Raw genomic sequence first — 45,481 nt, forward strand, 5'->3', positions numbered from 1 at the left:
GAGCTGGCTGTCGGACGCGCTCCAGTTCACTCCGTCAAACGCCCGCACTTCCAGCGCGTTGCCATCCGTGCCGGTGACGAACGTCACTTCGCTGAGCTGTGCTGCCGTGACCACAAGCTCCGTGTGATCCGGCACCAGAACGCCATTGAAATAGAAGTGGCCGCTCGCCGGGTCGCTGGTGCGGTCCCAGAAATCATATTTGGTGATCGCGTAGCCGCTCGGGTCGCTCACCGTGAACAGGCTAGATGCTGCCAGCGTCTGAAGGGGGTTCTCGGCGAGATTTGACGTCGTCACCACCGGTGGCGGAGGATCGATTGTGACGATGACGCCGTTCGCTCCATCGCCACTCACCGCAAAGTGCGTGCTGCCAAGACTGGAAGTCTGAAATTCGAGGTCGGCGACCTGATGGGCGCTATTAGATATTTGTAGTAGACCCGTCGAGGCGTTGTAGCTGAACGTCACGCCTGCCGCGGAAAAGGTCCTCAGGTCGATCCTGTCGCCATCGACGAAGCTTTGCAGCTGCGGCCCCGCATAGGATGCGGTGCCAACATTGGAGCCGAACAGGGTGGCGTTGTCGATGATCAGCTCGCTGCTGCTGTCCTGGAACTTGATTTGGGCCGTCGAACCGGTGGCCGCAGCAAGTTCAAGCGTGGCGCTGCTGCCCAGCTGGAACAGGCCGGTGCTGCTTGGGTCGATTGCGGTCGAGACGTCGAATGAGCCGGCAACGACGAGCGTGCCGTTATCGAGGACCGTTGGTGCAACATTGGCACCGTTGAGCGTCCAGGTCGCGCCGATATCGACCGCGAGTCCTTTGAAGTTGTCGAACGAACCGGTGCCTATGCCGCTGATCGAGCCGGTACCGGCGGCAAGCTCGAGGGTACTGGTGCCGGTACCACCGTTCACATGGCCGACGAACACAGCGCCAGGGTCAACGATGAGCCGATTGGTGCCGCTGCCGGCGAAATCGACGGCGTCGGTACCGCCCGAGATCGTGCCCGCGTTGGTTACAGTGCCGGAGCCGCCATTGATGTAGACGCCAAAGGAGCTCCCCGAAATCGTCGCCCCGGCGAGGTTCGTGACGCTGCCGCCAGCCTCCAGGTCGACAGCTGGCCCAGCCGTCGCGCTGATGTGGCCGGCATTGCTGACGGTCGCGGCTCCTACCTGAGCATGGACTCCGTCGAGTTGACCGGAGATCGAACCGGACGCGGCATTCGTAAGACTGCCGCCTGCCTCGAGGCCAACAGCTTTGGAACCCGAAATGCTGCCGCTGTTGTCCACCGTCGCGGCAACGCCGGTGGTGAAGACGCCGAACGACGTGCCCGAGATCGAGCCGCCGGCATTGTTCGTGACGCTGCCGCCCGCCCCCAGCTCGATGCCGTCGGTGCCGCCGGTAATCGCACCGGCATTCGTCACCGTACCTAAACCGCCGACAAGGAAGATGCCAAAGGTGCTACCCGATAACGTCGCGCCGGCAAGGTTGCTGACGCTGCCGCCCGCCTCCATGTCGGCCGCGGCGCCAGCGGTCGCGCTGATGCTGCCGGCATTGCTCAGCGTCGCGGCAGCTCCTTGCGAAAAGAAACCGGCGACCTGCCCGAGGATCACGCCGGAAGAGGTGTTCGTGACGCTGCCGCCGGCCTCAAGAGCGATGCCATGGGACCCCGAGATGCTGCCGCTGTTGCTAACCGTCACAGCAACGCCGGTGGTAAAGATACCGAAGCCGCCGCCCGAGATTGAACCGCCCGCATTGTTGGTAATGCTGCCACCGCCGGCGAGATCGACACCCGCGCCACTGGCGCTTGCCGCACTGATAATGCCGCTGTTGGTAACCGTGGCCGACCCACCTACTTCGCCATAGACGCCGTTGCTGCCGCCCGTGATCGAGGCGCCCGCGTTGTTGGTGACCATGCCGCCTTTCACGAGTTCGACGGCGCCGTACTTCGCGCTCGTAATGCTGCCCGAGTTGGTGACGGTACCTGCGGCTCCGGTGATAAAGACGCCAAACGCGTTGCCTGAGATCGATCCGGTCGAATTGTTGGTGACGACGCCGCCATCGGCGAGATCAATCGCGGCGCTTCCCGTTCCGGTCGCGCTGATGTTGCCGCTGTTGGTGACGGTGCCGGCGGCCCGGTATTTGATATAGATGCCTCCGGTGAGCCCCGAAATGGAAGCGCCCGCCGCGTTCGTCACGGTGCCGCCAAGCCCGAGCACGACGCCGTCATAAGTCGTCCCCGAAATGCTGCCATAGTTCGCAAGGGTCGTCGCGGCGCCTTCCAGGAAGACACCGAACTTGTGGCCCGTGATGGTTCCGGTCGCGGTGTTGGTGACACTGCCGCCGTTCTCCATATAGACGCCGGAGCCCTGGGTCCCCGTCGCCGTAATCTGGCCCTCATTCGTTACGGTCCCCGGCTCGACCTTGAAAAACACGCCGGTGTTCACTCCCGAAATCGACCCGGTCGCCTCGTTCAGGACATTGCCGCCGCCTTCGATAAGGATGCCGTGGACGCTGGACCCCGAGATGTTGCCCGCATTTGTAATCGCGGCGACACCGCCGGTGATGTAGACGCCGGCACCCTTGGTGCCGGTGGCTGAAATGGACGCGCCTGCAGCGTTCGTTACATTGCCGCCGGCGAACAGACCGATGCCGTCATCCACTGTCGCGGTAATGCTTCCGTAGTTCGCGATTGTCGCTGCGGCCCCATGAACGGTGACGCCGTCCTCACCACCGGTAATCGAACTGGTGTTGGTCACCGAGCCCCCGGCTCCCAGCACGACGCCATACGCCACCCCGGAGATCGCGCCATGGTTCGTCACCGTGCCGGAGGCGCCTCCGATGTAGACACCCGCGCCGGTAGCTATTCCAACTCCGAGAGCGCCCAAGCCCGAGATCGACCCGCCGACATTATTCGTCACGCTGCCGCCCGCGCTGAGCCGGAGCGCATCATTGCCCGAAATCGAACCGGTGTTGCTGACGATACCACTGCCAGCCAACGACACGCCATTACCGGTGACAGCGGCGGACACCACACCTGCATTCGAAATCGTCCAGGTGGTGCCGGCACCCCCGTCGATGCCGTCAGAAATTCCCGTCGAAGTCACCGTGCCCGTGCTGGTGATGTACAGAGGATTATCGGTTGCGGGGGCGAGGATTACCGGTCCAGTCACACTGCTGCTGATCGTCGTTGACATCGGCATTACTCAACTGTTCGCCGCAACGTCGTGGAAGCAATCAATCCAAGACGTAGCCAAGCCGTTCGATAATGGGCTTAAGTATCGGGATGACCGGCTCCAGATGCTTCCGGTAGTGGCGATAACGGAAGCGGGATCGGTCATATAATTTCTGCGAAACCTGCGCGTAGCTCGGGGTCTGCGGCCGGCGCAGATTTTCCTGAAAATTGACGCAACGCTCGTCGAAGCTCTCACCGACGAAGTCAAGCATGCGGCGCACGCTGCCCGACATATCCGCCACCATGTCCTCGTACCGCACCGGCAGATACCGCAGCGTCACTTCCGTTCGATAATGACCGACCAGATCCATGACCAGGGCGTAATGGCGCGCGATCGTCTCCAGCCCATAGGCGCAAAAATATCCGTGGGTCAGGTGATGGGCGTACACGGATAGAACGACGTCCAACGGATGACGCACGACGTGGATCAAAGGCGACCGCGGGAAGATCAGGGAGATCAAGCCAAGATGCATCTCGTTCAGAGGCATCTTGTCCGTGAAGTAGGCGCTCCCAGGTGTGACTATTCCTCGGAGCTCCGCCTTCTGCAGGTATGCGTCCCGCAATGTCTCAGCTCCGCGCCGATTGTCTCCCATCCACAATTCAGCCAGAGCTTCGGGATAGGACAACGGGCTGCTGAACCATCTCGGAATCATGTCGATGAGTTCGTTGACGAACGGAAGTTCGTCGCCGGCCGAAATCCTGGGATGGCTGGACAGCGCCTGCTCTGCCAGTGTCGTTCCCGAGCGCGGGAAACCGAGGATGAAGATTGGCTGTGAGTGTCCTTCACGCACGGACGCCCTGGGCATTAATCGCAGGCGATCGCTGACGAAGAATTGCCGCAAGCGGTCGGCGATCTCGCGGGCCTGTTGATCGAGATAGGATTTTCCGACGATTTCGCGCGCCAGTCGCTTTGCTTCGTCGAAGCAGGCGAACGCTTCATCATACCGGCCGAGCCTGTCGAGAATTCGGCCTTTCTCGAGCAGCGCGTTAGGGTCCGCGTGCGCCGCGACAGCCGCGCTGTTCGCTGCACCGGTTGAATCGGACCCCAGCTCGGCGAGCGCCGCTGCAAGATTGCCCTCGCGCGCGACCAGCGTCGATCGAGCGACCCGCAAGCCCGGATCATCGGGGCGAATCTCCGCGGCGCGATCCAGCAGTGACCTGGCGACCGCGAAATTGCCGTCAACTTCCTCGAGCTGGCCCCATCCAAACAGCGTTTGGAAGACATCGGGTGCGCTCGCCACGGATTCCTTGTAAAGCGTGCGCGCTTCCGCGATCCTTCCCTGGCACTTCAGGTTCCAGGCGAGGTTGGCCAACAGGATCGGGTCGCGTTCGCCGGATAGTTCGAGAACACGACGATAGTGAAACTCGCCGACATGGGGACGTTGAGTTTCGGTCAGAATCATCCCCATCAGTCTGTGCGAGTGGGGATGCAACGGCGCGAGCCGGATTGCATTTCGCGCGTGGTGCTCGGCTGCGACCATGTCGCCTCGCTGGAACAGCAGCATCGCCAGTTCCTGCGCGGCTTCGACATTATTGGGCGCCACTGTCACAAGCCGTTGCAGCAACGCCAACGCCGCCTGTTCGTGACCTGCACGACGGCGGATTTGATATAGCGTCCAAAGAGCAGTCGGAAATCGGGGCGCGATGTCCAGCACATCCAGGCTTTGCGCCTCGGCCGTGGCGACGTCGCCATCGGCCAGCGCCTTCACCGCAGAACCGGCAAGAACATCGACCTGCGCCCTTTCCTCGGGCAAGGCGGCGAAAGCGGGATCTAGTCCGCAGCATCGGTTGCGTTTCAGGCCGCTGCTGCAGCCGCAAAGGGCTTGCCGATCTGCGTTCGTCGTGCCTCGCGCAACAAGGCGTCCGTTCGCCGCCAGCGGCCCATCACGTTCCGCAAGCATTTCTTGCAAGCCGCAGGCTCCGCCTAAGCTCGTGGTCCAGGACAAACCGGCAGCGTCGGGCGGACCTGCCCTCCTCACCTCGTCCGCACCTGGCTCAACGACCCGAAACATCAAAGCTCTCCCAAACAATTCGGGTCTTGAGCTGGAGACGGCTCAGCGACAGCGTTCGATGCCCTCACACAGAAACGAAGAATCCCGGTCGGCCGCGATCATTTCGAACGCAGTCGTGCGGCCTGGTCTCGATTTCGAGGCGAGCGGCACTGACAGGTTAAACCCTCGCAGCGATATCCGGCTCGGCGAATGAGGAGTACTGAGCGCCCGTGCACGAGCCATTCGCGGTACCCAGAAATGGTTGGCTCTCGCGGGGCTCGGAAAGCGCGTTGGCGACCTCGCGTACCACACTGTTCCAATCGCCCGGGCTTGGCTGTCGGAACAAGCGCGCGGCCGGATACCAGGGACTATCCCTGCGTTCCAGCAGCCAGCGCCAATCGGGTGAATAGGGGAGCAGAATCCAGACAGGTTTGCCCATTGCGCCCGCTAGATGCGCCACGGCGGTATCGACGGTGACGATCAGGTCGAGCGCTTCGACAACGGCCATCATGTCGGCGAAATCGGCAATCTCGGCGCCCAAGTTCAGCAGTGGGGCGCGCTCGAAATAGTCAGCCATCGCAACCTGCCCCGACCCTTTCTGCAACGAGACGAGAGAGATGCCGTCCAATGCGGCGATCGGTGCAAGAGTCGACAGGTTCATGGAGCGGTTACGGTCATTTTTGTGAGTTGGTCTTCCGGCCCAGACGATTCCGACGCGGCGCGTCGCCGGTTGCAGCAACTCCTGCAAGCGAGCGCGCCAACTCCTGGTTTGCGCGGGATCAGCGCGGAGGTACGGGACCGTGCCGGGAATCGTATCGAGGGTGGTGCCGTGCAAACGCGGCAATCCGGATAGCGGACAATAGGCGGTGAACGGCGGACAGCAGTCCCAGCGGTCCACCAATTCAGGCGCTGGATGCACCTGCCGGATCAACGGATGCAGAATTGGATCGGCCACGACCACCACGTGGTGACAACGCGCGCAGACCCATGGGACATAGCGGCAGAACTGGATGGCATCGCCGAAACCCTGGTCGGCGATCAGCAGCAACGTGGCATCAGGCAGCGGCGCTCCGTCCCATTGCGGGCGATCGATCGAGGGCAAGAGCGGCGGCGCGTCCGCAACCCGGTAACGCCACTCATACTCGCTCCAGCCCTCCGCGAATTCGCCACGCAGCAACAGTGCCTCGGCTAACTGAAAATGTGGGCCCGGAGCTGCAGGATCCAGCGCCAAAGCGCGACGAGCGCACGCAATGGTCTTGTCCAGCTCCAATTTCCGATAGTAGACGACCGCCAGATTGTACAAGGTCTGCAGATCGTCCGGAGCTCTGTCGAGCGCCTCATGCCCCACGCGCAACGCATCGTCATAACGGCCCATCCGCTCATAGATCGGACACAGATTGCGGCGGAAGACCGTTGTCTCGGGGGCCAGACTGACCGCGCGCTCGATCGTCTCGACAGCCGCCTGGTGTCGCTGCAAGCGAAAAAGCACAACGCCCTTGTCGTGCAGCGCGAGCGGCTCATCCGGCGCAGCCGACAGAATGTGGTCCAACAACCGCTCGGCCTCGGACAGCTTTCCAGCTTCCGACAATTCGCCGGCAACCCTCAGCAGCTCGTTCAGCGAGATCGATCTGAGGCGACGTCGCATGGCGTGTTCACCTCGAGTCGAGGGATCCGTTCATGTGATGAAGTCTCTCTGCCGGCGCACCTTCTTGTCCGAGAGGCGGCAGCGCCACCATTCGATGGTTTTTTCCAGCCCCTCTCGCAGAGGAATCCGTGGTAACCATCCCGTCGCACGCGCAAAGCGCGTACAATCGGCAAGAAGCGCCCGCACTTCCGAATTCACCGGCCGCAGGCGCTTGTCGTCTTGAACCACGGGCTTGCCGCTGGATGTGAGCTCCACAACCAGATCGATCAGATCGCTCACTTTGATCGCCCGTTGGCTGCCGGCGTTATATGCGTGGCCGTACTCCAGGTTTTCGGACAGCCCGGCGGCCATGAACGCGCCCGCAGTATCGGCAACGAAAGTCAGATCGCGCACCGTCGTCGCGTCGCCGACCATGATTGCCGGGCAGGATGGGTCCAGCGCTTGCCGAATAATGGCGCCTACGATCGCTCTTTCGCTCTGGCGCGGCCCGAACGTATTGAACGGCCTCAGGATGACGACCGGTACGTCGAACGACCTCGCAAATGCTTCCGCCATCATATCCGCGGCTATCTTGGAAGCCGAGTACGGCGATTGTCCCTGCAGCGGATGCGATTCGTTGATCGGCATCGTCAACGCGCTGCCGTACACCTCGCTGGTCGAAGTCTGAACGACCCGCTCCGTACCGTGATTTCGAGCAGCTTCGAGGACGTTCAGTGTACCGAGTACGTTGGTTTCCACATAGGACTGCGGCGCGACGTACGAATAGGGTATGGCGATCAACGCGGCGAGATGAAAGACGATTTCCTGGCCTCGCACGAGCCGGCCAACAAACGCCGCATCGCGGATATCGCCACGCACGAGATTGACCCTCTCCCGAACCGGCTGCGGCAGATCGTCCAGCCAACCGTGGTTGTCGAAGGAATTGTATTGCGCGAGAGCCGTAACTTCGGCGCCGGCGCCGACAAGAGCTTCCGTCAGGTGCGAGCCGATGAACCCGTCTGCCCCGGTTACCAGGATTTTTGCATCGACGTAGCGCTCCGGCATCGGTGCCGCCTCATCGTTTCCGCATATCGATCGGCCGACGATCGAGAATCAGTTTTGTTCGTGCTCCGGAAACGATCATCCACGCCGCCCGGACGATCCAACCCAGATCGGAGACAAGCGTCCGGCGCGAGAAATAGTCCAGGTCGATCACCGCTTTCGCCGGGAACAAGACATTCCGGTAGAACTCCACCGCAGTCATATTGGAGGGATAGAGCTTGCTTTCGTTCCGAAACAAGACCTGACAGGGCCCGAAAAGGCCCGGCTTGTGTTCGTGAAGCCTTTCGAAGCCGTTGCGGAAACAATCGGCGAATGCAAGCGACTCCGGTCGTGGGCCAACAACCGACATATCGCCTCGCAGAACGTTCCAAAGTTGCGGTAGTTCATCCAGCTTGGATGCGGCAAGGAGCCGCCCGACTCTCGTCAAACGCCCGTCTTCTTCCAGAGTGAGCGGGCAGCCGCCGGCGTCGCAATCGCGCCTGAATTTGCGGAACTTGTACATCCGGAAGGGCCGTCCATTTCGTCCCAGACGAAGCTGCGAGAACAGGATGGGTCTCCCACCTTCGATCCAGATGGCGAGCGCGACGATCAGGGCGGCCGGCGCGAGGAGTAAGGCCGCAACGCCGGCACATCCAACATCCAGTGCGCGTCGCAACCCATCACCGGATGGGTGGTGCAAACCCGCCCGTGCACCGATTGAAGGTCCAGAGAGCTCGTACATCGTTACGCAACAGCCTCCATCGCGGCCTTTGCGCTCAGCGCGGCCGCAAGCGCCTCTATCACGAACTCGACGTCGACCAGCGACATCCGCGGGTGCAACGGCAACGTGAGCTCGCGCCGCGCAAACTCTTCGGTTTGCGGCAAATGACAACGCTGGCAGATCTGATTGTAGAATGTCAGCCGATGCACGGGAGGATAATGCACGGTGGTCTGAATACCTCGGCCGCGCAGACTGTCGATGACTGCTTGCCGGCTGGTTTCCGCCGGAAGAACAGCCGGCATCAGGTGATACGCAGATGGCCATTCATCTGCGAAAGGAACCGTCACCGAGGAGCAATGATTCACAATGAGCCGGCGATAGTGCAGCGACAGCCGTCTCCTGATGTCATTCCACTCCTGCAACCGCCTCAACTGCACGAGGCCAAGTGCAGCCCGTAACTCGTCCATGCGATAGTTGAATCCGAGGATCGTCACATCGTAGTCCGGAGTGCGGCTGTCAAGGCGCTGCCGCGTGCCGCTCGTCATGCCATGAGACCGTGCCCGCCTGATGGTTTCCCTCAATAGCGGGTCGCGTGCAATGATCGCGCCTCCTTCAGCTGTCGTCATGTTCTTGTTGCCGTAAAAGCTGAACGCGGCCGCTTCGCCGAACGTCCCCGCTGCCGGCTGCCCTGGCGCATGGGCAGCGTCTTCGATCAAGAGCAACCTCTTGCGCCGGGCGAACGACTGCCACTTCTCGCGTTCCGGAAGATAGCCGGCAAAATGTACGAGAATAACAGCCTTGGTTCTTGAGCTGCACCTGGCTTCCGCGTCATCCAGCGACATCAGAGGCACGTCCGGCGACGCGATATCGACGAAGACAGGCCGAGCTCCGACATAGAGCACGCTGTTGGCAGTAGCGACGAAAGTCAGCGAAGGCACGAGAACTTCATCGCCAGGCCCAATACCAAGCGCATGCAGGATCAAGTGAAGAGCAGCAGTGCACGAGCTGACGGCGACCGAGTCTTCGGCGCCATGCAGGCGGGCGAACGCCTGCTCGAACTCGCGGACGCGATCTCCCATCGTGATCCAGCCGCTGTCGATGACGCTGGCGAGAGCTAACTTTTCCTCTGCCCCAAGGATGGGCTCCGATACCAATAGCATGCGATAGCCTCCGCTCATGCCCGAGCAAACCGTTCAACCGCGTCGCGAGCAGCGAAGCGGTCTCAGGCGGCTGCCACGGCCGCGATTGCAGGGGACTGCTCGTCCCATGGGATATCCTGAGCCTTGAGGAAGTCCTCGACCCGGCCGATATCGAGCCACCGTCCGTTGTGCTTGAAGACATGCACGGCTGTATCTTCCTGAAGCATCTGGACCATCAGGTCGTCGAAGCCAAATGGAACGCCGGACGGTATGCATTCGAGGATCGTGGGGTTCATGCAGTAGATCCCCATGCTGACGAGATGCTGCAAATCGGGCTTCTCGCGAAATGCCGTGACCTGCCCCTCGGCTTCGTCGATCACGCCAAAATCCATCTTCGTAAGACGCGTGGCGGTGGCGATGCTGAGAGCCCCGTTATGCCGGCGGTGAAAATTCGCGAACTGGCTGAGGTTGAGGTCGGTCAGCACGTCGCCATTGAGAACCAGGAACGGCTCGTTGAGCTCATCGCGCAGCAACGATAGTGGACCGATGGTGCCAAGCGGCTCCGGCTCCTGGGTGTAGCTGATGTGCATGTTCCATTGATTGCCGTCGCCACAGACGCTGCGAATAAGGTGACCTAGGTAACCTGTTGTAACGAAGACGTCCCTGATCCCGTTTCGCCTGAGCCATTTGAGCACGAGCTCGATCACGGGTCGCGCTCCGATCGGCATAAGGGGCTTTGGCAGAATAGATGTGTGGGGGCGCAAACGCGTTCCCTTACCGCCGCACTGAATAACAGCCTTCATTTCTTCCTCCGTGTCGCGCTCCGCCGGAGCGACTGTCCCCCTTTTGATCGCGCCTACCGCCAATCCACGTGCAAATGTTAGCCGGTTCGCGACCATTGCGTTTGGCTAAAGCGAATTACCACCTCCAGGCTGTGACGACGCGCCGCAGAAGTCGGATGTTCGCCTCAAGGACCCACGAAGCGCGCAACTGTAGGAGCCGGTAGAGCGCGGTTGACCGTGTCGCGGCTGATGGGACATCACAAGCTGCGGAGTTCACCACCGTAACGATGGTGCATTCGGCTCGCGACCACCACGCCGCGGGCTCGGCCCGCAGTATTATGGAAAATCGACCGCCTTGCGGGCGCCGCACGCTAATCGCTTCCCGATGAACAACCCTAACCTCTTAAGGGGTACCTCCAATGCAAGGATGCTTTCGAAACCAGTGTTGCTAACATTCAATCGCTGCATCGACACGGCCAGCCGATCGATGACACCGCAAGTCTCGACACAGCTGGGCGTGCAAGGGCCTTAGGCCGAAAATCTTGCGTCCAAGGGTCTCGCAATCTGCTGCAGCATGGGCTCGCGCGCGCGAGTCCCATGTCGCTCTTCCGCGAGCGAAGCAAGGAGATTGGTGACTTGAAGGCACATGTGCTCTGCATCGGGGGAGAGGATCACCACCTTCGCATTCCGTTCCTGCTCGCCCTTGCCGATCGCGGGACGAAGGTGACGGCGGCCGGTACTGGCAATAGCGCTCCCTTCGCTCGCGCAGGCATCGACTATCATCCGTTCCGCTTTGACCGGTTTATCAACCCGCTGGCCGATTGGAGTGCAATCAGGGCCCTTCGCGGCCTCATCACGGATATCCAACCGGACATTGCCCAGAGCTTCGACACCAAGCCGAATCTGCTCGTTCCTCTCGCGACCCCCGTCAATAGCGGGGTAGCAGTCATACGAACCATCAACGGATTGGGCTGGATCTATTCTTCGCGTTCGGTGCTCGCGCTCACGCTCTCCCCGGTTTACCGCGCGCTTCACCGGCTTGCCGCCCGGTCGACGGCGATGACGGTGTTCCAGAATCGGGACGATCAATCCTTTTTCGAACACCATGCGTTGATAGGCTCGGGATTGAGCCGGCTGATTCCCGGATCAGGTATCGATATCGGGTTGTTCGAGCGGACGGCGGCGGCAGGGCCGACAGCAGCGGAGCTACGGCGGACACTAGGGCTGGAAGGCTGTGAGATTGTCATCACCGTTACGCGCCTGACCCGGCAAAAAGGGATTCCAACCTTGCTGGAGGCGGCCGCGCTGGTTCACCAGGCCCGACCAGCCGTTCGTTTCGTGCTTGTCGGCCCGCGAGAAAGCGAGGGACCACTGGCGGTAACACAGGCGGAGATCGACCGCCATGCCCCCTACGTGATGGCGATTGGTCCGCGGTCCGACGTCCCTTCCCTGCTCAAGGCGGCCGACGTCTTCGCGTTTCCGACCGAGTATCGCGAGGGCGTGCCGCGCGCCCTGATGGAGGCGGCACTTGCCGGACTACCGATCGTGACAACCCGGATGCCGGGTTGCGTTGACGTCGTGCGGGACCGCTGGAGCGGCTTGCTCGTTCCGCCTCATGCGCCGCGCCTTCTTGCGTCCGGAATTATCGAACTACTCGACGGCCGTGACGCAGCGATGGCCATGGCCGCGCGCGCTTCCGACATCGTCAGGCAGGAATTCGGCCTCGACCTCACCATCGCCCGCTACATCACTGCCTATAACGAGCTGCTCAACGGGCCCATTCGGCAAAGGACCCCAGTGGTCAACTCTGCACCGGAGTCGCAACTGCGAAAGAGACTTTCATGACGAATACCCATTCCCGGGTTTCTGCTCAACCCTGCAGCCAGCCGGCTCCGACTTGCGGCAGTCGATGCGATGACGACGACGCGGCACCACATCTATGCAACTGCTTCTGTGATCAATCGAGAGAGCTGCCAGGAGGTCAACCATGAGGCATGCGGCGCGAGCGGAGACGTCTGTCCGAGCCGGCCACGCTTCGAGCGGTCCGGCAGACGACCGCGACTCGATCGGCGAACTTCACGTCCGCGAACTCATCAATATCCTGCGCCGGCGCCGCCGATTCATCCTGACCACGACGTTGTGTGGCACCCTGTCCGTGTTTGTCCTTGGGCTGCTTGTGCCGCCAAAATACACCGCTACGGCGCAGATCGCGATCGCTCAGAGGGACGGCCCGGTCGACTCACCGACCCGGGACGACGTCGTGATCGAAACCCACGTAAAGATGCTTCTCACGCGCGATCAACTGCAGCACGTCGCGAACAGCCTGCAGGGCATCCCTGAGTCAGATGCATCACCACGTGCCGATGAGCAAAACGATGCTGAAGGCACCGCGCGCCGTGCGCCCTTGTTCACCGTCGCTCCGAGTTGGGTACCGAGCCCCTCGGTTCTTGCGCAACGTTTGAAGGCCTGGATCAGGAGACCCGGCAACGACGGAAACGGGAAGAGCCTGGACGTCGACCAGATTCAACGCAATCTCCTGGTCGATCGCGAAGGCGCGTCGCGCATCATCCGCGTGAGCTTTACGTCGACAGACCCCGATGCAGCCGCGATCGTCGCCAACCGCGTTGTGGAACTTTATATCGAGACGGGACAGGACCGGGAACGCAACTACAAGACTGCAGAATTAACCCGGCTCGATAGCCGCATTGCCGAGCTAAAGACGGACATCGACCGATCCCGAGCGGATGTTCAGCAGCTGTTGCTGCAGAGGTCTGATGCCTCAAAGCCGCCGGGCGAGACCGGCGCGGCCGACCAGCGCCTGCAGCAGCTCGAACGAGAGGCTGCGACGAAGAGCCAGCTGTATCATGCCTTGCTGCGACGACAGCAGGGGATCCGGGACCGCCGGGAGACCGGCATGTCCGATGCAAGCATCCTGTCGCTCGCCGTAACGCCAGACCGGCCGAGCTCCACGAATCCGATTCTGTTCATTCCTCCAGCCCTGGTCTTGTTCCTGATTTGCGGCTCGCTGCTGAGCGTCCTCCTGGAGAGGCTCGACCGAGGGTTACGAAGCGAGCACGAAATCAACGAGACGCTCGGTGTCCCCTGCATCGGCCTCGTTCCACAGGTCCCAGAGACGGATGCGGCAGCCCTGTTGGATCAGTGCGTGTCAGCCACGCCTCTCACCGCTTATGCCGAAGCTCTACGTTCAATCGCAGCGACGATGCAGTTGACGTCCCCGTGGCCCAAAGTGGTCCTGATCACCTCTAGCCTGCCCGGAGAGGGAAAGACCACGCTGGCCATGAGCCTCTCCGCCTGCATGGCGCACCTGCAACAACGCGTGCTTTTGATCGATTTTGACGACAAGCAAACGTCGATCCCGCGCGCGATCGAGGACCAACGCCGGAGCACCGTCGTCGATCATCCGCTGAGTGAGGCTTCTGCGGCGAACGTCATCCAGCTTGTTCCCGAGCAGGGGATCTATTATCTGCCCGTGAGCCGATCGCCCGCCAATCCGCTAATGCGATTTGCTGCAATCGAACTACCGGGTCTGCTCGACAAATTGCGGGATAGTTACGATTGCATCATGATCAAGGCGCCGCCGGTCCTTGGCAGGTCCGAAACACGGCTTTTGGCCAGCCTGGCGGACGAAATCCTTTTCGTCGTCAAGTGGGGCAGCACTAAACGTGAGTTCGTACAACGCGCACTGGGCTTGCTGCGCAACAACGCTGTCCCGGCGATAGATCCTGACCAATCCGTAAGCGCTGTGATCACACGGGTCGATCTCGAGAAACATGCCGGCTACGGATATGGCGACGTCTGTGAATATTTCTTCATGCAGGAGAAGCATTCATCCAGCTCGTTCAAAGCGAAGGCTTTCGCGTCACTTGGCGCCTCATATGCCGCGTTGCGACGCAAGCTGATTGCCGGCCTGTCGGGCGACGGCATCCATCAATTGCATAAGGAGTCTTTTGACCCGGTATCGCGCACCACCACCTGGTTTCGAACTTTCCGGACGGCAATGGCGCGATACCGGAATTCATGACTGCCGAGGTCGAGGGTTTGCGATGACAGAGCCTCTTGCACTTCCGCGCTATCCGGACTCGATCCTGAGATTGCCGGCCGATGATTCGAGCCTGTCGCTGATCCTGGCGGTCCTGGCCGACTTTCGCCGTCAGGCGATCTGCTATTGTTACTGGAAAAGCAGTCGCCGCGTTCGATCGGCGCTGGCGGGCGAAAGCGATCTCGACCTGCTCATTGCGCGGCACGATCAGCATCGCGCTCAGGCGATCCTGCTGACCCGCGGATACAAGCGCTTTCCGTCAGTCTCGATGCGAGATCACCCGGCAATCGAGAGTTATCTTGGCTACGATGAGCGGAGCGGTCGGCTGGTTCATCTTCACCTGCACTACCAAATCGTAACCGGCGAACGCCTCCTCAAGACCTACCGCGTTCCCTGGGAAGCCGGGATTCTCGCACGGGCGACCCGCCACCCGGGCCAGCCGGTCAACATGCTCGATCCCGCGAGCGAGGCAACGCTGCTGGTTGTGCGCGCCAGTCTCGAGCTGCGACGGCTTGACCCGGTCACGCTCCGCGGCTGGCGCAGGACAGTTGACCGCTTCAGGCTCGATCAAATGCAGCTTGCAGAGACGGTCGACCGGGCCCAGCTCGCGGCCAGGGCTTCCGAGCTGCTGGGTGAGGCGCTCGGACCAATGGTAGCCGACGCGATATGTGACGGGGTGCCGCTCGAGAAAAATCATGTGCTGAGGTCGGCCATCCGAAAGCACTTCACACCTTACAGAAGCTACAATGCGCTGGAGGCGCGGCTGCGCGGCGCGGCGCGCGCATTGCATTGGGCGGCCGGCATACTCAACAGGACGTTTCTTCACGTGCCGCGGCCGTGGAACCGCCGTGCGCCTGGTGGCGGCCGTGTGGTAGCCGTCGTTGGACTCGATGGCAGCGGCAAGAGCACCGTCAACGCCAATATTCGCGCATGGCTCGGCTCCGAGATTGATGTCATGCCGATCTATTTCGGGACAGGGGACGGCCGCCCGTCCCTGCTGCTGTTGCCCTTGAAGTTGATGGTTCCACTACTGACGCCCCTGCTGAAGAAAAAGCCCGCGAGCGCATCGCACGGCAAGACAACCACGGAAACGCCAGGACTCCTCTACAGCCTGCTGCTCATGGTCTGGGCGGTTGTTGTGGCGCGAGAGCGACGCAACAAGCTTATCGCCGCCCATCGCGGCGCAAGTCGCGGCCTCGTTGTCGTTACAGACCGCTATCCGCAGAATGAAATCGACGGATTCAATGATGGACCTCTGCTGACACATCTGGTTTGGGCCCCGCCGTGGCTGCGGCAGTGGGAGGCGGCGATCTATGCCCTTGCGCGGCGCCTGCCGCCCGACCTCGTCATCAAACTGAAAGTCTCCGCCAAGACCGTCAAACAGCGGGAGCCAAACATGGATTCGAGAACCATCGATGACCGCATCGAAGCACTTCCTCGGCTGACCTTTTCCTGCTCGCGCGTTGTCGTCATCGACGCCGAACAGCCCTTGGCGGATGTGCTGGCGGCGGTCAAACACGAAATCTGGCGCATCCTCTAGAACACTGTCGAAGAGCAAACCCCGCGGGGTCGCAGATGATCGTCGAACTTTTTGGTCCACCCGGTGCAGGCAAGACGACATTCGCGCAGGCCATGGCGGCCCGCTTGCGGGAACACGGCTATGCCGTGGACCTCAATCTCAGTCACCGGCCGGGAGAATCTTCGTCCCGCGACACGCTGTCCAAGTCCGACCGCCGTCGTCGGCACGTCTTGCCGATGATAAGCCGCGTGGCACTTCCGTTCGGCAAGATGCTGTCGATGGTCCGTCACCCCTTCGCGGTTTCGCGCGACGTCAGAGCAGCACTCACTCTGGTCAGGGTCATGCCGCCTTCGGATTTTCTCTGGCAGCTCAGACTGACCCAATATCTTATGCGCCTGTCGCGAACCTGGGCGCAGGCCACAGCTGCAGGCCGCATCGTGCTGCTCGATCAGGCCTATGTCCAGGCCGTTTGCTCGCTCGCGATGCTTTCCGGAACGACCGACGAGACGCTCATTTCGCGAGCGCTCGATCGCACTCCCAAATCGGACTTGGCGGTGCTGCTCAGCGCGCCAACCCAGGTCGTGGAGATGCGGCTACGCGATCGCGAACGACACGCGAGCAGGATGGAGCGCTTGCTTGAACTCGATCTGACGACGAGCCTCAAATCGTTAGCAATTGTTGAGTGCCTCGACGCCATTCTGCGCAAGAAGGGGATGCAGGTCGTATCCGCGGCCTCGCTGGACCAAGTTTCACTTCGCGAGAGCGTAGATCGGGTAGAGGCGAAAATCGTGGCGCAAGTCCGGACCGGGCCATCACCACGATACGCTCGCCCCGATTCAACGCGTTCCGATCAAGCTGTCGAAGCTATTCGGCCGCAGCTGGTCAGAGGACGTTGAGAATGCGCGTCGACCGCCCCTCCCCCAAAACTGCGATCGAGACGGTCGCTGTCGGCGGGGCAACGGCGTTCGTAATCTATCTTGCCAGCGCCGGCGTGACGGCCTCCGCACAACTCCTGATCGCCCGGCTGGTCGGTGCTGAGACCTATGGCATCTATTCGTACGTCACCGCCTGGATGACCATTCTTGCGTATTCCTCGGCCCTCGGCTTTGACACCGCATTGCTGCGCTTTGTAGCCGCTTACCGGGCCATGGAAGCGTGGAGCCTGGTACGAGGCATCATCCAGTATGCAGAGCGGCGCGTCGTCGCCGTCGGCATTCTTGTCGTTTTGGCAGGCGCGCTGGTTGTACTGTTCCAGCCCCGGCGCTTTTCGGCGGAGCTAAGGGATACTTTTCTCGTCGGGTTTTTCATCGTGCCGGTGTGGGCTCTGTTGTGGGTCCGCTGCGCGACGGTCCGTGCGTTTGGCGGCGTGGCGCTCGCAGTCCTCCCCGACAAGATAGTCCGGGACGGCTTCGTCCTGGTCCTTGTCGTGGTCGCCACGGTCGCTCTTGGTGTGAACGTTGACGCACGGCAGGTCATGATGGCAACGCTCGCCGGCTCGGTCGTTGCGCTCTGGCTGGTCAGCACGGGAATGCGACGGCTTCGCCCGAGCGCGCTTGCAGGGACGCCTCCGGAATACGCTGCGGCGACTTGGCGCCGAACCGCGGCGCCGCTTCTTGTGGTCGTCGCCACCCAAGCTCTGCTCAATCGAACCGGGGTCGTGCTCCTGGGTTGGTTCGGGGAAACGACGCAGGCAGGTATCTACAACCTGGTCTTCAATGTTGCTCTCCTGGTGGTGTTGCCTCGCACCGCGATCAACGTCCTCTTCGCGCCGACGATCTCGAGTTTGTTCGCGCGCAAGGATCAGGCGTCGCTCCAGGCCCTCGTGGCAAATGCGGCGTCATGGGCGCTGGGTGCCGCGGTTTGCATGGCGCTTGCGCTGGCCATATTCGCAGAGCCGATCCTGAGCTGGTTTGGCAGGGATTTTGTGGCCGGCGTTCCCGCCCTGCGCATCCTGCTCGCGGGACAGGTGATCGCCGCGAGCTACGGTTCTCAATTGTCGGTCATGACGATGACGGAACACGAACGCGGCGCAGCCGCGCTGCTTGTCCTGAGCGCGGTCGTCAATATCGCGGTCGGGATCGTCCTTATCGCCTTTTTGGGTCTGGCCGGCGCAGCGATCTCCACGGCGATAGCGCTGATGGTCTGGAACGTAGCGATGGCACACTTCATCTCACGGCATCTGCGACTGATGCCGGGAGTACTCGGAATGATGGGATCGAAAAGCAGATGAGATTGCGTACTCGTCGCCTTATGCCAATCGTGCTCCTCCTGATCGCGGGTTACGCGGTTGGCGCTGTTGCGCAGAGTCCCCGCACAACCAATCTGCACTACGCTCCCAACCACAATTTCGATACGGAAAGTCGCTATCTGCCCGGCAAGGTCGGCTTCAACCTCGCAGATGTCGGGAGCGTCCAGCAACTGGAAGGGCTTCCGAACGGTGTCGAGGGCCTCGTGTGGATTGGCCAATGCGAGGGAGTGGATGCGAACTTTCTGAAAGCCGTCGGACCGTTCGTCGGAAAACCCAAGGTGTTCGGTTTCTTCTTGATGGACGATCCGGACCCAACCGGGAAGTACAAATCGCCTTGCACACCGGAGAACTTAAAGGCGGAGTCTGACTGGATTCACGACCACGTCCCGGGCGCAATGACGTTCATTGTCCTCATGAAGCTGAGTTCGTCCAAAGCCCCCTCGTTCGTCAATACCTACAACCCCTCAAACTCCCACGTCGACCTCTTTGGCATCGACCCTTACCCGTGCCGCACCGAATTTTCCGATTGTGATTATGAGATGATCGATCGCTACATCGCGGCAGCCGAGGCTTGGGGAATTCCGCGCAGCAAGATAATCCCCGTCTATCAGGCCTTCGGCGGCGGTCAATGGAGGGACGACGGCGGCGGCAAATATGTCTTGCCGTCGGAAAAGCAAATCGATCAGATCTTCGCGCGTTGGGAAAGAATGCTTCCGGCGCCGGTATTCGATTTCGCTTACAGCTGGGGATCGCAGAGATCTGACGAGGCGCTCGAAAATTCACCTCAATTACAAGCGGTATTTGCACGCCACAACAATGCATTCAGCCAGTGAGACTTGCCGCTCTCTTGAAGCACCGCTGTTCGCAAACAAGATCAGACTGCACGCGACTGGGGACCGGGGGCGGCACGGGAACAGGTCGCACCGATCATTTGCGGCAGCCGACGGCGCACCAGAACGGCTCTCCGTCCGAAAATCGAATGTGTTCGAGGCCGGCATCCCGCATCATCGCCTCGATCTCCGCTCGGGAAAAGCGCTGCTCGAGCGGCGTGGCAAAGCGATCAAAGGCATTCGTTCGCATGGTATAGTATGGCTTGTCGCGATACCAGCTGAGCGGCATGCCGCTTGGATCGCCACCCAATGCTCCGACCAGAGCGCCGAGCCGTGCAAGAGGCCAATAAACCGTTGCAGCAATGATCTCTGTCGCTGCGCGCTTCGGCCCGGGCGGCAGTGAGGAGATCGTGCGGCGCACGATATCGGAAATCCGCCAGATCGTCCTGTACCACCATGGGCGGTTGTCGAGCGCATAATACAGATATAGCAAAAGCGGCGCGCCAGGCTTCAATAGCGCTGCGCATGCCTTGATCCCGGCCAACGTGTCCGGAACGTGGTGCAGCACGCCGAGCGAGTAGCAGAAATCCAAACTAGCGGGCGGGATCGGAATGGCATCGACGCTTGCATGATGGAATTGACAGTTGGGTCGGCTTGCGAGGTTGCGGCGGGCGACGTCCAGCGCACGGTCGCTGGCGTCGACGCAGTGCAAGGCGCCGACCCTTGGGGCAACGATCGCTGCCCAACGTCCGCTTCCGCAGCCGATATCTGCGCCTATCGCTCCCCGGGGCAAAGCTTCCCAGGGAAATATCGCAAAATACTCCTCGAACCGCCGTGCGATCCGCTCCTCCCTGACGAGGTGGCTCTGGTCGTATGTCGACCATTCCTCGCCAAATGAGCGGACTGTGCGTTCGTCGAGATTTGTAACCTTGGCTGCGCTCATGGGCCTGACATCCTGGATATCCCGAGCGTTGTCCGCCGGAGTCCTTTGCGCAAACACACTTCTCGTCAAAGAGCGGCAGATCGTCAATCTGACAGCCGGGGTAACTCGAAATCTCCAGTTTGGTGCACCGAGCTTCGGCAACCCAGACCCCGCACATTGAAAACACCGCGCAGCATGCGCTCGTCGAACGCAACTTTCGCCGGGTGAAAATCGCTGGTCACCTGGACATCCGGCCGATCAACACGATAGCCGATCGGGGTACCTCGCAATGCAAGAGTCGCACCCGTCGCCTGCTGGTACCCTCGGATGAGACGCCGGCATGCGGAAGGATCCATTGCGTCGCGTAACCGAGCGAGGAGCAACCGCGGCGCAACCTGTTGGAGATCAGCGTTATGATATCGGACGCGCTGCTTGCGCTTGGACTGCTCCTGACGACCGCGACGGAATTGCGGCTTCCCGCTATCCCGATCGGACCCGGCGAAGTCTCGTTGGTCGTCTGGGTCGTATTGATGCTCTTTCGGGAGGTTCGGCTCGACTCGCCGCTAACGACGCCGCTCTCGCGGCTTTTGATCTTTTGGCTGCTGTTTTCCGTAGCCCTCAGCATCGGTACGCTCGCTGGCTACGCGATCGGTGACAAGCACGATTCAGGCTTGTTCTTCCATGACATCATGGCCTATGCGCTCGCCGCTGTCGTTAGCTGCCTGAGCGTGGCCGGGCGAAATGCCGGACCTCGCTTGCGTCGTGTTGCCTGGTTCTTGACCGGCTTTGGAAGCGCCTCACTTGCGTTCCTGGTCACCCTGGCCTGGGGTTGGCTCGACGTCGCACTGATCTCGCCCTGGTATTGGGACAGGTTCCGCGGGTGGTCGGCCAATCCGATGCAACTCGCGTTGCTTTGCGCCGTCTTGATGCTCGTGGCCCTCTATCTGGCCGACGAGGCGACGCGGACCGGTGAGAGAATTGCCGCTCTGGCGTGCGCGATTCTTGCCGGCTATGTCGGCCGGCTCACCAAGAGCGATTCGTTCAGCGTAGTGCTGATCGGTGCGATCGCAATTTTCGTCGCACTCAAGCTCCGGCATTGGCTGTTTGCGTTTGAACCAAATTCGACACTCCGGCCAATGCTCGCCTGGATGGTCATCCTCGCCGTGCCGCTGCTGCTGATCTCCTTGATTCCGATTCGCTCGATCGTCGCCGCCCACGCTGAGGATGCGGCCAAGGGCATCATGAAGGGCGATGGCAAAATCTCCGAGCAGGAGGCCGGACTTCGATTCCAGATCTGGAAAGAGGGAATAGGCCGAGGCGTCGAATCCGGAATGCTGGGGCTCGGGCCCGGACCTCATCTTCAAATACCCGAGGCTCTTGTTGCTGCGAGAAGGTACGAGAGCCTGCCAAAATTCATTGTCACGCCGCAGTCGAACGGCACGGCCAATTTCGAAGCCCACAATACGCCCGTCGATCTCTTCACCCAAGGCGGACTGCTCGCGGTCCTCTGCTTCGTCTGGATCTCGGCGACCGCACTCTTCGAAGCCTATAAGGCCCGATTGGCCGGCCTGACGACGATGCTCTGCGGAATTATGGTCTTTGGGGCGGCCAATCTGATTGTGCGGCAGCCGCTCTTCTGGTTTGGGATTGCGCTTTGCCTGGTCTCGGGAACCGCTCGTTGGCAAGCCGCCAACAAAGCGAAGGTCGCGATCACGAAATAACACTCCCGATGCGGCCGGCCACCGGGCGATGCCCGCTTTATTGCGGACCTGCTTCGCAATCCGGATCATCGGAATCTGGAAGCGGAACCAGTCGCCAGAGTTCGACGTCGCCGTCGCGTAGTTCGTTCGCGCGCTCGCTTGCTTCCTCATCGTCGGCGCACTCAAACTCCACCGCGCCCGCCATGTGGCCGTCTTCGTCCAGCACATAGGCACGATAACGCGGCATTGACCGGTCCCCAAGCAAGCTCGACATCGTTTTACCCGATCAAGCTCGACCGCGTGACGATGCTTGCGTGGTTCTTCCGAATTAACCCGATCGCGGAACCGTGCGCGAGAAGTGAATCGGCACGCAACGTTCGCAGTTGCAAAAGCTAGGCGACGTCCGCTTGAGTGGGTCTCTGTGTACCGGAGACCTCCTCTACATATTGTTACGCGATTTCCGATGCTTGTGCCGGATCGTGACGGCGATATCGTGACGGCGATACGACAATTTGGTTGTCAATTTCAGGCGCTTCGTCAAAGTGAAAAAGACAAACTTGGTTGTACGACCGTCGGCGTTCGCCCTCGTCAGGTCATCCAGTCCTGACATGTCGCGCATGGATAAATCCAAAATCGCAATGTCGGGTTCAAGAGCGTGAATGGCATCGAGGCAACCTGCACCGTCAGTGCGACGCGCAACAGTCCTGAAGTCCGCTCCGCAGCCAGCACGCTAGTCGGGCAAGTGAGTTGTGAGCGCCCGCTAACCGGACGTCCGCAACCTTTGGGCCTGCGCCAAGGCTCGGCGAATGCAAGAGCACGACTGTAGGCGGGGGTTGCAATGATTCCCACGCCGGCTCATCGCCCGTTGCTGACCGTCTCGCACCCGGCATGTTTTTGCCGGAGTTTTAGGTAAAAGAAAACCAATGACGGGACAGCCCTCCGCCGGCGTTGTTGACCCAGGTCAATGAAAGGCACAGGCTTCGCTGCATAGGTTTCGCTTCCGATATCGCGAGGAAAATCATGTGGGAAGAACTGGTCGGGACGCTGCGCCGTTGGTCGATACTGCTGACGGGACTGGTCCTGCTTCTGGGCGGCTTCACGCTCGGCACGCATTTGTATCCGCCGGCCGGAGCATCCCAGACGTCCAGCGAGAAACTTGCAGCCGAACCTCCGTCCAAACCGACAGCGGGCGATGCCGGGCAGAAGCAGATAGCTCCACAGCAGGCAGCCGCCGAGCGGCCGCGCACGCAACCGCCGCGCCCATCCGCACCGGCGCAGCCGTCAAATGCAGCCTCATCTGACGCCGCACCGTCTCCGCAAGCATCAACGCCGCAAGCTTCAACGACACGACAGACGCCGTCCACCCACGATCATGTCGCGCAAGCACAGCCATCGCCGCAACCTCCGCCGAACGACCAGGCGACCGCACAGTCCAGACCAGCCGCGCCGGCTCCGGTTGCTGCCACGACTGCCGGCGGTGGCGATGCGGAGGCCGGACGTTTGGTCTTCCGCAAGTGTCAGGCATGTCATTCACTGGACGCCGGCAAGAATTTGCTCGGCCCCTCGCTTGCAGGTGTCGTCGGCCGCAAGGCCGGCACCGCGCAAGGCTACGACTACTCGCCAGCCATGAAGAAGGCAGACATCACCTGGAATGAACAGACACTCGACCAGTACCTGACCGACCCGAGCAAGGTGGTGCCCGGCAACAAGATGCCATTCCCGGGCCTCAAAGCCGATCACGATCGCGCTGACGTCATCGCCTACATCGCCTCAGCAGGCGGACCAAAGGCGAGCACCACAACGGCACAGCAAGCTCCCGCGGCGGCCCCGACGCCCCGGCCTGGACAGACATCCCAAAGCCCCACGGGAGCCGATATCGGCTACGTGGCCGACGCAAGGTTCACGCTGCGGTCCGGCATCGCGGACGGCCGCATGGTCTATATCGGTGTCGGCGGCGCGATCGACGGCAAGGTCAATCCCGTGCTGACGGCCGTCGAAGGCCAGGTGGTCCAGCTCACGCTGATCAACGGCGAAGGCGCCGAGCACGATATCGTGTTTCCGGATCAGGACTCGAAATCGCCGCGCGTGACCGGCAAGGGCGCCAGCACGACCATCGCGTTCCGCGCCGCAAAGTCCGGTGACTTCACCTACTACTGCGGTGTTCCCGGCCACAGGCTCGCGGGCATGGAGGGCCAGTTCATCGTAACGGCACGTGCAGCGCCGCAGACCCTTGTCGAGGCCGATATCTCCCGTGAACCCGGCGATGTGTCCCCTCCGATCGGCAAGCGCGATCCGCAGACCGTGCGCGTCGATCTCTTCAGCGTCGAGGTCGAGGGCCGTCTCGCGGAGGGCACGACATTTGGCTATTGGACCTTCAACGGCAAGGTACCCGGCCCTTTCATTCGTGTTCGCGTCGGCGATACGATCGACATCCATCTGAAAAACTCCGCCGACAGCGCCATGATCCACTCGGTGGACTTTCATGCGGCGACCGGACCGGGCGGCGGCGCGGCGGCGCTGCAAGTCGATCCCGGCGGCGAAAAATCGATGACCTGGAAGGCGCTGGTGCCCGGGCTCTACGTCTATCACTGCGCAACTCCGATGGTCGCCGAACACATCGCCAACGGCATGTACGGCATGATTCTGGTCGAGCCTGAAGGCGGACTGCCGCCGGTCGATCACGAGTTCTACGTGATGCAAGGCGAGATCTATTCCGATATCGCCTACGGGCAGCACGGCAGCGCCGAGTTCAGCGTCGACAAGCTCCTCAACGAGCGACCGGAATACTTCGTATTCAACGGCTCGGTGGGCGCGCTCAGCAAACTGCATCCACTGCAAGCCAAGGTCGGCGATACCGTGCGCATTTTCTTCGGAGTCGGCGGGCCGAACTACACCTCGTCTTTCCATGTCATCGGTGAGATCTTCGACAAGGTTTACACGTTCGGCGGCACCACAACCGCGCCGCTCGAAGGAATCCAGACGGTGACCGTCCCGGCAGGCGGCGCGGTGATGGTCGAGTTCAAGCTGGACGTTCCGGGCAACTACACACTCGTCGACCACGCGCTCGCGCGCATGGAGCGCGGTCTCGTCGGCGTGCTGCACGTCGAGGGCCCGCCCAATCCGGATATCTTCCACGGGGACGTCATGCCGGGGATGGGACACTGATCGCGGCGCAATGATCCCATGCCAATAGCTCGACTTCGCACCTATCGCGGCCCTGCGCTCCTCTCATACGGCTTCCGGCCGTTCTTCCTGTTCGGTTCGATCTATGCCGGCGCGATGATTCCGGTGTGGCTATGCGTCTTTGAAGGTGAACTGTTTCCGCCGACCGCTTTCGCTCCTCTCGATTGGCACATTCATGAAATGCTGTTCGGCTATGTCGCGGCCATCATTGGCGGCTTCCTGCTGACCGCGATACCAAACTGGACCGGACGACTGCCCTTGCAAGGCACTCCGCTCGCGACGCTGGTTTCGGTCTGGCTTGCCGGGCGCCTGGCCGTCTGGGTGTCGGCCTGGATTGGATGGGAAATTTCCTGCCTCATCGACGCGGCTTTCCTGATCCTGCTTGCGGCCGCCGCCGCGCGCGAAATCATCGCCGGCCGGAAGTGGAGCAACCTGCCTTTGGTGGCGATCGTCTCACTGTTTGGCGTCTGCAATGTCGCATTTCACATCGAGGCGCAGGTCAACGGCCGCGCCTATTATTCGATGCGCTCAGGCATCGCGCTGGTGATTGTTCTGGTTGCCGTGATCGGCGGACGAATCGTTCCGAGCTTTACGCGGAATTGGCTGGCGCGACAGCACGCCGGCCGGATGCCAATACCCTTCGGCCGCTTCGACGCGGTCGTCATCGCAGCCGGCGCGGCCGCGCTCATCGCCTGGATCATCGCTCCGACGGCAGAGACGACCGGCATCGCGATGATCGTTGCGGGTTGCCTTCACCTGGTTCGCCTTGCGCGTTGGGCCGGTTTTCGAACTGTCCGCGATCGCCTCGTACTTATCCTTCACCTTGCCTACGTATTCGTGCCGACCGGCTACTTTCTCCTGGGGGGCTCAGCATTTGGCCTTGTCCCGACAAGCGCCGGCATCCACGCCTGGACCGGTGGCGCAATCGGCACCATGACCCTTGCGGTCATGACGCGTGCGACCCTTGGGCACACTGGAGGCGAGTTGAAAGCCTCACGCGGCACGCAGTTTCTTTACGCGGCGGTCATCGCCGCGGCGTTGCTGCGCATATGCGCATCCGTCTCTCCCGAGCACTTGCAGGCCCTGCTCGCGGCAGCCGGAACCGGCTGGGCAGTTGCGTTCATTGGCTTCGCCATACTTTATGGCCGCATGCTCTGCTCGCCCAGACGCCCCTGACAGCGCCCTAATGACTGATCATCCAGGGGCGCGCAGTCGGAAAACCTTTTGCACCGCTTCTGGTTTTCGTGACAAGACGAGACGGTTTTCCCGAACAGCAGCCGCAGCCGGCTCCGTGCGAGGCCTTGTATTGATCGAGCGTCTTCGGCGCGTTGGCGCTGCGCTCATTGGTTGAGTGCGCTTTTCGCCGCTCCGCCGGCATGCAAAAGAAATTCGGCGCCCGCAAAATCGCGCGCGGCGATGGGCTGGCGCATTTCGGGCAATCGCCGGGCGCGTCGCATTCGGACATCGGCCGCATGTCCGTGAACGGACCGCAATCGTCGCAAAGATAATCGTAGACCGGCATTTCATTTTCCTGCGTTGAACGCTCTCAGAACCGCGGCGGATGCAGGGCGGCAAGAAATGGTCACCGTCCTGCACCCCTTCGCAGGAAGACTCTATGTTTGGAGCATAACCTTATCGGAAAACCGGTTCCCCCTTTTCCGGGTCATACTCACTTATCCGGCGAGAGCGCTACGTCGACGCCGCCCTTGACGTGCTTGATTGGACCTGCCGCCGACGGCATGATGTCGAAATCGAAGATTTCCGTCGGCAGATAAAGCGTCGCACAGGCGTTCGGGATATCGACGACGCCGCTGATATGGCCCTGACACGGCGCAACGCCGAGGATGGCATAAGCCTGGGCTCCGGAGTAGCCGAACTTCTTCAGATACTCGATGGCATTCAGACAAGCCTGGCGATAGGCGATATGGACGTCGAGATAATGCTGCTTGCCGGCCTCGTCGACCGAGATGCCTTCGAAGATCAGGTAATCCTTGTAGTTCGGCGTGATCGGCGACGGCTTGAAGATCGGATTCTTGATGCCGTATTTGGCGACGCCGTCCTTGATGATGTCGACCTTCAGGTGCAGCCAGCCGGCCATCTCGATCGCGCCGCAGAAGGTGATTTCGCCATCGCCCTGGCTGAAGTGCAGGTCGCCCATCGAGAGGCCGCCACCGGGCACATAGACCGGGAAGTAGATTTTCGAGCCGCGCGACAGGTCCTTGATGTCGCAGTTGCCGCCGTGCTCGCGCGGCGGAACGGTTCGGGCGCCCTGCGCCGCAACTTTGGCCTTTGCGTCACCCGTCGCCTTGCCGGCATGAGCCGTGGCGGCGAACGGCGGATTTGCCAGAGGCGGTACGCGCTCCGGATTGGTCGCGATCAACGCGGTCTCGCGTTCATTCCATTTCGCCAGCAGCTTGGCATCGGGCAGGCATCCGATCAGACCGGGGTGGACGAGCCCGGCGAAGTTGACGCCGGGCACGTGGCGCGACGACGTGTAAAGGCCCTTGATGTCCCAGATCGACTTCTGGGCCAGCGGGAAATGTTCGGTGAGGAATCCGCCGCCATTCTTCTTGGAGAAGAAGCCGTTAAAACCCCACATGCTCTCTTTCATCGGACCGACGTCGAGCAGGTCGACGACCAGGAGATCGCCGGGCTCCGCGCCCTTGACGCCGATGGGACCCGAGAGGAAGTGCACGATCGACAGGTCGATATCACGCACGTCGTCGGCCGAATCGTTGTTCTTGATGAAGCCGCCGGTCCAGTCGTAGGTCTCGATGATGAAATCGTCGCCCGGATTGACCCACGCCACGATCGGCACATCGGGATGCCAGCGGTTGTGGATCATCTCGTTTTCGTAAGGTGACTTGGTAAGATCAACCTTGATCAGTGTCTCTGGCATTTCAACGCTCCCCTGTTTCGAGCCGTGTAAAATTCAAACTGATAGATATTTGGAGATCTGCGCGGCATCGACGCCGTCGCGCGGATCGTCCCGGACGATTTCGCCGTTCTCGATAACGAGTACGCGATCCGCGATGTCGAGCGCGAAGCTCAGAACCTGCTCGGAGACGACGATCGAAAGTCCCCGCTCGTCGCGAATTCGCTTCAAGGTGCGCGCCATGTCCTTGATGATCGACGGCTGAATGCCTTCGGTCGGCTCATCCAGCAGCAGCACCTTCGGCTTGGTGGCAAGCGCACGCGCGATCGCGAGCTGTTGCTGCTGACCACCAGACAGGTTGCCGCCGCGGCGGTTCTTCATTTCGAGCAACACAGGGAACAACTCGTAGATGCTGCCGGGTACCTCGCTCTCGCCGGACACGACGAGACCGGTCTCGATGTTCTCCTTCACCGTCATGGTGGAGAAGATCATCCGACCCTGTGGCACGTAAGCGAGCCCCTTGGCCACGCGCTCATAGCTCGGCAAGCCCTCGAGCTCGCTGCCGTCCATGGTGACCGAACCGCTTTTCGCCGGCAGGATTCCCATCAGCGATTTCATCAGCGTGGTCTTGCCCATGCCGTTGCGGCCCATGATGGCGACGATTTCGTTCGCAGCGACCGAGACGTTGAGGCCGTGCAACACTTCGCTCTGGCCGTAGGCGACGTGAAGATTGGAAATTGCCAGCATCAAAACGGTCCTCGCCTTCTCAGTGCCCCAGATAGACTTCGATCACCTTGGGATCGTTCTTGACGTGCTCCATCGACCCCTCCGAAAGGATCTGGCCCTGATGCAGAACCGTCACCCGGTGGGCAATGTCTTCGACGAATTTCATGTCGTGCTCGATCACCAGCACCGAGCGATCCTTGATGATGCGGTTGAGCAGTTCGGCGGTCTTGGCGCGCTCGCTCACGCTCATGCCGGCGACGGGCTCGTCGAGCATCAGCAAATCCGGGTCCTGGATCAGCAGCATGCCGATCTCGAGCCACTGTTTTTGCCCGTGGCTGAGCTGGTCGGCATAGGTATCGAGACGATCTTTCAGGAAGATCATCTCGGCCACCTCCTCGACCCGCTCCCTTACCGCTGCATCGCGCTGGAACGTCAACGAGCCGAACACACTGCGGCCGCGCGGATAGGAAATCTCGAGGTTTTCAAACACGGTCAGATCTTCGAAGACCGACGGCGTCTGGAACTTGCGCCCCACTCCGGTCTTCACGATCTGGTTCTCCTTCAGTTTCGTCAGCTCCTTGCCGCGAAACTGGATCGAGCCGGACGTCGCTTTGGTCTTGCCACAGATCAGATCGAGCACGGTGGTCTTGCCGGCGCCGTTGGGTCCGATGATGACGCGGATCTCGTTTTCCTCGACGTAGAAGGACAGGTTGTTGACCGCCTTGAATCCGTCGAAGGACACGGTAAGGGCTTCGACCGCGAGCAGGAATTCCCTGGGCTGATGGCCAATTTTCACGACAATCTCCTCACTCAGCCGGCGCGCCGTTGGCGACGGAATTATCAGGCAAGACGAGGCCCGGCTTTTCCCGTGCCGCGATCAGGCGATCGATGCGGGGTTGAACGTGGTCGGCCCAGATTCCAGCAAGGCCGTTCGGGAAGGCGAGGACAACGGCGATGAACAAGGCACCGAGGCCGAACAACCACAGTTGCGGGAATGATTCAGACAGCGCCGTCTTGGCGAAATTGACGACCAGAGAGCCATAGACCGCGCCGAAGATCGACATGCGGCCGCCGACCGCCGTGTAAATCACCATTTCGATCGACGGCACGATGCCGACAAAAGACGGCGACATGAACCCGACTTCGAGAGTGAACAGCGCGCCGCCGATCGCGGCAAACACCGCGGCCGCGCAGAAAGCGAAGATCTTGAAGTTGGCGACGCTGTAGCCGGAGAAGCGAACGCGGTCTTCCTGCTCACGCATCGCCACCAGGATACGGCCGAGCTTGGTCAGGCGGATGAACTGCGCCGCGACGATGCAGCCGAACAGCAGCACAACCTCGACAAAATAAAGGATGAACTTGGCGTGGTCGGTGCGGATGTCCCAACCATGCAGCGTGCGCAGATCGGTGATGCCGTTGATGCCGCCGGTATAACCCTGCTGGCCGACGATCAGGATGGTGAGAATGGCGGCGATCGCCTGCGTGATGATGGCGAAGTAGACGCCACCGACGCGCCGCTTGAACATTGCAGCACCGATGATGAAGGAAAAGAACGCCGGCACGAGAATGATTGCGGCAACCGTGATCGGAAAGCTATGGAACGGTTTCCAGAAGAAAGGCAGCTGCGTGATCTGATTCCAGTCCATGAAATCCGGAATGCCGGGGGTCGACTGGATCTTGGTGTTCTCGACGCTCGATGCCTCAAGCTTGAGGTACATCGCCATGCAGTAGCCGCCGAGACCGAAGAACACGCCCTGCCCCAGGCTCAGGATGCCGCCATAGCCCCAGCACAGCACGAGGCCGATCGCGACGAATGCGTAGGTCAGGTATTTGGCGACCAGGTTGAGCCGAAACACATCGAGCGACAGCGGCAGAATGACAAACAGCAAGAGCGCCAGCGTCAGGAAGCCGATCAGTTCCGAGCGATTGAAGAAGCGCGAGTTGATGATCATGACCGGAGCTTTCTCGACTCTCTATTTGCGGACTTTCAGGGCGAACAGACCCTGCGGCCGCATCATCAGGATGGCGACGATGGCAAGCAGCGTGAGAACCTTGGCCATCGACCCCGACATGAAGAACTCCATGGTCGACTGCGCTTGCGAGATGGTGAAGGCAGAGGCGATGGTGCCCAGCAAGCTCGCCGCACCGCCGAATACGACGACAAGGAACGTGTCGACGATGTAGAGCTGGCCGGCCGTGGGACCGGTCGAGCCGATCATGGTGAAGGCGCTGCCGGCGATCCCTGCGATGCCGCAGCCCAGGCCGAACGTGTAGCGATCGACCTTTTCGGTATTGATGCCGACGGCGCCGGCCATGACGCGGTTCTGCACCACCGCGCGCACTTGCCGGCCCCAGCGGGAGCGGAACATGATGTAGGCGACCGCGAGCGTTATCAGCACAGTCAGGCACATCACGAAGATGCCGTTGATCGGTACCTCGATTGAATCGGTGATCTGCTTTGAACCCAGCATCCATGGCGGCAGTTCGACGCCGACCTCGCGCGCACCGAAGATCGAACGGTAGGCCTGTTGCAGGATAAGGCTGAGACCCCAGGTCGCGAGCAGCGTGTCGAGCGGACGCTTGTAGAGATGACGTATCATCGCCCATTCGACCAGCATGCCGAGCGAACCTGAGGCGATGAAGGCCAATATCATGGCGATGAAGAAGTACCCGCCGAAGATGGTGGGGATATAGGCTTCGACGAAACTAGCGGTCATCCAGGTGACGTAGGCGCCCAGAATCATGAACTCGCCATGGGCCATGTTGATGACGCCCATCTGGCCGAAGATGATGGCAAGCCCCAGCGCCATCAACACGTAGACCGAAAACAGGATCAGGCCGGCAAAGCCTTGCATCGCGAGAATGGCGCCGAGATCGCCAATCGAGTAGTCGCCGAACATCGAGCCGTTCTCCACTGCCGGGTAGGCTCGCGTCGCGGGAGGTCGCGACGCGAGAAAGTTGTTGGGAAGAGACGCGAGATCGAGCGCGCTGGTCTTACTGGTAGCCCTTCGGGAACGGATCGGGCTCGACGAGATCGGCGGTCTCGTAGATCAGCTCGTACTGGCCGTCGACCTTGGCGCGGCCGACGCGCGTCTTCGACCAGAGGTGATGGTTTTCGTGGATGCGCACGTAACCTTCCGGCGCGCCCTTGAACTCCACGCCGGGCGAAGCTGCCGCGACCTTGTCGATGTCGAAGCTGCCTGCTTTTTCGACCGTCAACTTCCAGAGCCACGGGCCGAGATAGGCGGCTTGCGTCACGTCGCCGATGACCGTCTTTTCGCCCCACATCTTCTTGAACGCCGGCACGAAGGCCTTGTTGTTCGGATTGTCGAGCGACTGGAAGTACTTCATGCAGGCATAGGCGCCCGCGATGTTCTCGCCGCCGATGCCGTCGATCTCGTCTTCGGTCACCGAGATCGTGAGCAGCGTCTGCTTCGACATATCGATGCCGGCCGCCTTGAGCTGCTTGTAGAAGGCAACGTTCGAGCCGCCGACGATGATGGCGTAGATCACGTCCGGCTTGGTCAGCTTGATCTTGTTGATCACCGAATTGAACTGGGTCGAACCGAGCGGGAAATATTCTTCGCCAAGAACCTTGGCGCCTTGCAGATGGCCTTCGATGTGCTTGCGGGCAATCTTGTTCGACGTGCGTGGCCAGATGTAGTCGGAACCGAGCAGATAGAAGGTCTTGGCGCCCTTGGTCTTGTTGACCCAGTCAAGGCCCGCGATGATCTGCTGGGTTGCCTCCTGGCCGGTGTAGATGACGTTCTTGGACTGCTCGAGGCCTTCGTAGAAGGTCGGATAATAGAGCATGCCGTTATATTGCTCGAACACCGGCAACACCGCTTTGCGCGAGGCCGAGGTCCAGCAACCCATGACGGCCGCGCACTTGTCATTGACGAGGAGCTTCTTGGCCTTTTCAGCGAATGTCGGCCAATCGCTGGCGCCGTCTTCCTGAATGAACTTGATCTTGCGCCCGAGCACGCCACCGGCCGCGTTGATCTGTTCGATGGCGAGCTTTTCCGCTTCCACCGATCCGGTTTCCGAGATCGCCATTGTGCCGGTGACCGAGTGCAGAATTCCAACCGTCACATCGGTGTCGGTGACCGCCAATCCCGTGGTGTTGACCACCGAGGTTGCAGGCGTGTTGGCCCACGCGGACCGCGGAAGCAGGGAAATGGCAGGAAGCGCCGCCATTCCGGCGAGCAGTTTGCGCCGAAGCGGCGATTTCAGGCTGCTTTTGATCTCGTCTGACATCAGTACCCCCATTCGTGTTCGAGGACGTCGTTTTGCCCGACGAGGATTGCGCGGATTGTGCAGCGCACAGATACGCAAGATCGCGTATATTGCACCGCAAAATCCCGACGTAGATTTTGGCATCGGAGTTGCAACGACCGCCGAGACGATCGGGAGTGCACAGGTGGCAGGGCGGCAGCGGATCGACCGCGTCAGACGCCAATATAATCAATGGGTTGCGAACCAGACGCTGGAGGATTATGCGCTCCGCTTCACCGCCAAGAGCGCCCGGCGATGGTCTGCGGCCCGCGTCGCCAATACGGCACTCGGTGCCATTTCTTTCCTCGCTTTGGAAGCGATCGGGGGGACCATCACCCTCAACTACGGCGTCAGCAACGCCGCTGCAGCCATTCTCGTCGTTAGCGCCATCATTTTCTGTTGCGGCCTTCCAATCGCCTACCATGCCGCAAAATGCGGCATCGACATTGACCTCCTCACGCGCGGCGCGGGCTTCGGCTACATCGGCTCGACGATCACGTCGCTGATCTATGCGTCCTTCACCTTCATTTTCTTCGCGATCGAAGCCGTCATTCTCGCGAGCGCGCTCGAGATGTGCCTCGGTATTCCGCGGCCGATCGGATATCTGATCAGCGCCGTCGTGATCATTCCGCTCGTCACTCACGGCATCACGCTGATCAGCCGTTTTCAGCTCTGGACCCAGCCGTTGTGGATCGTGCTGCACGTCCTTCCCTTCGCTGCGATCGCTTACGCCAATCCGCATTCCTTCACCGAGTGGACCAGGTTCGCCGGAGAGCACGGCAGCGCCGGCCAATTCGATCTGCTGTTGTTCGGCACCGCCGCTTCCGTCGTGTTCTCACTAGTGGCGCAGATCGGCGAGCAAGTCGACTTCCTGCGCTTCCTGCCGCGCGACCGGCGCACTTTGAAGAAGTCATGGTGGATTGCGCTGCTGACGGCCGGCCCCGGCTGGATCGTTCTCGGCGCGCTGAAACTGCTGGCGGGATCGTTTCTGGCTTTCTTTGCCATCAATCACGGGGTCTCCTACGAGCATGCGGCCGAGCCTGCGCAAATGTATCTTCAGGCTTTCCGCTATGTGCTGTCGCAACCCGATCTCGCTTTGGCGCTGACCGGCACGTTCGTCATCCTCTCACAGGTCAAGATCAACGTGACCAACGCCTATGCCGGCTCGATCGCGTGGTCGAACTTTTTCTCGCGGCTCACCCACAGCCACCCCGGCCGCGTCGTCTGGCTGGTGTTCAACGTGCTGGTCGCGCTGCTCTTGATGGAGATCGGCGTCTACAAGGCACTGGAACATACGCTGGCGCTCTATTCGAACGTTGCGATCGCCTGGGTCGGCGCGCTGGTCTCCGATCTCGTCGTCAACAAGCCACTCGGCTTGCGACCGCGGCAGATGGAATTCAAGCGCGCACATCTTTACGACATCAACCCGGTCGGCGTCGGCGCGATGTCGATTGCGACGATCGTTTCGATCAGCGCGTTCTACGGATTGTTCGGACCGACGGCCAAGGCGCTGTCGTCCTTCGTTGCGCTGGCGGTCGCGTTCCTTGCGGCTCCGCTGATCGCCTATGCGACCGGCGGCAAATACTACATCGCGCGCAAGCCCAAGCGGAGCTGGCAGAACGTCGAAGCCATCAAATGCTGTATCTGCGAGCACACCTTCGAGCCCGAGGATATGGCCGCCTGCCCCGCTTACGCCGGACCGATCTGCTCGCTGTGCTGCTCGCTCGATGCACGTTGCCACGACCTTTGCAAACCGCACGCTCGTATCCAGTCGCAAGTGTCCGAGAGCCTCGGCAAGCTGCTACCGCAGCCGATCTACGCCCGGATCAACTCCCATGTCGGGCACTATCTTGGCGTGTTCGCGATCTCCGCCGGGTTAGTCGGGCTGACGCTCAGTCTGATCTATCTTCAGACCGCGGCGAACGTCGACGTCGACCAACTCCTCGTTTGGGACGTGCTTTGGAAGGTCTTCTTTGCGCTCTCGATCATCATCGGCGTCGTCGCCTGGCTGTTCGTGCTGGCGCAACAAAGCCGGCGTGCGGCAGAGGCCGAAACCCGACGGCAGACCACGCTCCTCATTCAGGAAATCGATGCCCATAAGCGCACCGATGCCGAATTGCAGCGCGCCAAGGAAGTGGCGGAATCGGCCAACCTTGCCAAAAGCCGTTATGTGGTGGGCTTAAGCCATGAACTGCGCTCGCCGCTGAACGCGATCTCCGGTTATGCGCAACTGCTGGAACAGGACGCAAGCCTTGCGACCAAGCCGCGCGATCAGGTGCGCGTGGTCCGCCGCAGCGCCGACCACCTGTCCGGATTGATCGACGGCATTCTCGATATTTCGAAAATCGAGGCCGGACGGCTGTATCTGTCGCGCGATGAGGTCCGCATCGGCGAATTCCTCGACCAACTCGTCGGCATGTTCCGCCTGCAGGCCGCCGCCAAGGGGATCGACTTCGTCTTCAAGCGCGCGCCGACACTCCCTTCCGTCGTCTATGCCGACGAGAAGCGGCTGCGCCAGATTCTCATCAACCTGCTGTCCAACGCCATCAAGTTCACCTCTTCCGGCAGCGTGCAACTGGTCGTGCATTATCGCAGCCCCGTTGCCGAATTCGAGGTGATCGATACGGGCCCTGGCATTCAGCCGTCCGACCTCGAACGCATCTTTGCGCCTTTCGAACGCGGCGCGCTTGGCGCCTCGCAGCCGCAGACCGGAACCGGGTTGGGGCTCACCATCAGTCGCCTGCTCGCCGGCGTCATGGGCGGCGATATCCAGGTTACGAGCACCGTCGGCAACGGCAGCACGTTCCGCGTCAAGCTGCTGCTGTCTGAGGTCGCCAATCCGAAGCAGATCGCCGCGGTCAATGCATCGCCATCCGGTTATCACGGCGCGCGCAAGACCATTCTGATCACCGACGACGATCCGATCCAGCGCGATCTGATGCGTGAGGTGCTGACGCCGCTAGGCTTTATCCTGCTCAGCGCGCCCGATGGTGAAGGTTGCCTGGCCCTCGCCCAGCATTGCCGCCCGGACCTGTTCCTGCTGGATATTTCGATGGCCGGAATGGACGGCTGGACCGTCGCGGAAACCCTTCGCGCAACGGGTCACCATCAGGCCCGCATCCTGATGGTGTCGGCCAGTGCGCTCGAAGCGCATGGTGCGCCGCTGGCGCAGCCCTTCCACGACGGCTATCTGATGAAGCCGATCGATATTCCGCGCCTTCTTGAATTGATCCGCCAGCTTCTCAAAATCGATTGGCAATACACTGATGAACCGGTCACGGCAGCAAAGTGGGAGCCCGGCCGCGGCCGGCAACCGCCGCCAAGCCAGGTCGAGGACCTCATCAATCTGGGCCAACTCGGCTATATCCGCGCGATCCAGGTCAAGCTCGACGAGATCAGCGCCGACCACCCCGAGCACAGCGATTTCGTGTCGGAAATGCGCGCCCTGATCGACCGCTTCGATCTCGATCGCTATATGGCAACCCTTAAATCACTGCAAAGTCATGATCGCTGAATCCAAGAAGCGCGACATCGCGCTCGTCGTCGACGATTCTCCGGAAACGCTGCGTCTGTTGACGGACGCGCTCGATGGCGCGGGAATGACGGTCATGGTGGCAATGGACGGCGCGGCTGCGCTGCGCATCGTCGAACAGATCACGCCGGATATCATCCTGCTCGACGCCGTCATGCCCGGCATGGACGGCTTCGAGACCTGCCGGCGGTTGAAAAGCGACACGGGTTTCGGCAACGTTCCCGTCATCTTCATGACGGGGCTGGCCGAAACCGAACATATCGTAGGCGGCCTCGAGGCCGGCGGCGTCGACTACGTCACCAAGCCGATCGTGATCGAGGAAATGCTGGCGCGCATTCGCGTGCACCTCGCCAACGCCCGGATGACGCAGAGCGCTCGCGCCGCGCTCGACGTCTCCGGGCGCTATCTGCTCGCGGTCAACGGGCAAGGCAAGATCGTCTGGGCGACGCCACAGGCGCAAAAGATGCTGTCTGAAAATCTGCCTTCCAGCGCCGGCGAGGAGTTCGCCCTGCCCGAACCCACGCTGGAATGGCTGACGCAGATGCAAAAGGGAAACGCCAAAGCGAAAGGCCAAACCGCCTCGCTACCGCAGAACGAGCAGCTTCAACTGCAATATATGGGCAAGCTTGGACCGAACGAGTTCCTGCTGCGCCTGGCCAAAGATTCCAGCGCCGATACGCCGATCGAATTTTCCAGCGAACTCGGCCTGACAACGCGCGAGGGCGAAGTCCTGTCGTGGCTCAGCAAGGGGAAAACCAACCGCGACATTGCGCAGATCCTGGGGTTAAGTCCGCGGACCGTCGACAAGCACCTTGAACAGATCTACGCCAAGCTTGGCGTCGAGAACCGCACGGCGGCCGCCGCCATCGCGACCAGCACCAATCGGCGCCATTCATAAAGTTGAACACGCGAATTCTGCGCCGCACCAATTCCTGGCAACGCCGAACGCTCAATTTTTGAGCGTGCAGCCACTCCGCGGCTCAGGCCTAATCGCGCCAACGTCGAATCGTTGCGCTCGAGTTGGCAAACGATACAAAAGCAAGCAAGCGGTGGAGGATCGCATGCGAGGAATCGGGCGGGCTGCCCTGCTAGCCTGCGTGTGTGCGCTGAGCGGCACGGCGCTAGCCTTCGACAACGGACAATACGACAATGTCTCGCCGGACATCCGTGCCTGGTTCAAAGCCGTGACTGCACCGAACGGCGTCCCGTGTTGCGACATGGCGGACGGTCACCGGACCGATTATGATTTTCGCGAGGGCGCCTATTGGGTTCCCATCGAGGGGCAATGGATGGCCGTACCCGAGCGGGCCATTATCCGCGATCGCGGAAATCCGGTTGGTCAAGCCGTAGTTTGGTACGTGCACCACCGCGGCACCATCATCATTAGCTGTTTCGTGCCGGCGGACGCCGTGTGATTTCCGGCATCGGCGCGCGCAGGTTTGCGAACGACGATGGCGGGACGGCACGCGATCGCAATTGCGGAATTTCAAGGACCGCAGACCTGCGTAATCACCGATGCAGGGTTGCGCCGATGCGGCTTGGTGACGGGCGTCGCACCGCTAGCTGAGCTTGGGGCCGTTTCGGTGAAAGCTCGTCCGCATGTCGACCGTAATTCAAAGCCTGTGCGTGAGGCGCAATGACGCAGCACGTTGGATGTTATTGCTGGGCCTCTCGCTCGCCGCGATCTTTCCATTGCTGGCGCGGCGCGCACCGCTCCCCTATCCCGCAACCACTGCCGCTTTTTTCGACACCGCAAAAATCGAAGGCATTGCATTTCTTGAGAGCGATTCGAATGCGGTAGCTCCCGATCCTGCGCGAGCCGTCGTTCGTGATGAGCATGCCGGCGTCCCAATGTTCGGCATGGACACAGAACCCGTCTTCGGCGGCGATCTTCCGGAGAAATGGGGGCGCGCTCAAGCCGAAATTTCGCAGCAGCTGAAGGTCGTGGCGCTGTGCCGTGATGGCCAGCGCTGCCCCGCTGCTGCAAGGGAGCTTATCCGCTTGAGTTCGGAAGGCGCCGGGCGAAGCGGCCGTGCTCGCGTGGGTCTGATCAACAGAGCCGTTAATCTTGCAATCGGACCGGCGAGCGACGAAGCCCAATGGGGCGTTCCGGACCATTGGAGTGCTCCGTTCGAGACCATTCAGTCCCGCCGCGGCGACTGCGAGGATTACGCAATCGTCAAATACGCCGCGCTGCTGGAGGCCGGCGTCTCCGCAGACGACCTCAAACTCGTGGTCCTGAAAAGCGCCTTTCCGAACGAGGACCACGCAGTGTTGGCCGTGCGGGTCGACGGCGAGTGGCTCCTCCTGGATAATCGCACACTGACGCTGGTGCGCGACACCGACGTCGTCAGGGCGATGCCGGAGTTCATGTTGGACGATCACGGTGTCCGGCGGTTTGTCTCGGCGAACCGACACCGGCAATCGGTCAGCTAAAACGCCCCAAGGGTAGATTCTCCAACTCACAGGCCGGTAAAGCTGACGGTTCGCTCAGTGCGAACGAGTTCAGCCGCGGGAAGGTAGCGACTGCCTTCGTCGGCGAGAAATTCCAGCATCGCCTGCGCGGGCGGCAGCAATGTCTTGTCCGACCGGCGCACCGCATACCATTGCCGCATGACCGGCAGGCCCGCGACATCAAGTATGACGAGCCGCCCGTCGGCAAGTTCGCTCGCGACCGTGTGCAGCGAAATGAAAGCGATGCCGAGGCCGGCGATCACCGCCTGCTTGATGGTCTCGTTTGAGTCCATCTCCATGCCGATCTTCGGTTGCAGATCGCTGGCCTGAAAAAACTGCTCCATCAGCATGCGCGTGCCAGAGCCGCGCTCGCGCATGATGAAGGTCTCGTAGGTCAAATCTACGACCGCAAGACCTCTGTCCCTGGCAAGCCAGTGACCAGCCGCGGCAACGACGACGTGCGGGTGCTCGCCGAGCAGGCGCTTCTCCACCGGCACGTCAGGCGGGGGCTGGCCCATGATCGCGATGTCGAGATCGTAGCCGCGCAGCGCCTGACGGATGTCTTCGCGATTGCCGATCCTGAGCACGATGTCGATCTTCGGATGTTGCTTGGAAAACGCGGCGATCGCGAATGGCACGAAATATTTCGCCGTCGAGACGGCCGCGATCGAAACGCGGCCGCCGCTGCGGCCCGCGATCATGTCAAGCGTCTGCTCGCAATCGACCAGCGCCGCTTCGATGCGTTCGGCGAGCGCAATGACCTCACGTCCGGCATCGGTCAGCCGCATGCCGTCTCCGGTTCGCTGAATGAGCGGAAGACCGGCCAAGGCTTCGAGGTTGCGAAGCTGCAGCGTCACCGCGGGCTGGGTGAGATTGAGCGACCGCGCGGCCGCCGTGACCGAGCCCATGGCATGCACCGCGCCAAGCGCGCGGAGCTGCCGGATCGTCAAATCGCGTCGAAAATGGACTGCCATGCTGACCTTTATAAGAAGGACTTTGGCCGGACCCAAGATATTGAAATTTTACTTATTGCTCAATCCCGACGTTTCATAGCGGCGACCCGCACAACGATCTCTCCGGCTGCGCGGGCGATCAGGCCAAGCCCTCCCTGAAAGGGCGGCCACCGCAGGGAACGACCAATGGACCAGCAGCCCCCGACGTTGGACACGTATCTCGACGGCGCCGCCTCCTCCATCCCCCAGGGAGATGCTCTGGCGAAGGTGATCTCCCGCCTCGCCAAAGCGGCAATCGAACTGGCCGGCCTGATCGCAGCCGGACCTCTTGCCGGCATCGACGGCCGCGCGAGCGGCACCAATTCCGGGGGCGATACGCAGATTGATCTCGATATCGCAGCGAATGCACTGATGTGCAGCGCTCTCCACAATACGCCGGTCGCCGCTGTTGTCTCCGAGGAAACGGAGTTGCCGGAGATCCTCGATTCGGAAGCCGCGTTTTGCGTCGCCATCGATCCACTGGATGGATCGGCCAATCTCGCCAACAACATCTCGACCGGGACGATTTTTTCGATCCGGCCACGCTTGCGCGACGCGTTGTCGTCTTTCTTCGAACCGGGCACCACGCAGCTTGCCGCCGGATGCTTCATCTACGGCCCGCAGACGACGCTGGTGCTCGCACTCCATGGCAGCGTCGAGATTTTCCTGCTCGATCGCGCGAGAGGCGAATTCATCCTGATCCGGCGCAACGTTCGCATCCCCGCGCACAGCGCCGAATTCGCCATCAACATGTCCAATCGCCGGCACTGGAACGAAGCGGTGCAGGCGTTTATCGAGCAATGCCTGTTAGGGGCAACCGGCGAGCACGGCGAAGACTTCAACATGCGCTGGATCGGCTCGCTGGTTGCCGAGACATTCCGCATCCTGGTGCGAGGCGGCGTGTTCCTTTATCCCGCCGATGCTCGTCGCGGCTATCGCGAGGGACGGCTGCGCCTCATCTACGAAGCGCATCCCGTCGCCTTGATCATGGAGTGGGCCGGCGGCGCCGCCTCGACCGGACGCGACCGCATTCTCGATCTCTCGGCACGCATGCCGCATCAACGCACGCCGCTGATCATGGGCTCGGCCCGCGCGGTGCGCGATCTCGACATCATGCACTTGCGGACTCAACCACTGTTCGAAAGCAGCGACGCGCCGCTATTTGCGCGGCGCGGGCTGTTTCTCTGACGGAGACGCGCATGTCGCGGCGGCATCCTATCATTTCCGTCACCGGCTCTTCCGGGGCCGGCACCACGTCGGTGAAGAAGACGTTCGAGCAGATCTTCCGCCGCGAGCAGGTGACCGCGGCCTATATCGAAGGCGACGCGTTTCATCGCTATGACCGCACCGAAATGCGCCAGAAAATGGCGGAAGAGGCCGAACGCGGCAACCGGCACTTCAGCCACTTCAGCCCCGAAACCAATCTGTTCGAGGCGCTCGAGAAGACGTTTCGCGAATATGGCGAAACCGGCACCGGGCTGACACGCCACTATCTCCATGACGCCGAGGAAGCAGCGCTCTATGGCGGCGAGCCCGGCACCTTCACCGCCTGGACGTCCCTGCCCTCCGATTCCGAGCTGTTGTTCTACGAAGGACTGCACGGCGCGGTCGTGACCGAAAAGGTTGATATCGCACGGCACGCCGACCTCAAGATCGGCGTCGTGCCTGTGATCAACCTGGAATGGATCCAGAAGCTGCATCGCGACCGGTCGCATCGCGGCTATTCGACCGAGGCCGTGACCGACACCATCCTTCGCCGCATGCCGGACTACGTGAACTACATTTGTCCGCAGTTCACCGAGACCGACATCAACTTCCAGCGCATCCCGACGGTCGATACTTCGAACCCGTTCATCGCGCGCTGGATCCCGACGCCGGACGAATCGATGGTGGTGATCCGCCTGAAGAATCCGCGCGGCATCGATTTCCCCTATTTGCTGTCGATGGTCCCGCACAGCTTCATGTCGCGCGCCAACTCGATCGTGATTCCCGGATCGAAGCTCGATCTCGCGATGCAGCTGATTTTGACCCCGCTGATCCTGCAACTCATCGAACGCAAGAGGCGCTCGCTATGACGGTCCATTCCACCGCCGCACTGAACAGCTTCCGCACGCTCCCGTCGCATGTCGAGATGGCGAATGCCGTGCGCTTCCTTGCCGCCGACGCGGTCGAGAACGCAAAGTCGGGCCATCCCGGCATGCCGATGGGCATGGCCGATGTCGCCACGGTGCTGTTCTCGCGCTTCCTCAAGTTCGACGCTGCCGATCCGCACTGGCCCGATCGCGATCGCCTCGTGCTGTCGGCCGGTCATGGATCGATGCTGCTGTATGCGCTGCTCCATCTCACCGGCTATGAGACGATGACGCGCGATGAGCTCAAGCGCTTCCGCCAGTTCGGCTCGAAAACGCCCGGACATCCCGAATACGGCCACACCGAGGGCGTCGAGACCACGACCGGACCGCTCGGACAGGGACTTGCGACCGCCGTCGGCATGGCGCTGGCCGAGCGGATGCTGAACGCGCGCTTCGGCGACGATCTGGTCGATCATTTCACCTATGTGATCGCCGGCGACGGTTGCCTGATGGAAGGGCTCAGCCACGAAGCGATTTCGCTTGCGGGTCATTTGAAGCTGTCGCGCTTGATCGTGCTGTTCGATGACAACCAGATTACGATCGACGGTGCCACTTCATTGTCCTGCTCCGACGATCAGTTGATCCGCTTCCTCGCCTCCGGCTGGTCGGTGCGCCGCGTCGATGGCCATGACCATGATGCGATCGCCCAAGCCATCAACGAAGAACGCGAAACCAATCGTCCCTCGCTGATTGCCTGCCGCACCGTGATCGGCTACGGCGCGCCGACGCGCCAGGGCACCGAAAAGGTCCACGGCGCGCCGCTCGGCGGCGCCGAACTTGGCAAAGCGCGGGAAGCGTTGCATTGGCCGTATGGACCGTTCGAGATCCCGGAAGAATTGCTGGCGCGCTGGCGCGCGGTAGGCGCGCGTGGCCGCATCGCCCGGCACCGCTGGATGGAGCGGCTGGAACAGCGTGACGAATTCGCCCGCGATGATTTTGACGATGCCCTCAAGGGCGAGGCCGGCAACGACGTCGGGTTTGCGTTACGCGAGATCGAGTGTCGTTTTGCCGACCAACGGCCGAAGATCGCGACCCGCCAGGCTTCGCAGCAGGTGCTGGAGGCGATCACGCAAGCCTCGCCGAACCTGCTCGGCGGCTCCGCCGACCTGACGCATTCCAATCTCACGCTGACACGCGCGCAGCAACCAGTGCGGCCCGGCGCTTATGACGGTAACTACATTCATTATGGCATTCGCGAGCACGCGATGGCGGCCGCGATGAACGGCATCGCATTGCATGGCGGGTTCATTCCCTATGGCGGCACATTCCTGGCGTTTTCCGACTACAGCCGCCCGGCGATCCGTCTCGCCGCGCTGATGGGCGTGCGCGTCATTCATGTGATGACCCATGACTCGATCGGTCTCGGCGAAGACGGCCCGACACACCAGCCGGTCGAACACCTGGCGTCCTTGCGCGCCATTCCCAATCTCCTGGTGTTTCGTCCCGCGGACGCGGTCGAGACGGCGCAGGCGTGGGACTGCGCTCTTCGAGCAGGCCGCCAGCCTTCGGTGCTCTGCCTGTCCCGGCAAGCGCTGCCTGTGCTCGATCGCGCCTTCGCGCCTGAAAATCCGGTTGCGCGCGGCGCGTATGTGCTCAGCGAACCCGAGCACAGGCGGGACGTGACAATAATCGCGACCGGATCAGAGGTCTCTATCGCGGCAGAGGCAGCCATGCTGCTCGGCGCGCGGGGTTTGCGCGCGGCTGTCGTGTCAGCCCCCTGCTTCGAACTGTTCGAGCTGCAGCCTGCCAGGTACCGCGCCGCCGTGCTCGGCACCGCACCACGGGTCGGCGTTGAGGCGGCCGTCGAAGGCCTTTGGCGCAAATGGATCGGCGAGAACGGCGAGTTCGTCGGCATGACCGGCTTCGGCGCTTCTGCGCCCGCAACCGAGCTCTATTCGCACTTCGGCATCACGGCCGAGGCGGTCGCTGCAGCCGCCGAGCGGACGGTGACGGAAGCAAGGTCCGCGATCCCGATCCCCGCCTGACGACAACAACGAAACGTCTGGAGTGAAACGATGGCAAAGATCACCTTGAGGCAGCTGTTGGACGATGCCGCCGAGCGCGGCTACGGCGTCCCGGCGTTCAATATCAACAATATGGAACAGGGGCTTGCGATCATGGAAGCAGCTAGCGCTGTCGACGCGCCCGTCATCATCCAGGCCTCGCGCGGCGCGCGTTCCTATGCCGGTGATATCATGTTGTCGCGGATGATCGACGCGCTGGTCGAGATGTTTCCGCACATCCCGCTCTGCCTGCATCAGGATCACGGCAACAGCGAAGCCACCTGCGCCACCGCTATCCAGCATGGCTTCACCTCGGTCATGATGGATGGTTCGCTCAAGGCCGATGCCACCACCGTCGCCGACTACACTTACAATGTCGACATCACGCGTCGCGTGGTTCAGATGGCGCACTGGATCGGCGCCTCGGTCGAGGGCGAGCTTGGCGTGCTCGGCTCGCTCGAGCATGGGTCAAGCGAAAAAGAAGACGGTCACGGCGCCGAAGGCGCGCTCGGCCACGACCAGCTGCTGACCGATCCCGACCAGGCTGTCGAGTTTGTCGGTGCGACGGAGGTCGATGCGCTTGCCATCGCTATGGGCACTTCGCACGGCGCCTACAAATTTACCCGCAAGCCGGACGGCGAGATCCTCGCGATGCGCGTTGTCGAAGAGATCCATCGCCGGCTCCCGAACACGCATCTGGTGATGCACGGTTCGTCGTCGGTACCGCAGCCGCTGCAAGACATGTTCAACGCCTTCGGCGGCGAGATGCCGCAGACCTGGGGCGTTCCGATCGAGGAAATCGTGCTCGGCATCAAGCACGGCGTCCGCAAGGTCAATATCGATACCGACTGCCGTCTGGCGATGACGGCCGCGTTCCGAAAAGTAGCGCTACAGTCGAAAAGCGAATTCGACCCAAGAAAATTCCTGAAGCCCGCGATGGACGCACTGCGTGACCTCTGTCGTGAGCGCTTCGAGCAGTTCGGAACGGCCGGCAATGCAAGCCGGATCAGGCCGATCCCGCTTGCCGAAATGGCACGCCGCTATCGCTCAGGCGCCCTCAAGAGCGAACGCATGACGAAAGCGGCCTGACGGGCCGATGAAAACAAGAGGAGTGTCAGATGAAACATGAGTCGATCACGGTGCGCGGCAAGGATCGCTACAAGTCAGGCGTCATGGAATACAAGCGCATGGGTTATTGGGAACCCGGCTATCAGCCAAAGGACACCGACGTCATTGCGCTGTTTCGGGTGACGCCGCAGGATGGCGTCGATCCGACCGAGGCCTGCGCCGCGGTCGCCGGCGAATCCTCGACCGCGACCTGGACCGTGGTGTGGACCGACCGGCTGACGGCAGCGGAGAAATATCGCGCCAAGTGCTATCGGGTCGATCCGGTTCCTGGCTCGCCCGGCGTTTACTTCGCCTATATCGCCTACGATCTCGACCTGTTCGAGCCGGGCTCGATCGCGAACCTCACCGCGTCTATCATCGGCAATGTGTTCGGCTTCAAG

At 61.4% G+C, this 45,481-nt stretch carries 34 protein-coding genes and 2 pseudogenes; 18 read left to right on the forward strand and 18 right to left on the reverse strand.

What is annotated here, in order from left to right:
* From VFB05_RS06440 to VFB05_RS06470, 7 genes are all read right to left on the reverse strand, one after another.
* The coding region (locus tag VFB05_RS06440) for a beta strand repeat-containing protein (RefSeq protein ID WP_414643158.1) at positions 1-3,186 on the reverse strand (3,186 nt) is incomplete at its 3' end.
* A gap of 40 nt (positions 3,187-3,226) precedes the next feature.
* A complete protein-coding gene (locus tag VFB05_RS06445; RefSeq protein ID WP_325010157.1) occupies positions 3,227-5,236 on the reverse strand; it encodes a tetratricopeptide repeat-containing sulfotransferase family protein in 2,010 nt (669 codons plus the stop codon).
* A 157-nt stretch (positions 5,237-5,393) separates the two neighbouring features.
* Positions 5,394-6,860 (reverse strand): tetratricopeptide repeat-containing glycosyltransferase family protein, encoded by a 1,467-nt coding sequence (locus tag VFB05_RS06450; protein WP_325010160.1) that lies wholly within the window; start codon positions 6,858-6,860, stop codon positions 5,394-5,396.
* A gap of 30 nt (positions 6,861-6,890) precedes the next feature.
* Positions 6,891-7,904 (reverse strand): GDP-mannose 4,6-dehydratase, encoded by a 1,014-nt coding sequence (locus tag VFB05_RS06455; protein ID WP_325010162.1) that lies wholly within the window; start codon positions 7,902-7,904, stop codon positions 6,891-6,893.
* Positions 7,905-7,914: 10 nt separating this feature from the next.
* A complete protein-coding gene (locus VFB05_RS06460) occupies positions 7,915-8,622 on the reverse strand; it encodes a sugar transferase (protein ID WP_325010164.1) in 708 nt (235 codons plus the stop codon).
* Positions 8,623-8,624: 2 nt separating this feature from the next.
* On the reverse strand, positions 8,625-9,761 hold the full coding sequence (locus VFB05_RS06465) for a DegT/DnrJ/EryC1/StrS aminotransferase family protein (protein ID WP_325010166.1): 1,137 nt from the start codon (positions 9,759-9,761) through the stop codon (positions 8,625-8,627).
* Between the two features lie 62 nt (positions 9,762-9,823).
* Positions 9,824-10,543, reverse strand: coding sequence for a nucleotidyltransferase family protein (locus VFB05_RS06470; RefSeq protein ID WP_325010168.1), 720 nt, complete (start codon positions 10,541-10,543; stop codon positions 9,824-9,826).
* A 576-nt stretch (positions 10,544-11,119) separates the two neighbouring features.
* On the opposite strand from VFB05_RS06470, the gene VFB05_RS06475 reads away from it, so the two are divergent.
* The 6 genes from VFB05_RS06475 (at position 11,120) to VFB05_RS06500 (ending at position 19,182) form a co-directional block, all read left to right on the forward strand.
* Positions 11,120-12,367, forward strand: coding sequence for a glycosyltransferase (locus VFB05_RS06475; RefSeq protein WP_325010170.1), 1,248 nt, complete (start codon positions 11,120-11,122; stop codon positions 12,365-12,367).
* Positions 12,368-12,509: 142 nt separating this feature from the next.
* A complete protein-coding gene (locus VFB05_RS06480) occupies positions 12,510-14,564 on the forward strand; it encodes an AAA family ATPase (RefSeq protein ID WP_325010172.1) in 2,055 nt (684 codons plus the stop codon).
* Positions 14,565-14,586: 22 nt separating this feature from the next.
* Entirely contained in the window at positions 14,587-16,122 is a 1,536-nt protein-coding gene (locus VFB05_RS06485) for a hypothetical protein (RefSeq protein ID WP_325010176.1), read from the forward strand.
* A gap of 35 nt (positions 16,123-16,157) precedes the next feature.
* Positions 16,158-16,997, forward strand: coding sequence for a hypothetical protein (locus tag VFB05_RS06490; protein WP_325010178.1), 840 nt, complete (start codon positions 16,158-16,160; stop codon positions 16,995-16,997).
* Positions 16,998-16,999: 2 nt separating this feature from the next.
* The gene (locus VFB05_RS06495) at positions 17,000-18,331 is read left to right on the forward strand and encodes an oligosaccharide flippase family protein (RefSeq protein ID WP_325010180.1); all 1,332 of its coding nucleotides are present in this window, start codon (positions 17,000-17,002) and stop codon (positions 18,329-18,331) included.
* Positions 18,328-19,182: a hypothetical protein gene (locus VFB05_RS06500; RefSeq protein WP_325010182.1), complete on the forward strand. Its 855-nt coding sequence runs from the start codon at positions 18,328-18,330 to the stop codon at positions 19,180-19,182. The genes VFB05_RS06495 and VFB05_RS06500 overlap by 4 nt, the downstream gene beginning before the upstream one ends.
* 94 nt (positions 19,183-19,276) lie before the next feature.
* Here VFB05_RS06500 and VFB05_RS06505 read toward each other — a convergent pair whose 3' ends face one another.
* A complete protein-coding gene (locus VFB05_RS06505; protein WP_325010184.1) occupies positions 19,277-20,122 on the reverse strand; it encodes a class I SAM-dependent methyltransferase in 846 nt (281 codons plus the stop codon).
* Between the two features lie 392 nt (positions 20,123-20,514).
* Between VFB05_RS06505 and VFB05_RS06510 the strand changes: the two genes are divergently transcribed.
* Positions 20,515-21,822 carry an O-antigen ligase domain-containing protein gene (locus VFB05_RS06510; protein ID WP_325010185.1) on the forward strand — a complete coding sequence of 436 codons (1,308 nt, stop codon included), beginning with the start codon at positions 20,515-20,517 and terminating at the stop codon, positions 21,820-21,822.
* 37 nt (positions 21,823-21,859) lie between these two features.
* Here VFB05_RS06510 and VFB05_RS06515 read toward each other — a convergent pair whose 3' ends face one another.
* Together VFB05_RS06515 and VFB05_RS32120 are read right to left on the reverse strand one after the other, a co-directional pair.
* Positions 21,860-22,048: a hypothetical protein gene (locus tag VFB05_RS06515; RefSeq protein WP_325010188.1), complete on the reverse strand. Its 189-nt coding sequence runs from the start codon at positions 22,046-22,048 to the stop codon at positions 21,860-21,862.
* Positions 22,049-22,240: 192 nt separating this feature from the next.
* A pseudogene (locus tag VFB05_RS32120) lies at positions 22,241-22,501 on the reverse strand (hypothetical protein); the annotation flags it as partial.
* Between the two features lie 320 nt (positions 22,502-22,821).
* Here VFB05_RS32120 and nirK point away from each other — a divergent pair.
* Together nirK and VFB05_RS06525 are read left to right on the forward strand one after the other, a co-directional pair.
* Positions 22,822-24,966 carry a copper-containing nitrite reductase gene (gene nirK / locus VFB05_RS06520; protein WP_325010190.1) on the forward strand — a complete coding sequence of 715 codons (2,145 nt, stop codon included), beginning with the start codon at positions 22,822-22,824 and terminating at the stop codon, positions 24,964-24,966.
* An 18-nt stretch (positions 24,967-24,984) separates the two neighbouring features.
* Positions 24,985-26,160: an NnrS family protein gene (locus tag VFB05_RS06525; RefSeq protein WP_325010192.1), complete on the forward strand. Its 1,176-nt coding sequence runs from the start codon at positions 24,985-24,987 to the stop codon at positions 26,158-26,160.
* A 7-nt stretch (positions 26,161-26,167) separates the two neighbouring features.
* On the opposite strand, the gene VFB05_RS06530 is transcribed toward VFB05_RS06525, so the two are convergent.
* The 7 genes from VFB05_RS06530 to urtA all read right to left on the reverse strand — a co-directional run bounded on the left by VFB05_RS06530 (position 26,168) and on the right by urtA (position 32,842).
* On the reverse strand, positions 26,168-26,506 hold the full coding sequence (locus tag VFB05_RS06530; protein WP_325010194.1) for a zinc ribbon domain-containing protein: 339 nt from the start codon (positions 26,504-26,506) through the stop codon (positions 26,168-26,170).
* A 147-nt stretch (positions 26,507-26,653) separates the two neighbouring features.
* A complete protein-coding gene (gene fmdA / locus VFB05_RS06535) occupies positions 26,654-27,883 on the reverse strand; it encodes a formamidase (RefSeq protein ID WP_325010196.1) in 1,230 nt (409 codons plus the stop codon).
* A 33-nt stretch (positions 27,884-27,916) separates the two neighbouring features.
* Positions 27,917-28,606, reverse strand: coding sequence for an urea ABC transporter ATP-binding subunit UrtE (gene urtE, locus VFB05_RS06540; RefSeq protein ID WP_325010198.1), 690 nt, complete (start codon positions 28,604-28,606; stop codon positions 27,917-27,919).
* A 19-nt stretch (positions 28,607-28,625) separates the two neighbouring features.
* The gene (urtD, locus tag VFB05_RS06545; RefSeq protein ID WP_325010202.1) at positions 28,626-29,381 is read right to left on the reverse strand and encodes an urea ABC transporter ATP-binding protein UrtD; all 756 of its coding nucleotides are present in this window, start codon (positions 29,379-29,381) and stop codon (positions 28,626-28,628) included.
* Between the two features lie 10 nt (positions 29,382-29,391).
* Positions 29,392-30,537, reverse strand: a complete 1,146-nt coding sequence (gene urtC, locus VFB05_RS06550; protein ID WP_325010204.1) for an urea ABC transporter permease subunit UrtC — start codon at positions 30,535-30,537, stop codon at positions 29,392-29,394.
* A gap of 21 nt (positions 30,538-30,558) precedes the next feature.
* On the reverse strand, positions 30,559-31,485 hold the full coding sequence (gene urtB / locus VFB05_RS06555) for an urea ABC transporter permease subunit UrtB (protein WP_325010207.1): 927 nt from the start codon (positions 31,483-31,485) through the stop codon (positions 30,559-30,561).
* Between the two features lie 94 nt (positions 31,486-31,579).
* Entirely contained in the window at positions 31,580-32,842 is a 1,263-nt protein-coding gene (urtA, locus tag VFB05_RS06560; protein ID WP_325010209.1) for an urea ABC transporter substrate-binding protein, read from the reverse strand.
* A 163-nt stretch (positions 32,843-33,005) separates the two neighbouring features.
* On the opposite strand from urtA, the gene VFB05_RS06565 reads away from it, so the two are divergent.
* The 4 genes from VFB05_RS06565 to VFB05_RS06580 all read left to right on the forward strand — a co-directional run bounded on the left by VFB05_RS06565 (position 33,006) and on the right by VFB05_RS06580 (position 38,828).
* Positions 33,006-36,374 (forward strand): hybrid sensor histidine kinase/response regulator, encoded by a 3,369-nt coding sequence (locus tag VFB05_RS06565; RefSeq protein ID WP_325010211.1) that lies wholly within the window; start codon positions 33,006-33,008, stop codon positions 36,372-36,374.
* Positions 36,364-37,290 carry a response regulator transcription factor gene (locus tag VFB05_RS06570; protein WP_325010213.1) on the forward strand — a complete coding sequence of 309 codons (927 nt, stop codon included), beginning with the start codon at positions 36,364-36,366 and terminating at the stop codon, positions 37,288-37,290. The genes VFB05_RS06565 and VFB05_RS06570 overlap by 11 nt, the downstream gene beginning before the upstream one ends.
* 163 nt (positions 37,291-37,453) lie before the next feature.
* Positions 37,454-37,807: a hypothetical protein gene (locus VFB05_RS06575; protein WP_325010215.1), complete on the forward strand. Its 354-nt coding sequence runs from the start codon at positions 37,454-37,456 to the stop codon at positions 37,805-37,807.
* Between the two features lie 277 nt (positions 37,808-38,084).
* Positions 38,085-38,828, forward strand: a complete 744-nt coding sequence (locus VFB05_RS06580) for a transglutaminase-like cysteine peptidase (RefSeq protein ID WP_325010217.1) — start codon at positions 38,085-38,087, stop codon at positions 38,826-38,828.
* Between the two features lie 26 nt (positions 38,829-38,854).
* Here VFB05_RS06580 and VFB05_RS06585 read toward each other — a convergent pair whose 3' ends face one another.
* Complete coding sequence (locus VFB05_RS06585; RefSeq protein WP_325010220.1) at positions 38,855-39,820, reverse strand: LysR family transcriptional regulator; 966 nt, start codon at positions 39,818-39,820, stop codon at positions 38,855-38,857.
* Positions 39,821-39,985: 165 nt separating this feature from the next.
* Here VFB05_RS06585 and VFB05_RS06590 point away from each other — a divergent pair, with 165 nt between their 5' ends.
* From VFB05_RS06590 to rbcL, 5 genes and pseudogenes are all read left to right on the forward strand, one after another.
* Complete coding sequence (locus VFB05_RS06590) at positions 39,986-41,026, forward strand: class 1 fructose-bisphosphatase (protein ID WP_325010222.1); 1,041 nt, start codon at positions 39,986-39,988, stop codon at positions 41,024-41,026.
* 11 nt (positions 41,027-41,037) lie between these two features.
* The gene (locus VFB05_RS06595) at positions 41,038-41,913 is read left to right on the forward strand and encodes a phosphoribulokinase (protein WP_325010224.1); all 876 of its coding nucleotides are present in this window, start codon (positions 41,038-41,040) and stop codon (positions 41,911-41,913) included.
* Entirely contained in the window at positions 41,910-43,955 is a 2,046-nt protein-coding gene (tkt, locus tag VFB05_RS06600; protein WP_325010226.1) for a transketolase, read from the forward strand. The genes VFB05_RS06595 and tkt overlap by 4 nt, the downstream gene beginning before the upstream one ends.
* 30 nt (positions 43,956-43,985) lie before the next feature.
* A complete protein-coding gene (fba, locus tag VFB05_RS06605) occupies positions 43,986-45,062 on the forward strand; it encodes a class II fructose-bisphosphate aldolase (RefSeq protein WP_325010228.1) in 1,077 nt (358 codons plus the stop codon).
* Between the two features lie 29 nt (positions 45,063-45,091).
* Positions 45,092-45,481: pseudogene (gene rbcL, locus VFB05_RS06610) on the forward strand (ribulose-bisphosphate carboxylase large subunit); the annotation flags it as partial.

It is taken from the genome of Bradyrhizobium sp. (genome assembly GCF_035652035.1).
Lineage (GTDB): Bacteria > Pseudomonadota > Alphaproteobacteria > Rhizobiales > Xanthobacteraceae > Bradyrhizobium.

Excerpts from the sequence above, each read along its gene's own strand:
- VFB05_RS06570 (WP_325010213.1), top strand. The coding sequence starts at position 36,364 with ATGATCGCTGAATCCAAGAAGCGCGACATCGCGCTCGTCGTCGACGAT.
- VFB05_RS06445 (WP_325010157.1), bottom strand. The coding sequence starts at position 5,236 with ATGTTTCGGGTCGTTGAGCCAGGTGCGGACGAGGTGAGGAGGGCAGGT.
- VFB05_RS06480 (WP_325010172.1), top strand. The coding sequence starts at position 12,510 with ATGAGGCATGCGGCGCGAGCGGAGACGTCTGTCCGAGCCGGCCACGCT.
- VFB05_RS06590 (WP_325010222.1), top strand. The coding sequence starts at position 39,986 with ATGGACCAGCAGCCCCCGACGTTGGACACGTATCTCGACGGCGCCGCC.
- VFB05_RS06595 (WP_325010224.1), top strand. The coding sequence starts at position 41,038 with ATGTCGCGGCGGCATCCTATCATTTCCGTCACCGGCTCTTCCGGGGCC.
- VFB05_RS06585 (WP_325010220.1), bottom strand. The coding sequence starts at position 39,820 with ATGGCAGTCCATTTTCGACGCGATTTGACGATCCGGCAGCTCCGCGCG.
- VFB05_RS06500 (WP_325010182.1), top strand. The coding sequence starts at position 18,328 with ATGAGATTGCGTACTCGTCGCCTTATGCCAATCGTGCTCCTCCTGATC.
- fmdA (WP_325010196.1), bottom strand. The coding sequence starts at position 27,883 with ATGCCAGAGACACTGATCAAGGTTGATCTTACCAAGTCACCTTACGAA.
- tkt (WP_325010226.1), top strand. The coding sequence starts at position 41,910 with ATGACGGTCCATTCCACCGCCGCACTGAACAGCTTCCGCACGCTCCCG.
- nirK (WP_325010190.1), top strand. The coding sequence starts at position 22,822 with ATGTGGGAAGAACTGGTCGGGACGCTGCGCCGTTGGTCGATACTGCTG.
- fba (WP_325010228.1), top strand. The coding sequence starts at position 43,986 with ATGGCAAAGATCACCTTGAGGCAGCTGTTGGACGATGCCGCCGAGCGC.
- urtC (WP_325010204.1), bottom strand. The coding sequence starts at position 30,537 with ATGATCATCAACTCGCGCTTCTTCAATCGCTCGGAACTGATCGGCTTC.
- urtB (WP_325010207.1), bottom strand. The coding sequence starts at position 31,485 with ATGTTCGGCGACTACTCGATTGGCGATCTCGGCGCCATTCTCGCGATG.
- VFB05_RS06515 (WP_325010188.1), bottom strand. The coding sequence starts at position 22,048 with ATGCCGCGTTATCGTGCCTATGTGCTGGACGAAGACGGCCACATGGCG.
- urtE (WP_325010198.1), bottom strand. The coding sequence starts at position 28,606 with ATGCTGGCAATTTCCAATCTTCACGTCGCCTACGGCCAGAGCGAAGTG.
- urtA (WP_325010209.1), bottom strand. The coding sequence starts at position 32,842 with ATGTCAGACGAGATCAAAAGCAGCCTGAAATCGCCGCTTCGGCGCAAA.
- VFB05_RS06575 (WP_325010215.1), top strand. The coding sequence starts at position 37,454 with ATGCGAGGAATCGGGCGGGCTGCCCTGCTAGCCTGCGTGTGTGCGCTG.
- VFB05_RS06485 (WP_325010176.1), top strand. The coding sequence starts at position 14,587 with ATGACAGAGCCTCTTGCACTTCCGCGCTATCCGGACTCGATCCTGAGA.
- VFB05_RS06530 (WP_325010194.1), bottom strand. The coding sequence starts at position 26,506 with ATGCCGGTCTACGATTATCTTTGCGACGATTGCGGTCCGTTCACGGAC.
- VFB05_RS06510 (WP_325010185.1), top strand. The coding sequence starts at position 20,515 with ATGATATCGGACGCGCTGCTTGCGCTTGGACTGCTCCTGACGACCGCG.
- VFB05_RS06525 (WP_325010192.1), top strand. The coding sequence starts at position 24,985 with ATGCCAATAGCTCGACTTCGCACCTATCGCGGCCCTGCGCTCCTCTCA.
- VFB05_RS06450 (WP_325010160.1), bottom strand. The coding sequence starts at position 6,860 with ATGCGACGTCGCCTCAGATCGATCTCGCTGAACGAGCTGCTGAGGGTT.
- VFB05_RS06495 (WP_325010180.1), top strand. The coding sequence starts at position 17,000 with ATGCGCGTCGACCGCCCCTCCCCCAAAACTGCGATCGAGACGGTCGCT.
- VFB05_RS06475 (WP_325010170.1), top strand. The coding sequence starts at position 11,120 with ATGTCGCTCTTCCGCGAGCGAAGCAAGGAGATTGGTGACTTGAAGGCA.
- VFB05_RS06455 (WP_325010162.1), bottom strand. The coding sequence starts at position 7,904 with ATGCCGGAGCGCTACGTCGATGCAAAAATCCTGGTAACCGGGGCAGAC.
- VFB05_RS06465 (WP_325010166.1), bottom strand. The coding sequence starts at position 9,761 with ATGCTATTGGTATCGGAGCCCATCCTTGGGGCAGAGGAAAAGTTAGCT.
- VFB05_RS06470 (WP_325010168.1), bottom strand. The coding sequence starts at position 10,543 with ATGAAGGCTGTTATTCAGTGCGGCGGTAAGGGAACGCGTTTGCGCCCC.
- VFB05_RS06490 (WP_325010178.1), top strand. The coding sequence starts at position 16,158 with ATGATCGTCGAACTTTTTGGTCCACCCGGTGCAGGCAAGACGACATTC.
- VFB05_RS06460 (WP_325010164.1), bottom strand. The coding sequence starts at position 8,622 with ATGTACGAGCTCTCTGGACCTTCAATCGGTGCACGGGCGGGTTTGCAC.
- VFB05_RS06505 (WP_325010184.1), bottom strand. The coding sequence starts at position 20,122 with ATGAGCGCAGCCAAGGTTACAAATCTCGACGAACGCACAGTCCGCTCA.